This is a genomic window from Ruegeria sp. AN6, from assembly GCF_056540425.1.
Genome location: NZ_JBQFWR010000008.1, coordinates 56,682 through 109,201 on the forward strand (window position 1 = coordinate 56,682; position 52,520 = coordinate 109,201).

Sequence of the window (52,520 nt, forward strand, 5' to 3'; positions counted from 1 at the left end):
GATGCATCAGGTCGATCCGGCGGTTGCCCAGATAAACGGTCATGGTGTCGCTGAATGTGGTGGTGGGCCATGTGAGGCCCGGGATGCTCTCATGCCCTTCGAACAGGCGGGGGAAGCGTTGGAATTCGCTGTCCCAATCCTCCTGACCCCGTTCAACAACCATGGCGCGAGCCATGTCCGACATCAGGATTTGCTGCGCGCCAAAAGCGCTGGCGCCGAGCACACGAACAGCGTGGTAATGCGTTAGCGCCACATGGGTGATCGGCTTGTCCGTGACCGAGCGCACGCATTCGATCACCTTGTTGGCCAGACGCGGGGTCGCCTGCGCCTCGACAATCATCACGCTGTCATCGCCGATGATCACGCCCGAGTTTGGGTCGCCTTCGGCGGTGAAGGCGTAAAGCCCTTCGCCCACCTCGGTGAAGCTGATTTTCTTTTCCGACATGTCCCCCTGGGACGCGAATGCCTTGGCCATTTCTCAATCCTTTTGCAAAAACTCGAGCCGGTTTCCGAAAGGGTCTTCGGTGAAAAACCGGCGGCGGTCATTTAGTGTTGTGTCCCAGCGCAATTTCTGACCGTAACTTTCGATCTGAGCGGCGATCGCCTCCAGATCATCGACGGCGAAACCCGGATGGGCTTTGCGGGCTGGTGAGAAGTCTTTCTCGACACCCAAGTGAAGTTCGCACTGACCCAGCGCCAGCCAGAGGCCACCACGCGCGCGCAGGGCTTCGGGCTTTTGCAGTTCGCTCAACCCCAGAGCATCGCACCAGAATTTCCGGGCGGTGGATTCGCCACCTTCGGGAAGCGCGATCTGGATATGGTCGAGCCCAAACATCAATCAGCGCGCATAAGGGTCGCTTAACGCTGGCAGCACAGTGCCCACGCAATCGCCGAAGCCGATGGTGTAGCCGTCGCCCTTGGCCGCGCCGGTCAGAGTCATGGTGTCACCATCTTCGATAAAACTGCGGGTTTCGCCGGTGTCTAGCGTCAGCGGTTCTTTCCCGCCCCAGCTGAGTTCCAGCAATGAGCCGCGTTCCGGTTTGGTTGGGCCCGAAATGGTGCCGGATCCCAGCAGGTCGCCTGTGTTCATGGGGCAGCCAGACGTTGAGTGATGCGCCAACTGCTGTGCCGCTGAGTAGTACATCTCGCGGTAATTGGTTCGCGCGATGGTCGTGGCGTCTTTGCCTTCGGGTGCCATGGTCACGGCCAGATCAATGTCATACAGCATCGGTCCACAATCTTTCAGGTGATCCAACAGGGCAAACTCACGATCCGGCGTGTCGCAGCGAAATGGCTCCAGCGCCGCTTTGGTCACGATCCACGGGCTGATCGCGGTCGCTGTCGCCTTGGCCTGAAACGGCCCCAGCGGTTGGTATTCCCACGCCTGAATATCGCGCGCGGACCAGTCATTCAGCAGGACGTATCCAAAGATGTTGTCATCGGCTTCCTGCACAGAAATCGGGCCGTCAGACGGTGTGCCGACGATCGCACCCATCTCAAGTTCGATGTCAAAGCGGCGGCACGGCAGATAGGCGGGCAGGTCCTGATCGGGGGATTTCAGTTGACCCCAAGGGCGGCGGATATCGGTGCCCGAAACAACCACCGACGAGGCGCGCCCGTTATAGCCGATGGGGATGTGCAGCCAGTTCGGTGGCAGCGCATTTTCAGCGCCACGGAACATGGTGCCAACGTTCTGGGCGTGATGGCGTCCCGCGTAGAAGTCGGTGTATTCGCTGACGGCAAAGGGCATATGCATCTCGGCCTCGTCCTGCGGGATCAGCAGGCCTTCGATCTTGTGCTGCGCGTCTGAGCCTTCGGCCAGCAGAGCGATCAGGCGGTCGCGCAAGGCAGCCCATACGGCAGGGCCTTCTTCCATCAACGGATTCCAAAACGGCAGATCAAAGAGCGGCTCGTCCGAGAGTGCGATTAGCCCATCGACCTCGGCGGCGGTGACGTCAAAGATCATGTCACCGATAGCCACCCCACAGCGGGGCTCAGTGCTTTCTGTAGAGAATACGCCATAAGGTAGGTTGTTCAGTGGAAATGGGTGATCGGCGGAATTGGCCGATGAGACCCAGGAATTAATTAAAGGCATCTTGTCTCCAAACCTTTGTTCGAGGCCAAGATTTTTCGACGAAAAATCTTAGGACTTGAGCGGTACTTACTTCTTGCCGGGGGTTCCGTCGAATTTCTTTTCGATGTCGCTCCAGCAATCGATGTAATCGTCCTGCAGCGGGGCCTCGGTTGCGGCAAAACCGGTCAGGTGCTGCGGGAAGCGGGTTTCGAACATGAAAGACATGGTGTTTTCCAACTTATCCGGGCCGAGGTTCGAATTCGACGCCTTTTCAAAAGCCTCCTTGTCGGGTCCGTGTGGGATCATCATGTTATGCAGGCTCATGCCGCCCGGGATGAACCCTTGCGGTTTGGCGTCGTACTGACCGTAGATGTTGCCCATCAGTTCGGACATGATGTTTTTGTGATACCAGGGTGGGCGGAACGTGTCTTCCATCACCATCCAGCGCTCGCGGAACAGCACAAAGTCGATATTGGCCGTGCCCGGCTGGCCTGAGGGTGCGGTGAGGACGGTAAAGATCGACGGATCGGGATGGTCGAACAGGATCGCTCCGACCGGGCAATAGGTGCTCAGATCGTATTTGTAAGGCGTGTAATTGCCATGCCATGCAACCACATCCAGCGGGCTGTGACCGATCTTGGTGGTGTGAAACTGCCCGCACCATTTGATCGTCACGGTCGAGGGCACCTCGCGATCCTCAAACGCTGCCACCGGAGCTTTGAAGTCGCGTGGGTTCGCCATGCAGTTGGCCCCAATCGGTCCGCGCCCGGGTAGTTCGAACTTCTGTCCGTAATTCTCGCAAACAAAACCGCGCGCGGGGCCTTCCAGCACTTCGACGCGATAGAGCAGCCCACGTGGGATAATCGCGATCTCCTTCGGTTCCAGATCGATGATACCCATTTCAGTGGCAAATCGAAGCCGACCCTCCTGCGGGACGACTAGCAATTCTGAATCTGCCGAGAAAAAGTACTCGTCCACCATCGTTTCTGTGACCAGATAGATGTGGCTGGCCATGCCAACTTGGGTATTCACGTCCCCGGCCGTGGTCATGGTGCGCATGCCGGTCAACCAGGTCAGGCCTTCATCCGAATGTGGCACTGGATCCCAGCGGTATTGGCCCAGAGAGATCACGTCCGGATCAATGCAGGGAGCTGATTTCCAGTAAGGCAGGTCGATTTTCACATACCGATGCGAATGCTTCACCGATGGCCGGATGCGATAGCACCACGTGCGTTCGGGCGGGTTGGCAGTGAAGGCGGTGCCGCTCAGTTGTTCACCATATAACCCATAGTTACATTTCTGCGGGCTGTTCATGCCCTGCGGCAGCGCGCCGGGCAGGGCTTCGGTCTCAAAGTCATTGCCAAAGCCGGGCATATAGCCGGGATGGGTTCCGACAGGGGTGCTAGCCTGGGTCATCTTATGCGGATCGGTGGGGCGATTCATCGGGCGCTCCTTCAAGTTGCTGCTTGTCGGATAATAGTTGATTTTGTAACTAACAAGGATGACACAACAGAATAATGACGAAAAAGATGAGTTTGATTTGCGAAATTTCCTGCCATTCCTGTTGAATCAGGCGGCCGAGGAAAGCTCGCTCGAATTTCAGCGCGTCTACAAGAATCGATATGGGATGTTGCGTACCGAATGGCGGGTGCTGTTTCACCTTGGGAATTATGGTGAGATGACGGCCAAGGAAATCGGCTTGCGCGCGAAGATCCATAAGACCAAAGTCAGCCGCGCTGTGCGCAAGCTTGAACAGCGCCGATATCTGAAACGGACGCGGGACGAAAACGACCGCAGAGTTGAAAGACTGACGCTGACAACCTCTGGCCAGAGTGTGTATCGTGAGCTACGCGGAATTGCGCGCGATTATGACGCCAAGCTTGCAGCCCATTTTACGACCGGCGAAGCCGCATTGCTGCGCATGATGCTGCGACGTCTAGCTGGAATGGAATAGCACTCTGGTAATCTGGGGCAATGATCCCCAGATCAACGCCATAACAAACACAGGACTGTGAAATGACCAAGCCGGAGTCCCCAACGGCAAAATCCCATAATCTGATCGATTGGCTTGTTGCCCGAGGTTTGGAAGGGGCCGACAAAGAAGAGCTGCTGGACGGTTACTGCAACCGACTGGTCGATCTTGGCGTGCCTTTGATGCGGTTCCACGCAGCGCAACCGGCTTTGCACCCGGTCTACGGTGGCACTGGATACAGCTGGTATCAGGATCGGGGCGGTGATTTCCAAACTTTCGAATACTCCGAGGAGCCCAGCGAAGTTTGGACCAAAAGCCCGCTCTATGTCATTCTGAACGAGGACGTCGACGCGATCCGCGAACGTCTGATCGATCAGAATGAGCCCAGTAGATTTCCATTGCTGAATGAATTGCGGGAAAACGGTGCCACGGACTATTACGCGACTGGTATTAGCTTTGACGTGCCCAGCCAAACCAACCCGCACGATGCAAAAATGTCTATTGATGGCGTGCTGATGTCCTGGGCCAGCAACGCGCCCGAAGGGTTCGGGGACGATGATCTGGAAGTGATCGAAACTGCGCTGCCGCATCTGGGCTTGGCACTGAAATCAGCCTCGAATGCGCGGGTGTCAAAAGACTTGATGCGCGTTTATCTGGGGCGCGACGCCGGGCGGCGGGTCTTGTCCGGCGAAATCCGCCGGGGGTCTTTGCAGCAGATCGACGCGGTAATTTGGAATTTTGACCTCGAAGGGTTCACGAGCTTGTCGGAAGAACTTCCGGGGATTGAAGTCATTGACATGTTGAATGACTACCTCGCTGCTGTGGTGGATGTGGTTCATCAATGTGATGGAAATATTCTGAAATTTATGGGCGACGGGGTTATGGCGATGTTTGATGTGGGCGAAATTGATGCCGACGCCCGTGCCGCTCTGGCTGCCGCGACAATGCTTCAGGAGCGTATGGCCGAGCTGAATAGCCTGCGCAAAGAGCGCGGGCAGCCGGTTTCGAACTATACGTTAGCCCTGCATGCGGGCGAGATTCTTTATGGCAATATCGGTGCCGACAGCCGTCTTGATTTTACCGTCATCGGCCCGACCGTGAACCAGACATCCCGTATCGCCGGGATGCATCGTTCGTTGGGGCAACGAATATTGATCTCGGATGATGTGGCCCGTGCGGCTCAGCCTTGCGATCAGGAACTGATCTCAGTTGGGCGCTATATGCTGCGAGGTGTGGCAGAGCCGAAAGAGCTGTTTACGGTCTACCATGCAGCGAACTAGATCGTGATAGGCGATAAAATATCCCGGGTGTAGGCTTCCGATGCGGAGTTGGTTGACGTAGAGGCGACCGAAAATCTATCATTGTACCGGAACGGAGCTTTTCTTCAGTTCTTGATACAACATTGAACTATCGCAATTTAGAAAAATGCAACTCTTTAGTTTTGGTATTGATCAGTTGGGAACCTGTACGAGTGATGGCACTAAAAATTCCAAAATTCTCAGTGGATTATGCCCCGAGCGATAAGGTTTATGGTGGCAGAGCCGCGACCGCTACTCTTACATCGACCTGCCTAAATCGAGGGCAGAGTGCAAGCAAAAGCGATTGTGTGATCGTTGATGAATTCAATACAAACTGGAATGTGCGCGACTTCATCAAGATTTCAGATGTTACCGCCGCTGTTTCCAGCCTTGATGTCAAAAAGATCGAACGAATGCGATCGGTCGATTCCATACTCAAAGAGCTCAAGCTCACGGGTATACTTGAACTTGCGGATTACGCGGAACTGAACTCGCAGCGGTGGGTTCGTGGCCACTTATTAGCGCAAAAACTGGGTGGGTCCGGAAAATCCGAAAACTTGGTGCCGCTGGATCGCAACAAAAATGCTGTTATGGAGAAGTTTGAAACCTCTTTATACAATTTTTTCAAAGCCGCAAAAAACGCTGAGAAAATGTCGGCTAGTAAACACTATGTTCGTGTTGAGCTGAAAATCAAAGCCGAAGGCAATATGTCACCCTGGTTCAGCAATTGTTCTGATAGAGTAAAAAGAAAGTTAAGAAAACTCCCAGAGAAAATCACCTACAAGATTAAGACAGAGTACGTTGAAGCGAGCACGGGCAAAGCTCAATCAGCCCCGCCCAACAAGAACTACCCTAGACCTTTAAAGGCTCCACCACCGTTGAGCCTCTAAAAATCGATCTCAACCCCCGGCAGGTTCAATTCTTTCATCATGTCGCGCAATTCCTGCCGCGCCGCAATGTTCGAGATATTGAGCTGTTTGACGCCAATATCCTTGAGGTCCAGCAGGGTCAGCCCGCGCGGGAAAAGTTCGCGGAAGATAACCCGTTCAGAGAAACCAGATGCCACCCGGAAACCGATGCGCTGCGACAGCATCTCGATGGCGCGTTGCATCTTTTCCTTATTGACCATGCGCTGCGTCCCGACCCGGTTACGCACCACCACCCAGTCGATCGGTTTCAAGCCGGCCTGAGCACGCAATTGGCGGGCGTTCCAAACCATTTCGGAATAGACCGACGGACCAAGGATTTTCTCACCCTTGGAATCGATCCGCGCCAGCAAGTCGAAATCGATGAAACTGTCGTTCAGCGGCGTAACCAGCGTATCGGCCAGTGAATGGGCCACCTGGCTGAGGCGCGTATGCGATCCGGGGCAATCGATCAGGATAAAATCGCTGTCACTTTCCAGCTCTGCAACGGCAGCCGACAGGCGGTGGTCATATATATTCTCGCCGGGTTTCAGCGCGCTGGCGTCAATCTCGGGCAGGTCGTGATGGCGCGGACTGGGCAGAGACAGGTCCGAGCCGTTGAGGAAGTTCAGGCGATTCTCGAAATACCGGCCCAGACTGCGCTGCCGCAAGTCGAGATCAAGCGTGCTGACCTTATGCCCCAGTCGAGCCAGGGCAGTGGCAACATGCATTGACACGGTCGATTTACCTGCGCCGCCTTTTTCGTTCCCGACCACGATGATATGTGCCATGCCTGTATTCCCAAGTCCCGCCGTGTTTATCTACACGTTGTGGCAGCCACTATATGTTGTGTGAGCGTGGAAGGGAAGAACCTCGGGCCGTCCCGAGTAGCTTTATCAGGCTCTATTTTGGAAAAACGCGTGATGGGTAGGGTTTAGTGTAAATCCTTGCCAATCAGACGCCCGTATTTCACTGTCGGGATCGAGGAATTGTGATTAAGGACAGCAATTGGACCATCTGTTTTTGAACGTCCTGAACGTGGTTCTGCCCGTCCTGATTTGTGCTGGAATCGGTTATTGTCTGGCACTAATCCGTGCTCCGTTCGACAATAAGGTCATTGGTGGAATCGTATCGAGGGTCGGGTATCCAACCCTGATCATCTCGCACTTGTCGACCACCAAAATCGCGGTCGGCACGTTTCTTGACGTGATGACAGCAGCCGCTTTGGCGATCGCAGGATTTGGAGTGTTGGGGTTTGTCGCGCTCAAACTGATGCGGTTGCCAGCGCGGGCGTTTTTAACGCCGCTTATGCACGGCAATGTCGGCAATATCGGTCTTCCCATAACCTTACTGGCGTTGGGGGATGCCGGCATGGCTTATACGATGGGATTTGTGGTTGTTGTGCTGATCAGTATTTTCACGATCGGTATGTGGATTCCGGCTGGGGAGTTCTCACCCAGAAAACTTGCTACATCTCCGATCATCTACGCCGTAGCACTGTCTCTGGTGCTGATGGCCACGGGCTATAGCCTTCCACAACCGGTTGCCAAATCCTTTGACATACTGGGTGGTCTCTCGATTCCGTTGATGCTGCTGACGTTGGGGCACACGCTTGCAACGCTGCGGATCATAAGCCTTGGGCGCGCTGTATTGCTGACCGCGTTGCACCTGGTGATGGCCATGGTGATTGCAAGCGCGCTGGTCTGGTCTTTCGGCTTCACAGGGGCTGAGCGGGGGGCGGTGATCCTGTGCTGCCTGATGCCGTCTTCCGTCGCAACATATCTATTCATTGATCAACATGTACCGGAATACGGGCCCGACGTGGCCGGGTTCATTCTGGTTTCAACCCTGACCACGATTTTGGTGTTGCCGGTGGCACTGTCTTACTGGGTCTGAAGTGGGTAAAGCTCGCCTTGCGGAAAAACTATACGCACTAACGAAAAACCGTTTAATAATAGGAACAACACAGCGCTAAGCTATGCGCCTGGAAGACCAGCAGGCTATTCCTGAACGAGGAGTACACAGATGCCAGCAAGCGTCACTGATGACAATTCAGGCACGGGTGGGGGGCGCCTGGTTCTCATAATGACGGCGCTGTGCATGATGGTGGTTGGGTTCAATTCGACCGCCGTTGCGACGATCCTGCCCAACCTGAAAACTGAATTTGATCTGTCACCATCCAGCCTGCAATGGGTGATGGCAATCTATACGGTGGTGAGCGCCACACTTGTTACCATCGTTAGCCGGCTGGGTGATATTACCGGCAAGGTCGGCGTATTCTTTGCCGGGATGATTGTGTTTGCCCTTGGCTCTGCCCTGGTGCTGTTTTCGCAGGATGCTGCCATGTTGTTGATAGGCCGAGGGGCTCAGGGCGCAGGGGCTGCGGCGTTGTTTGGCACCTCTCTGTCATTGTTGACGGCGGCGACGCCAGAAGATCAGCGGGCCAGCGTAACCGGCGCCTGGGGTGCGATCGTTGGGTTGGCGATCGGTGTGGGTCCGATCTTGGGCGGCGCGTTCGCGCATTACCTCAGTTGGCGGGGCGTGTTTGCCACCGATCTCGCGCTGCTGCTGGTTGCATTTTTGGTTGGGTTACGGGTGAGCAAGGAACATTATGTCCCTGACACGCGGCTTGCTGGGGCGAAGTTTGATCTGGCTGGTGCCGTTGCTTTGGTCCTGCTGCTCGGTCCGCTGTCCTTCGCTCTTAGCAATGGCGAAAGCCAGGGCTGGACCTCTAGTTCGACACTTATCCCGCTCTGCGTTTCAGCGATTGCGGTGATTGCGTTGATTATCACCTCGCGCCGAAGCGCAGACCCTCTGATCGAGCTGCGTTATTTCCGTCATCCCCGCTATTTCATGGCAGCGGCGGGGATGTTCATCACCGGCTTCGCGCTGTTTAGCTTCTTTGTCTATTTCAACGTGTTTGTGCAGTCGCCCGATGCATTTGGCTTATCGGCCGTCGGTGCAGGTGTGGCGATCCTGCCGTTGAGCCTCAGCATGTTCGTTGTGTCCGTGATCGCGCCGCGCTTTCTGGCACCCTATAGCTTCCAATGGCCCGTGATACTTGGCATGGGTTTCATGGCGTGTGGTTTTTTGCTGTTGACCATGACGACGAACACGACCGGCATGGGCGGGATCTGGTGGAAGCTGCTGATCATAGGGACCGGGCTTGGCATCGGGTTTTCATTGCTGCCTCGTCTCGGGCTGCGTTTGTTGCCAGAAGAGCATATGGGGCAGGGCTCGGGTGTGGTGAACGCGTTCCTCTATTTTGGTGCGACCCTTGGTGCCGTGGTCGGTGGGCTGGCCGAGGCGATCACCACCCGTCGGGGTCTGTCCGAAGTGATCGCCGCATTACCCGCTGAATCAGAGCAACGGGCCGATCTGGCTCATGCGTTGACCCATGGTACAGCCAGTCAGGTACAGCAGCTTATCGCTGGGCTTGATCCGGATACTGGCGCGACACTGGCACGTGCTCTGCGTGATCTTCAGGATGATGCTTTTGACAGTGTGATGCTGATCGCTGCCGGTGTCGCACTGGCTGGGATGCTGCTGGCATTGCTGCTGCTCAGAGGGCCCGTTCCGCCTGTGCATAGCGCGGTGAACCTGACCCGATAGCGCACGGTTTCAAGTGCGATTCTGGGTTTGGGGCTTACTTCATGCTCTGAGTTGAGCATAGCGAAAACACAACTGGTACGTCCGGGAGCACAACTTTTGTGAATAGCGGCTACCGGAACTGAGGTTATGATGTGGATGTATTGGTATTGGAAAAGTTAATGAGTCTATTTGGTATCACGAAACGGTTTCTGTATGTCCTTTTATCACTGTGTACCTTGCCCGTATGCACTTTGGCACAAGAATCCTCGGCTTCGGACAAATGGCCAATAGATAGGGTGCTGTCCTATGCACCGACTCCTGACCTGAGTTGGCTCAATCATAAACCTGCCGGGTTTCACGGAAAAATTCTAGCGCAAGACAGTGCATTGGTGTTTGAGGATGGGACGCCAGTCCGTTTTTGGGGCGTTAATCTACAGGCATATGCGTTATTTCACACCAACCTGAATTCAGTCGAACTGCATGCCCAAAGGATGGCGCGGTTGGGGATTAACCTTGTCAGAATTCACCACCACGATTCTCATTGGGTGGGTCCTAACGTCTTCGGATCAGATCCCTCTGATACGCTTAACCTCGACCCAGCGTCGATGCAAAGGCTTGACGCTTGGATTGCAGCGCTCAAGAGGCAAGGAATTTACGTATGGCTTGATCTCCATGTAGGTCGAAGGTTTACGCAGCAGGACGGAATTTCCGGGTTCGATGAGATTGCTGGGGATGACGATATTGCCGATGTCAGAGGCTTTAACTACATCTCGCCCAGTATTGAGGCGCGAATGATCGAATTCCAGAACGCCTATTTGCGCCACGAAAATTCTTTGACGGGTCTTACGTATGCCGAGGACCCGGCAGTTGTCGCCGTGATGTTGACGAACGAAAACGACCTTACGCATCACTTCGGCAATGCTCTCCTCCCGAATAAGAATGTACCTATGCATAGTGAACTATTCATGGCTATGGCAGATGAATTTGCGCGCGGCAACGGGCTTGATCCCGATGAAACCTGGCGGACATGGGAGCACGGCGACTCAAAGATTTTTCTGAACGATCTTGAACGCCGTTTCAACGAACAACTGATCCCCGCTGTTCGCGACACTGGATTTGAAGGTCTGATCTCGACAACGAGCCTTTGGGGCGGGATGACAATCGCGGGTCTGCCATCGCTGACCGTTGGGTCCATAATCGACGCGCATAGTTATGGAGCAGTTGGTGAAATCGGTTTTGACCCGCGCCAACAGAGTGGTTTTTTGGAATGGATCGCGATCGCGCAGGTCGAAGGTATGCCGCTTAGCGTTTCAGAGTGGAACATTGGGGAGTTTCCCGCAGAAGATAGGTTCATCACACCGCTCCGTGTGGCGACAAGTGCGGCGCATCAAGGCTGGGATGCCATGATGATCTATGGCTACTCACAGCAATCTCTGAACCGATCAACGTCGCCAAACAATTGGAGTATGGCCGAAGATCCCGGGATGATATGGATGATGCCCGCCGCAGCCCTTCTGTTCCGGGAAGGCCATGTCAAGCAAGCCGAGAATACGTACGCGATTTGCTTGGATGAGGACACGTTCTTTGGCCGTCCTGTGTCTCCGGAAACATCAGTTGCCATACGGACAGTGTTTGAACAAAGCAGGTTGGTAACATGTATGCCCGAGACTCGTGCATTGCCGTGGCTCGCAGCGACCAAATTGAACCGCGACGAATACGGCCCGCTTGATCTCGACAGATCATATCTGGCAGAGGATGCCACTGTTGTTGCCGCAGATACGGGCGAGTTTCAGCGCGACTTTGGCAATGCCCGGTTCACGGTGGACACGGGAAAGAGTCAGATTGCGGCAGGCTTTTTCCATGACGAGGTAATTACGACCAGAAATGTTGTATTCGACATCACGACACCCATGGCGGCGGTGGCAGTTCAAAGTCTGGATGGCAATGACATTGCACAATCGCGTCAGATTTTGATTTCGATTTCAGGGCGAAGTGTTCCTGTCGAACCTCAATCAGCTGCCTTCCGGGTCGAACCGGTTACGGGCATTTTGCAGATTACCGCCTCCGCTGACCTCAAACTGAGGTCCGTTGATCCGGGTCGGGCTCTTCCTCCAAAGGCGCATCAATATGAAAATGGCAGGCACATAGTTAACCTGACAGAACTTAATGGTGCGCGCTGGCTTTATCTTGATCTTTTGCAATAAAAAAGACCGCCCCAAGGGACGGTCTTTTGAATTCGAGCGGTTTGGGATTAGAAGCCCAGACCTTCGTATTTCTTCTTGAACTTCGACACGCGGCCGCCAGCGTCCAACAGGCGCGACGAGCCACCAGTCCATGCGGGGTGCACGGAGGGGTCGATTTCCAAGGCCAGCTGGTCGCCTTCGGCACCCCAGGTGGATTTCATCTGAACCACGGTGCCATCGGTCATTTTGACGTCGATGAGGTGATAATCGGGATGGATGTCTTTTTTCATCTTTCCGCTCCTTACGCCTCGGCGCCAGCCTTGGGCTTGTAGTTGGTGACCTCTGCGATACGCGCGGATTTACCACGGCGCGAGCGCAGGTAGTACAGTTTGGCGCGACGAACGCGGCCACGGCGGACAACGGTGATGCTGTCGATGTTGGTCGAATGCAGCGGGAACACACGTTCCACACCTTCGCCAAACGAGATTTTGCGAACGGTGAACGAACCGGCGATGCCGTTGCCACCTTTGCGTGCGATGCAGACGCCTTCGTAGTTCTGCACACGGGTACGTGACCCTTCGGTCACTTTAAAGCCGACACGGATGGTGTCACCGGCTTTGAAATCGGGGATGTCTTTCCCCAGGGCGGCAATCTGTTCCGCCTCAAGCTGTGCGATTAGGTCCATCGCAGTTACTCCTATCTGCTCGTGGTTGGTCCACGAAGTTTGGGCACGGGCTGAGAGCTCTTGGTCTTCACCGGGTCCTGCGTACAGCCCGCCAGAGGTCAGATCGAATGTTCCTTTTAGTCCGGTCCGCCCTGTCGCGCCGGGGCCGAAGAAAGCCGGGCGTCACGTCAGGATGCAAACCAAAACACCGGAGTCGCGTAGTGCGGCACCGGATTGCGCTGCTTTAAGGGCTTTGTGTGCAGGGATCAAGCCTAAACTGGCACGATTCACTGAGGATGCCGGTGTGTTTTCGCCATCGGTCAAATACATCGTTGCCTTGGCGGCCAGATCAGGCATTCTGGGTTCAATTATCAGAGCAGAAATTTGATACAGGACCAAAAGATGCGCAAAGCACTCCTGCTGGCCGTTATAGCGCTTGCACTCGTCTCATGTGGCCGCCGAGGCCCGCAACCTCAGGCAGTTGAACCACAGGCCTTTGCGGACACGACCCCGCCTTCGATCATCTATCCCGCTTTTGGTGATGCCGACCCGCATGAATGGGAGGGTCGCCACCCCGGCCATTACCCGGTGCACGGGCTTGATGTATCGCGCTGGCAGGGACCGATTGACTGGCGTACCGCCCAGAAATCCGGTGTCAGTTTCGCATTCATCAAAGCCACCGAGGGCGGAGATTTCACCGACCCGATGTTTGACGAACACCGGCGCGGTGCGCAGGGTGCCGGGGTGCCCTGGGGCGCTTACCACTATTACTATTTCTGCCGTCCGGCCCACGAACAGGCCCGCTGGTTCATCCAGAACGTGCCCAAAGGGGCCGATCTGCCGCATGTGCTGGACATGGAATGGACGCCGCATTCCAAAACCTGCACCCTGCGCCCAGATGGGCGAACCGTCCGGGCCGAGGCAAAAAAATTCCTGGATATTCTGGAACGCCATTATGGGCGCCGCCCGATTGTCTATACAACGGTCGACTTTTACCGCGACACCGACATTGGCCGGCTGCCCAAGACCGAGTTCTGGCTGCGTTCGGTCGCCGGACATCCTCGCAATGTTTATCCAAGCGCGATCTGGCGTTTCTGGCAATATACCGGCACAGGACTGGTGCCGGGGGTTCAGGGCAAGGTCGACATCAACACCTTTAATGGTACGCCTGAGACTTGGGCGCTCTGGAAAGCGACCCGCTAGCCTTAGTCGTTGTCCTTGGATTTCTGATATGCATCCCAAAGATCGGGCCGCCGTTCGCGGGTGATCTCTTCCGACATCTCACGACGCCAGTCCGCGATGCGACCGTGGTGGCCCGACATCAGAATGTCCGGGATCGGACGGCCTTTCCAGTCTGCGGGGCGGGTGTATTGCGGATGCTCCAGCAGGCCGGAGGAGAAGCTTTCCTCCTCAGCCGAAGCCTGATTACCCAGAACGCCAGGGATCAGCCTCACCGTAGCGTCGATCAGGGCTTGCGCCGCGATCTCGCCTCCGGTCATGACGAAATCGCCCAAGGAAACTTCTTGCACGCCGTAATGCTCAAGCACCCGCTCATCGACGCCCTCGAACCGACCACAAAGCAAGGTCATGCCATCGCAGCGCGCCAGACTCTGCATCATCTGCTGGTCCATCCGTCGCCCGCGTGGGCTTAGGTAGATCAGTGGCCAGTTGCCCCGGATGCCTGCCATTGTGTGCTCGATGGCATTGCCCAGCACATCGGCACGCAGGACCATGCCCGCACCGCCACCTGCAGGGGTGTCATCCACATTGCGATGCTTGCCAACCCCGAACTGGCGCAGATCGACGGTTTCCAATTGCCACAGCCCTTCCTGCAGGGCCTTGCCGGTCAGGCTTTCGCCCAGCACTCCGGGAAAGGCCGAAGGGAAAAGGGTGATGATCTTGGCCTTCCACACCCCATGCAGATCGGGCGTCGGCGTCATCAACTCGCGCGGCTTCAGCGTCGGGCGGATGGCTTTGCGGCCATGGGACTTGCTGGGTTTTTCTGTCATTTCGAGCCGATCAGATCATTTTGGACGCTTTGCACCAGAGCCGCTTTTTGTTCGATCAACGCAGCGTCGTCCAGATCGGATCTGTTTATCTCCAACATTTGCTGCAAGATATCTTCAGGTAGACGTGGGTTCGAACGCGTCGGGCCAACCAGTTCGCCAGCCTTGTCCGGGGGCAGGTCAAGGAATTCGGAAAATGTATTTCCGGGTCCATAGCGCAGGCCCTGCAGGTCTTCCAGCCATTCGGTTCGGACTGACACCGAGGGCAGGCGATCCCGCACCGCCTCTGCCGCGATCTGGGGTGAGGGCACGGGTTCAAGCCGCGCGCGGAAGGTTTCAAAATCCTGGATCAGGCGCGAGCGCTGCAGATCATGTGCCCACAGGCTGCGCAGCCAGCTTCCACGCTGCCGCAGCGAGTAGTAGAGTGTGATATGCACATCTTCGCCCGCGAACCGGTCGCGGATCAGGCCAACAAGACAAGAGGCAAGCTCGGGCGCGGCTTCATATCCCACCGCGACATTGCGGCTGGGGCGCAGGCCCGAAAAGTTTTCTTCGCTCAAGACCAGCCCGCGTTTCTGGCCGAATTCCAGCGAATTCAGAAAGTGCCGCATCTGATCCTTGAAATCACTCATCGCGCCGGGTGTGCCATAGACAGAATAGCGTGTGGCTGCTTCGGACAGGCCGGTTTTGCGGGTCCGATAGGGCAGAACCAGCGCATGGTGCGGCCAGATCAATGAGCGGTTTTCGAACAGAAAGGACTGCGCCGCCGTCGTCCCGGTCTTGTGAAGACCCAGATGCAGCAGCACACGGCGCATTACAGCAGGCCCTCGGGCGGATCAGCAATGATGCGGCCTTTGTCCAGATCAACTGTAGGTACCGACTCCAGCGTGAAGGGCAGCAGCACGGTGGCTTTCAGACCAGGACCGTGCAGTTCCAACAGGTCCGCAGCGCCGTGGTTCTGAACTGACTTCACCCGGCCCAACAAGGTGCCGCCGGTGTCATAGACCTCAAGCCCGATGAGATCGGTGTGGTAAAACTCATCACCCGGCAGCGACGGCAATTGATCGCGTCGCGCATAGAGGCGCAGACCGTTCAGCGCATCCGCCTCTTCTTTGGACTCAATCCCACCCAACCGTGCGGCGAAACCATTCTTGATTGCGCGGGTCAGGACCACCGGATAGCGCTCCTTTCCAGCCTCATCGGTCAGCGGCGAATAGCCCTCGATATCCTCAGGGACGGCGCAGAAGCTTTTCAGCCGCACCTCGCCGCGCACCCCATACGAGCCCGCGATACTGCCCACGCAGATCAGATCACTCATTTCGACCATCCGTCACACATAGCCCGTCCCGCCATTGCCCGATCACCTCGCATGCTTCGCGCTGGTTCGAGCGTTCGAAGAATACGCCCACAATAAAGGCGATCGCCAGCAGGATGGGAAGCCGAAACAATCCGAACATGCCTAGCGCACCTCGATGGGCAAAGTGTCATTGCGGTTTTCCCAGCCGACCTGTTCCAATTCAGGCGTATCCGAAACGCATTCGGGTCGGCCAACACAGAAATAACCGATCAGCCGCCAGTCCGCGGGCACATCCAGATCGCGTGCCATCTGGTCCGGGTCGAGGATCGAGACCCAGCCTAGACCCAACCCTTCTGCCCGCAAGGCAAGCCAGAACAAGGTGATGGCAGAGACCACAGAATAGCGCCGCATCTCGGGCATAGTACCTGCGCCCAGACCTTGGCCTTTGTCGGTGGCATCGTCGCAAAACACGGCCAGTTGCACCGGGGCTTCTTTCATCCCGGTCAGTTTCAACTGGCTATACAGCTGCGCCTTTTCGCCGGAGTATCCGGTCAGCGCCTGTTCGTTTGCGGCTTGGAAATTCTTCAGCGCCGCGTCACGCGCAGCCTGAGTTTCGACGCGGATCACACGCCAGGGTTCGCTCAGCCCCACTGAAGGGGCCAGTCGAAACGCGTCGAGGCAGCGCATAAGCACTGTCTCGTCTACCGCGTCCATGCGGAACCGGCGCACATCGCGCCGGAGCCGCATCAACAGATCGAACTGCGTGCGAAAATCGTCGGTAAAAGCCTGATCCCGCACGCGCCCGCCTGCTTATTCTTCTGCCGCAGCTTCTTCAGCCGGTGCAGCAGCAGCTTCAGCCGCCTCAGCAGCTTTGGCCGCTTTTTCTTCTGCGCGTTCCTGAGCTTTCTTGCCCGGAGTACCCTTGTTGGGGTTGTTGCGCTCGGCCTTGTCGCGTGCGCCAGCAGCTTCCAGCATGCGTGCGATACGGTCGGTGGGCTGTGCGCCCTGATCCAGCCAGTACTGGATGCGCTCCATGTTCATTTTCACGCGCTCTTCGCTGTCTTTCGGCAGCAGCGGGTTGTAGGTGCCCAGTTTCTCGATGAAACGGCCATCGCGCGGCATACGGCTGTCAGCCGCAACAATGCGATAGAAGGGACGCTTTTTCGAGCCGCCGCGGGCGAGACGAATTTTCATTGCCATGGTGGTATCTCCTTTAAATGGCGTATCCGGCGTAGGTGCCGGTTAGTTCTGATGTTTCTTATGGTGTCGGATGACTTCCTGAATGATGAAATTCAGGAAAGCCTTGGCGAAATCGGGGTCCAGATCGGCCTCTTTCGCCAGGTCTTCTAACCGTGCGATCTGCGCAGCCTCGCGCGAAGGATCGGACGGGGGAAGGTCGTGTGCTGCCTTGAGCTTGCCAACAGCCTGCGTGTGCTTGAACCGCTCACCGAGCGTGTAGACAAGGATCGCATCCAGCCGGTCGATGCTTTCGCGATGGTCTTTCAACAGCGCAGCAGCCTGTGTCACGGGGTTGTTCATTGGCCGGTCCTCTCGGTGGTCAAATCAATCTGCGGATGGCGCCAGATCTGGGCGTGCTTGCCCAAAAGCTCGGCTCTCTCAATCTCCAGCGTCGCGCCAAGCCGTTCGGCCAAAGCGCGCGAGCGGTCATTGGCACGGGCGATGTATGAGATCACCCCGTTCAGGCCCTGATGTCGGGCGGCATAGTCGCGTGCAGCCGCTGCGGCCTCAAAACCCAGCCCTTTGCCTTCGGCCTCAGCCATCAGCGTCCAACCCAGCTCGGGTTCGGCCCAGCCGGGGACGTAGATCATACCGGCCCAGCCGACAAATGCGCTGCTGGCCTTTTCGGTCAGATGCCATAGGCCATAACCACGCAGCGCCCAATGACCCAACCGGTTCGACAGAGAGTTCCAGCTTTCCAGCGCGTCCTTGGGACCACCGACCATATGACTGCGCTCGGTCGCGAAGAATTCGGACATCGCAGGCAGATCGTCCAGATGCGGCGCGCGCAGGATCAGTCGTTCGGTCTCGACGGTGGGGATGGTAAATGTGGTCATGCGTATGCCTCCACGCCGCCATTCACCAGATCACCTGGCGAAGGATGCCGCCAGATTTCCGAAGTACCATATTTTGGGTGCTCATAGTGATATTCGAACTGAGCACCCATCCGCTTGGCCACGGCCTTGCTGGCGGTATTGTCCAGGTCGATCAGAGAGATCGAGGTCGCCCACCCCAGAACATCATAGGCATAGGATCGAGCAGTCAAAGCGGCCTCGGTCGCATATCCTTTACCGGTGGCGTGGTTCAGCAGGGTCCAGCCGACCTCGGGCTCGGGCCAGCCTTCGGGGAACCACAGTCCGATACGGCCAACGTAGGTACCGGTGTCTTTTTCATCGACGCTCCAATAGCCATAGCCGCGCAGGGCCCAATGGCCCAGAAGCGAGGCAAACACCCGCCACACTTCATCCCGGCGCAAAGGTCCGCCGACGAACCGCGCGGCGTCGGTGGCAAAGAACGCCGTATCCGCGTCCAGGTCAGCCTCGGACGGTGCGCGCATGATCAGGCGTTCGGTTTCGAGCGTCGGGATCGGCAGAGCGAAATTCATGCCTGCACCTCGCCGTACCGCCAGACATGCTGTGTTGGACCAATGGCGCTTTCGGCAACAGTGTCGCGAGTCGCACCCAGACGCTGCGCCAATGCGTTCGAACGTGTGTTGGACTGCGAAACATAGCTTACGAACCGGCCCGTCCCCAGCAGATCGAAGCCAAAATCGCGAACAGCGCTGCACGCTTCAGTTGCGTAACCTTGCAGGCGGAACTTGCTTCCGAACATATAGCCAAGCTCGGGCTCGTGGTCGTCCCATTCGAGGCCCAGGATGACGAAGCCAATGACCTGATCGTCGTCCTTTAGCGAGACCGTGGATAGGCCATGCCCATGCAAAAGCCAGCCCGATGTGTAGTAGGAAAACTCAGTCCAGGCGTCCTGTTCGGTATCGCCAAAGCTCTCCTTGCAGATCGACGTCCATACCGGCAGGTCGTCCAGAGTAGGCGCGCGCAGAACCAGCCGCCGGGTCCGAATGACCGGCAGGGCTGCGCGATACTGCGCTGCTGCCATCGCCGCCTTTCCGGACGGGGGCTGGGTGCAGCGTGCTGACGTCACTTTTTCTTACCAAAACCACTTAGCCCCGGGGGTAGACCCATGCCGCCACCCAGTCCGGGCAGACCGCCGGGCATTTTGCCGCCCATTGCCTTGGCGGCCTGTTCCAGCGCCTTGGGGTCCATACCTGCAGCCATTTCCTCGGGCGAGGGGCCACCTTTGCCGAACATGCCTTTCATGGCCTGTTTCAGCATCTTACCTTTGCCCATCTTACCCATTTTCTTCATCATGTCCGACATTTGCCGGTGCATCTTGAGCAGTTTGTTGAGGTCGCTGACCTCCATCCCGGACCCGGCCGCGATGCGTTTCTTGCGGCTCGCCTGCAGCAGTTGCGGATTGGCGCGTTCGCGCTTGGTCATCGACTGGATCATTGCGATTTGCTGACGCAGGATCTTGTCGTCCAGACCCGCCTGATCCATCTGCTTCGCCATTTTGCCCATGCCCGGCATCATGCCCATCATACCCTGCATGCCGCCCATCTGGATCATCTGTTCCAGCTGCATTTTCAGGTCGTTCATGTTGAACTGACCTTTGACCATGCGCTTCATCATGCGCTCGGTCTGTTCCATCTCCATCGTTTCCTGGGCTTTTTCGACCAGAGCAACGATGTCGCCCATGCCCAGAATACGACCGGCGATCCGGTCCGGCTCGAAGGTTTCGAGCGCGTCCATCTTCTCGCCCAGACCGACAAAGCGAATGGGCTTGCCGGTGACCGCGCGCATAGACAGCGCCGCACCGCCGCGCCCGTCGCCGTCCATCCGGGTCAAGACCACGCCTGAGATGCCGACCTTAGCGTCGAATTCCTCGGCTACCTCAACGGCGACCTGACCGGTCAGACCGTCAACCACCAGCAGGGTCTCGCGCGGGTCAACCGCGTTGCGGACCTGCTCGACCTCGTCCATCAGGACTTCGTCGATATGCAGACGGCCCGCGGTGTCCAACATGTAGACGTCATAGCCGCCCAGCGTCGCCTGCTGTTTGGCGCGCTTGGCGATGTCGACCGGTTTCTGGCCAGGTACGATCGGCAGCGTATCGACGCCGACCTGCGTGCCCAGAACGGCCAACTGATCCATCGCCGCCGGGCGATAGACATCGAGCGAGGCCATCAGGACCTTCTTGCCTTCTTTCTCTTTCAGGCGTTTGGCGAGTTTACCGGTCGTGGTCGTCTTACCCGAACCTTGCAGACCGACCATCAGAATCGGGGCAGGCGGGTTGTCGATCTTCAGCGCGCCAGGGTCTTCTTCGCCACGCAGGGTATCGACCAGAGCGTCGTGCACGATCTTGACGACCTGTTGGCCGGGGGTGATCGACTTGGTGACTGCCTGGCCGGTCGCTTGCTCCTGTACTTTCTTGACGAATTCGCGGGCCACCGGCAGCGAAACGTCAGCCTCAAGCAGGGCAACGCGGACTTCGCGCAGGGCGGTTTTGACGTCTTCTTCGGACAGGGCACCCTGTTTGGTCAGCCGATCAAAGACGCCGGAAAGGCGTTCGGATAGATTTTCAAACATGCCTTCGGCCTCCTTAGCCGGTTATCTGGTGGCGTGCCCTAGATAGGACGCGTCGGTTAAATGCACAAACGCCCCCACGGGCGAAACTCGCTGGTGGGGGGCGATCCCTGAACGACTCAAGGGACCGGAAGATCAAACGCTTCCGGATGTTGGCGGCGATTTAGGCCGATTGGCTGGCAGAGTCAACCTCGCGTGCCGGAAGCCAGTCATTGACCGCATCCACCAACCGATGCGCACCGCGCCCGCTGGAATAGGCCTCAACAATGGGATGGCGTCCGGCGCTCATGCCTTCATCCAGTATCAGGACAGGGCGATAAAGGGTCGATGTGCCATTGTCGCTACGTGAGGTCGTGCTTTCGGTTTCCGCGTGCGAAAGGTTCGAAAGAACGTGTTCCACTTGTTCGTACCCAAAGACCGACTGCCTGCGAATAGTGATGCTGTTCTTATCGCGGTCCAGAATGACCTGCACGCGCCGGACAAAGGCGCAAAATGCACCAAAGCCCATGCCTCCACCGAATAGTGCGAAGAAAATGCCGAAGAAGATACCCTCGCCGCCTTCACTGGCCATGAAGACGCCCGCGCCGACAAAGGCCAGAATGAAGAGAACCAGCGTGATGCTGATGAACCATGGGGTATTGGACAGGATCAACTGGTTCGGAGTGTTGCGAGTGACTTTCATGGCGGCACGCTAGCACCGAAAACAGCGCCTGTCGTGTCTTGAATTTACCCGTCTGTTGAGCGATGAGCGCGCTATACGAGGAGGTTCCCATGGACGCATCATCCGGATTTCAGGATACATTACCGCTTAGCTCGGATGCGCTTTTGGCGCAGCTAGATGAGTGGGGGCTGTCCTATCGGTTGCATACTCATATCCCACTGCGCACGGTCGAGGACGCCAAAGGGGTCGAGGGCCAGTTCATGGTGCCGGGCGAAAACACGCTGCGGCTTAAGAACCTGTATCTGCGCGACAAGAAAAAGCGGAACTATCTGGTGACGCTGGAACAGAGCCGCGAGATCGACCTTAAAGCGCTGGGCGCGGAGTTGGGGATTGGTAACCTGTCCTTCGGCTCGGCGGATCGGTTGTTTCAGAATCTGGGCATTCGCCCCGGCGCGGTCAGCCCGCTGGCGATGATAAACGGGGTTGAGAACAACGTTAAATTCTTCATGGACGAAACCGCACAACAGGCCGATGTCATCAACATGCACCCTTTGGTCAACGACCGAACCGTTGTTTTGTCGCGCGAAGATCTGATGGCGTTCTTTGATAAGATCGGGTGCGAGGTGACCTGGCTGCCCTGATCACCCCTCAAGCGCTTCTTTCAAAGCGGCAGCGACATGGGCGGCAGACGGGTTGATGAACAAGTGGCCATCCGCCTCGAACACCGGATCGTCCAGATGGTCGGGGAACGCCAGAGGCAACTCAGTGCAGGCCAACAAAATCGCGGTTCCAGGCGCGGCGTGTTTATTGCAGAAGGCCAGCAGGCGCGCATGTGCGGTGTCAGACGCACCGCCGTAGAAATCACTGTCGATCATCGCTTGCATCTCGGCAATCTCGGGCTCGGGCAGGCGGGCGTTTGCGGTGATGTTTTCGGCGGCCAGTCGGTCGGCGTAGTTGGGGGCTTGCATGGTGACTGTCGTGCCAAGGACCAAAGCTTTGGTCGCGCCGGTCGAGGCGGTCGCGTCGGCAGTTGCGTCAAAAATGCTGAGAATGGGCATCGAGACACCCTCGCGGATCGCATGAAGGCGTGCGTGGGGCGTGTTCGATGCTATGATACCGAATTCGCACCCTGCGTTTTGCAATGTCAACAGGGCATCTCGGAACACCGCGTCGAAGGCGGCCCAGCTTTCCTCATCACCGGCCACGCCGCGTAACGCGCGGGTTTTGGCTTGGGTGACGGATTCGATGGTCATGGGCGGTATGGGCAGTGGTGATCCGTGGCCGCGCTCAGCAAAATACCGACCTGCACCTTCGGCGATCGCGCGGTAGTAGTCGACGGTCGAGGCCCAGCCCACGCCGCCCAATATTCCGATTTTCTTCATGTGAAACGCCCAGTCTGCTGATTTGCCTTGGCGCAGACTGGACGGTTCAGGGGGTGCAGGTCAATCAGGCTGCCAGTTCGGTGACCGCTTTCTGCGCATTGAACAGAGTGGTCTCGGGGTCCAGCGCCATGCGATCCGCTGCGATGACTTCAACATCATGGATGCCGATGAAGCCCAGAACATGGCGCGCATAGGTGGTGGCAAAGTCAATCTCGGACCCGACAGCGGTACCACCCGAGGCTACGGCGAGGATGGCGCGTTTGCCATCCAGCAGGCCTTTCGGACCTTCCTCGGAATAGGCGAATGTCAGACCCGCGCGGGCGACCAGATCAATCCAGGCTTTGAAGGCTGCCGGGACCGAGAAGTTGTAGATCGGCAGGCCGATGACGATGGTATCCGCCTTTTGCAGTTCCGACACCAGTTCGTCCGACAAGGACAGAACGTCCTGCTGGACAACGTCGCGCTGATCGGCGGGGGTGAAATTGGCAGCGATCCAGTCTTCGGTGATAAGGGGCAGGGGAGAGGCGAGATCGCGGCGGATAATACGCCCGGCGTTCAGGTGGCGAACCACGCGTTCGGACAGATCGCGGGTGGCTGAACCGGTGCGGCGGGCTGAGGCGTCGATGTGCAGGATGGTTTTGGTCATTTCGGAGGTCCTAAACTGTGGAATTAACTTCTGCCGCCCCAATATGGCTGTTGCGAATGTGAACAAAACTCGGATATATCAACAAGCATTGTTAGAATTTGCACAGTGGAACAGATGCAATGGACAATTGGGATGAAGTAAGAACCGCCTATCAGGTGGCGCGCATGGGAACGGTCAGCGGCGCGGCTGATGTATTGGGCGTACACCACGCCACCGTGATCCGCCATATCGACGCGATCGAGGCACGGCTGGGCGTCAAATTGTTTCAGCGTCATGCGCGCGGCTATACCCCGACCGAAGCAGGTAAGGATCTGTTGCGTGTCGCGCAGGCGACCGAAGATCAGTTCAACCAGTTGGTTGGCCGCATGAAGGGGCGCGGAGATGATGTCTCGGGCGAACTGGTGGTGACCTCGCTGGCCTCGCTTGCGCCTTTGATCGTGCCGACCTTGAGCGAATTTCAGCAAGCCCATCCGGGTCTGATTGTGCGCTATCTGACCGGCGACCGCCTGTTTCGACTGGAATATGGCGAAGCGCATGTGGCTATTCGCGCAGGAGCCGCACCGGATCAGCCGGACAACGTGGTGCAGCCTTTCATCGCGCAAGAAGTCGGGCTGTTCGCGAGCAAAGGCTATATCGCACGACACGGTAAACCTGCGGACGTTGCGGATTTCGCCAATCACCACTTCGTCGGCAATGACGACGAAAACAGCCGCGCGCCGTTTTCCCGCTGGCTGCGTGCCAATGCACCGGAACAGGCGATCACCTTCCGCTGCACCAACAATTTCTGCATGCGAGAGGCGGTTCTGGCCGGGGCCGGTATCGGTTTCATGGCCCGGTGGGAGGCCATGCGCGACCCCGATCTGGTTGAGGTGATGGAGCCTCTGCCCGAATGGTCGGGCAAGCTGTGGTTGGTGACCCATGTGGATTTGCACCGCACAACTAAAGTCCAGGCGTTTTTGTCCTTCCTGAAAGAACAATCCAAAGGTTGGCTGCCGTGACACCACAAGCGCGCGGCCATCTGGCCATGCTGACATTTTCTGCCCTGGTTGCGGGCAGTTTTTCGCTGGGTTCAATGGCAGCGAATGAGATCGCGCCCTCGGCAATCACTGCGGCACGCTTTGCCATTGCGGCAGTGGTGATCGGCATTGCAGCGCTGGCAACAACAGGCATATCGCGCAGCGCTGCCCAAGCGCCTTGGCGCTATCTGGTACTGGGCGGGTTGTTTGGGTCGTATTTCGTCCTGATGTTCTACGGCCTCAAAACCGCGCCACCGGTCAGTGCCGCTGCGGTATTTACGCTGACGCCGGTTATGTCGGCTCTGGCTGGCTGGGTGCTGCTGCGTCAGATCACTACCGCGCGCATGGCGCTGGCCCTGACCGTTGGCGCGGTCGGCGCGCTTTGGGTAATCTTCCGGGCTGATTGGCAGGCCTTTCAAGCCTTCGAAATCGGAGGCGGAGAGATCATCTATTTCTGGGGATGCGCTGCCCACGCCGTCTATACCCCGATGGTTCGTCGCCTGAACCGGGGAGAGCCTGCGGTAGTGTTTACCTTTGGAACACTGGTGGCCGGGTGCCTTATCCTGACGCTGTGGGGCTGGTCCGATATCCGCGCGACCGATTGGGCGAACCTACCCAGGATTGTCTGGGTAACGCTGCTCTACATTTCGCTATTCGCGACGGCGGCCAGCTTTGTACTTGTTCAGTTTGCGGCGCTGTGTCTGCCTGCAGCCAAGGTCATGGCTTATACGTATCTGATTCCCAGCTGGGTCATCTTGTGGGAGATCGGGCTCGGGCGCCCTGCACCAACGGCCTTGGTATTGGTCGGAGCGGCTTTGACAGCCGTTGCGTTGCTGATGCTGCTGAAGGGAGAAGACTCTTCTTCCAAACCTGTTCTGACACTGGATTGAATCTTGCCTTCTGAATCGGGTCTGGCAAGTTGGCCGGTACTAAGAGCTACTTGAGTGCGGAGTTTCGCTATGAAATCAACCCTCCTTATTCCTGTGCTGTTTGCCTTGTCCGCTTGTGCAACCGGAGGAGCGAACGACGCCGCGCAGGCTGACCTGCAGGCAAGCTGCGAGGCTCTGGTAGGTGCTGAAACCGGGACCGGGCCAAGTGGTGTCAAAGCAATCTCGACGCAATCCGGACCGACTGGCTCGGTCACCAGTGTTTTCGTGGCAGGAGCAGAGGCGCCATGGCTTTGCCGGGCCGATGCGACCGGTGTCGTGACCGGGGTCGAATATAGCCGAGAAGGTTAGGCTAACAGCTCCCAGCGCCTTTGAGGCAGGTCAAAGTGGTTATATGCGAATTTCTCTATGCTTTTTGGCGAGGAGGAAGACGCAATGTTCAAACATATTATGGTCCCAGTCGACCTGCACCTGCCACCCGAGGTCAAGAAGGCGACTGAAGTTGCTGCACAATTGGCCAGTTGGCAAGCCGCCAAAGTGACCGTCGTAAGTGTCACGGGCACCCAGCTCGGGGATGTAAATCTGTCGAAAGACGCAATTGAGCAAAAGCTGAAGGACTGTGCTAGTGAGATTGCAGAACAAAGCGGCGCTCCGGTTGCTACACGCAACATACACTCGGTCGATGTCGCTGCCGAAGTCGATGGCGATCTGACCCGCGCGGCAGAAGATGTTGGTGCTGATCTGATTGTGGTAGGAACTCACGCCCCAAGGATCACAGACTATATCTTTTCCAGTCATGCGGGTTATTTGGCCAAACACGCCAGCATGTCAGTTTTTGTGGTGCGTTGAAACTCAGGCCTCGTCCGAGGGCAGTTCGACCTCGAGGAACCGCTCGAACGCATCCAGATTGACCGGTTCGAACTGTCCGAAACCCTGCATCCAGACCGACGCCGCACGCAGGGCGTCAGGCTCTAGCTTGCACCACTTAACCCGCCCTCGTTTTTCCTGAGAAATCAGCCCGGCCTTGGTCAGGATCACCAAGTGTTTCGAGATCGCAGCCAATGACATGTCGAACGGTTCAGCCACGTCGGTGACGGCCATATCGTCCTCCAGCAGCATCGCAAGGATGGTGCGGCGGGTTGGGTCGCCGAGGGCCGCAAAAACAGTGTCGAGGTCGTTGGACATGGCTCATTCCTAAAGCGCAAGAACCGGTTTGACAATTTTCGCTGCAACGACAAGGTGCCAGCAAACAAAAAAGGTTTGGGAATGGCACTGAAATACTGGTTGGTGATTTGCATACTTGGCATCGGCTGGGGCATGTCATTCATGTTCAATGCCATTCTGCTGCGCGAGCTTGGGCCACTGTCGGTATCGATGGGGAGGGTGGGTTTTGGTGCGTTGGGGTGCTGGGTCTATGTGTTGGGCGCCCGTTTGCAAGTCAATCTGACCTTCGGTCGTGCAGCCGGGTTGCTGGGATTTGGCGTGCTCAGCTATGCTGCTCCATTTGCCTTTTATGCCCTGGGTCAACAGCATATTGGCGCGGGTGTCGCAGGGATCGTGAATGCCACGACGCCTGCTTTTGCGGTTGTTGTATCGCATTTCTGGCCCGGAGGAGAGCGGGCGACGCTATTGAAATCCCTGGGCGTGGTCTGTGGTTTTGCGGGTATCGTAGTATTGTCGTTGCCGGTGCTAAACTCAGGCGCAAAATCCGAGTTCTGGGCAATTCTTCTCACCTTGTGCGCCCCTGTCTGCTATGCCTTTTCGGTCAACATCGCGCGCGCCTTCCGGGAAATGCCGCCGGTTGTTCTGGTCGCGCTGGCCCTGACGGGCGCGACACTGGCAATAGCTCCGCTAGCCTTGTGGCGCGAAGGCGTGCCCCATATCACCCGGATCGAAACCTGGGCTTCGCTGGCCATGATCGGCTTTGTACTGACCTCCGCAGCCTTTATCGCATTCTACTGGCTTCTTCCCAAAGTGGGACCAACGAATATATCGACGGTCACCCTGATCGCTCCGGTCTCTGCGCTGGTGCTGGGAACATGGGTGCTGAATGAGACGCTTCGGCCCGAGCACCTGTTGGGCATGGGGGCAATTCTTGTCGGGCTTTTGCTTATCGACGGGCGGATCGTCAGGCGCAGGCAGCGGGATGCAGTTGGAAAAGATCAACCGAAAGGTTGAATATGCAGAATTCGCCCAATTCGCCCGTTTGGCCTGTTTTAACGAATGGGATGATTTGAGTGAAGTTAGATTAATATTATATAAATCAATTGGTTAACGATGTTCTGGGCGGGCGGTTAACAGCGTTGACTCTGCGCCCTCAGACCCTTAGCACCCTACCCAAGACTGTGCGAGGGAAACGCCCGTGACCGATGATGACCAAAAGCAGCGTATGGCGCAGCTGGAGGCCAAGATCGACGCGGCAAAAAAGGCCAAAGCGCCCAAGCCTCGCGCAGATGCTGACGTGTCCGGGGGTGAGCTTGCCTGGAGGATGGTCATCGAAATGGTATCCGGTCTGGGGATCGGATTTGGCATCGGATACGGGCTTGATAGCCTGCTCGGGACGATCCCGATCTTTCTGGTGCTATTTACATTGCTGGGCCTTGTCGCGGGCGTGAAGGTTATGCTCCGCAGCGCGAAAGAGGTTCAAGAGAAACAAACGGCTGCAAATGCGGCCGAGAAGGACGAGAGGGACTGAACGTGGCGACCGAGACCACCGCAGCAGAAGGCAGCAGCCTGGTATTCCACCCGATGGACCAGTTCATCGTCAAGCCGTTGTTCGGCGACGGTGCGGTTGGCATGTTCACGGTCACCAATGTGACTCTGTGGCTGTTCTTTGCCGTATTGGCCGTGGTGGCTCTGTTGGTTCTGCCAACGTCCAAGCGCGCGATCGTCCCAAGCCGCATGCAGTCGATTGCAGAACTGGCCTATGGCTTCATCTACAAGATGCTTGAAGACATTTGCGGCAAGGAAGGCGTCAAGTTCTTCCCCTATGTCATGACCTTGTTCATGTTCATCGTAACCGCGAACTTCTTGGGCCTGATCCCGACCTCGTTCACCACCACATCGCATTTTGCAGTCACCATCCCGCTGGCTTTGGCCGTGTTCCTGACCGTGACCATTCTGGGTTTTGTCAAGAACGGTGCAGGGTTTCTGGGTCTGTTCTGGGTCTCCAGCGCGCCTTTGGCGCTGCGCCCGATCCTGGCGATCATCGAGCTGATTTCGTACTTTGTACGCCCCGTCAGCCACTCTATTCGTCTTGCTGGTAACGTCATGGCTGGCCACGCGGTTATCAAGGTTTTCGCAGGCTTCGCCGCGATTGCCGTGATCTCGCCCGTGTCGGTTCTTGCGATCACCGCAATGTATGGTCTTGAGGTCCTGGTGGCCTTCATTCAGGCCTACGTATTCACCATTCTGACCTGTGTTTATCTGAAAGATGCACTGCATCCGTCGCACTAAGGTCCGAACACCCAACATCGAAACTTCCAATTCGTAAGGAGACACATCATGGAAGGCGATCTCGCACACATCGGCGCAGGCCTGGCAGCAATCGGTTCCGGCGCAGCCGCAATCGGGGTGGGCAACGTTGCAGGCAACTTCCTGGCCGGCGCCCTGCGCAATCCTTCGGCAGCTGCATCGCAGACTGCAACCCTGTTCATCGGTATCGCGTTCGCAGAAGCCCTGGGGATCTTTGCATTCCTGGTCTCGCTGCTGCTGATGTTCGCCGTATAATCTGCGGAACCTGATCCTTACGCGCAGATGGGCCCAAGCCATAGCGGCCCATCTGTTGTAAAGACTACGTTCCGACGGAGGATATCATGGCGACAGAACCTATTGCCGAAGAAGTAGCCGGCTCGTGCGTCGACTCCTATGGCTCTGCCATCGGGATGCCGCAGCTCTGCTTCGATTGGTTCCCCAACCAGATTTTCTGGCTGGTCATTACGCTGGTCGTCATCTTTCTGGTCCTGTCCCGCGTGGCGCTGCCGCGCATCGCGGCAATCCTGGCGGAACGTCAGGGGACCATTACAAATGACCTGGCTGCGGCCGAAGATCTGAAGGCCAAGGCGGTCGAGGCCGAAGAGGCCTATAACAAGGCGCTGGCCGATGCCCGTTCTGAGGCACAGCGTATCGCAGCGGAAGCGCGTGCGGAAATCCAGTCTGGTCTGGATGATGCGATTGCCAAGGCGGACGCGGAAATCGCTGCAAAGGCGGCTGAATCGGAAAAGGCTATTGCCCAAATCCGTGCCGGTGCGCTGGAAAGCATTCAAGTGGTTGCCAAGGATACGGCGGCTGAACTGGTCACCGCACTGGGCGGCGAGGCGGATGCCAAAGCCATCAACAGAGCAGTAGACGCGCAGACGAAAGGATAAGTGACATGCGGAACACTCTTGCCCTTATCCTGACCGTTGGAGCCGCCAGCCCTGCGCTGGCTGCAAGCGGACCGTTCTTTTCGCTTGGTAACACCGATTTTGTGGTCCTGCTGGGCTTCATCGTTTTCATCGCGGTCCTGTTCTACTTCAAGGTCCCCGGCATGATCGGTGGTGCATTGGACAAACGTGCCGAAGGCATCCAGTCCGAACTGGACGAAGCACGTGCCCTGCATGAAGAAGCGCGTAGCCTGCTAGCCTCGTATGAGCGCAAGCAACGCGAGGTGCAGACACAGGCCGACGCCATCGTCGAAGCGGCGAAGCAGGACGCGGCATTGGCCGCTGAGCAAGCCAAGGTCGATCTGGAGAAATCCATTGCACGCCGTCTTGCGGCTGCACAGGATCAGATCGCATCGGCTGAGGCCTCAGCAGTCAAGGAAGTTCGCGATCAGGCCGTCACCGTTGCAGTTTCCGCAGCGAAAGCCGTTCTAGCCAAGCAAATGACCGCTACGCAGGCGAACAAGCTTATCGACGCATCCATCGCGGATGTCGGTGAAAAGCTGCACTGATCACATTGATCACGCGACTTAATGAAACCCGGGGCCCTGAGGTTCCCGGGTTTTTCTATCGTGACTTTGTTTAGGTTTCTTTGCTCGGCGCCGGGTCATGACCCAGACGAATATAGCAACCATCGTGATCAAAATCTCGATCTTGAACGTCCAATGATTGAGAAATGACAATATCCAATGAGAATGGGTCGCCTGTACCGTGACTAACGGATATGTCGCGTCCGAAAAGGGCCATATCCATGTGACCTCACCCGTGATCGAATCCAATAACATGTGAACCAACCCGCCCGCGCCCAGGAAGGTCAGGAAAGTCCCGATTTGTAGGCGCCATTGTCGGATCAGGAGACCTAAAAGCAGAATGCTCGCCCAGATGATTGGTCGGTGTGTCAGGTAGGAATGATGATGGTGCCCGCGATCATCGATAAGATAAAACCAGAATATGTCTATATCTGGCGCCACGGCTCCGATCATCGCAGCTGCAAATGCAAGCTTGCCCAGGTTCGGCGCAGTCGTTCGGAAGATCAAGTAGGCGCCCGGTAAATGTCCTATAAACATTAGACCTCGCCGGTCTCGTGCTTCAGTCGCTGCTGCGCGATTTCTTCATTGTGCAGGGCCTTCTGCTGATCGGCCATGCAGCTTTTGACAAAATTCAGATGGTCCTCGACCGCCCGGCGCGCCCCCTTTGGGTCGCGATCTTGTAGTGCTGTGTTGATGGCGCGGTGCTGGTCCAGAATGGCATCGCGGGTGGTGCGCTGCTGGAACATGATCCGGCGGTTGTAGAATACGCCCTGTCGCAGCAGATCGAACATCGACCGCATCATATGCAGCATCACTACGTTATGACTGGCCTCGATGATGGCCATGTGAAACTGGGCGTCCAGATGCGCCTCTTCTTCGGCAGCGTTACGCGCGTGGGCGGTTTCCATCTTGTCCAGTATGGTCTGCACCACTTTCAGATCGCTGTCAGATCCCATCCGCGCGGCGCGCTCGGCGGCCAGCCCCTCCATATCGCGCCGGAACGAGAGATAGTCGAACACCGCCTCGTCGTGATTGCCGAACAACCGGATTAAAGCGGGCGAGAAGGCCGAGCCTAGAACCTCGGCCACATAGATGCCTGACCCGGCCTTGGCGGTCAGCAATCCCTGATCCTGCAGATCAGCGATCGCCTCGCGTAGCGAGGGGCGCGACACGCCCATCCGCTCGGCCAGTTCCCTTTCCGAGGGTAGGCGCTCGCCGGGGCGCAGGATGCCGCGCAGGATCAACAACTCAATCTGGCGAACCACGGCCAGAGACAGTTTTTCGGTCTGAACTTTTTGAAAAGGCATCCGGCTAACATCTGAAATTGGTCAACTCACTTGACCACGATTGCGGGGCGCGTTCAAGCCGCTCACACAGGTTGAAACATTGGGTCAGTATTATTGACATAAGAGGTGCATTGCCTAGTCTGCGACCTAAGGGCGGAGGAGGCCCGCAACGATGGATCAGCTATACGCCACCCGCGCATCCCGAATGAAAGCATCCGAAATCCGCGAATTACTGAAGCTTCTGGGCGAGCCCGGTATCATTTCGTTCGCAGGTGGTATCCCTGACCCGAACCTGTTCCCGGCTGAGGCCTTTGCCGAGGCGTTCCAGAATGCGCTAGGCCCGGATCAACAGGCGCAGGCCCTGCAATACTCTGTCAGCGAGGGCTATGCGCCCTTGCGCCATTGGCTGATTGGCTACATGCGCGGGATAGGTGTGGAGTGCGACATCGACAACATCCTGATCACCTCCGGTTCTCAGCAGGCGCTGGATTATCTGGGTAAGCTGTTTCTATCGCCGGGCGATACCGCGCTGGTCGGCTGGCCCACCTATCTGGGCGCGCTGAATGCCTTTGACGCTTATGAGCCGCGCTTCGATCAGCTCAGTGTCAACGGCAATCGTGGTGCGGCTGAGTACCGAGAAGCGGCGGATGGCAGTCCGATCAAGTTCGCTTATCTCTCCGCTGATTTCGCCAACCCGACGGGTGAGACCGTCGACCTGCGGGGCAGGGAAGCGCTGTTGGATCTGGCCGAGGAATTGGACTGTGCTGTGATCGAGGATGGGGCCTATCAGGCACTGCGCTATGATGGCGACCCGATCCCCCCAATCATGGCGCTGGAACAGGCCCGCAAAGGCTCGATTGAGGCCTGCCGAACGATCTATTGCGGCAGCTATTCGAAAACCCTGTCGCCCGGATTGCGCGTCGGTTGGGTCGTGGCTGCCAAACCGGTAATATCGCAACTGGTGTTGTTGAAGCAGGCCTCTGATCTGCATTCTTCGACGATCAACCAGATGGCTGTCTATCAGGTGGCGCGGGACTGCTTTGAATCACATGTTCCGATGCTGTGCCGTACTTATGCCGCACGCCGCGACGCCATGCTTGAAGCGCTGGACCAGCATATGCCCGATGGTGTGGAATGGACCCGACCCGAAGGCGGTATGTTCATCTGGGTCACGTTGCCCAAAGAGGTGAACGGGGCCGACTTGCTGGCCCGGGCGCTTGAAACAGTCAAGTTGGCCTTTGTCCCGGGTCAGGCGTTCTACCCTGATGACACCGGGGCCAACACGATCCGGCTGAGCTTTTCCAATTCCGATGAGGATACGATCCGCGAAGGTATCCGCCGGTTGGGAGAGGTGCTGCGCGCCTGATCTGGGAAAGGATTCATTAACCATATTGCCGCAAGAACGGCGGTATGATCCGTCTGCTTGCCGTCCTGCTGCTGGCGGCCTGTTCGGGCGGCACGCCTTATTTTCGCGAGTTGCCCGCGACGCGCATCTCGGTAAATGGCAGCGTGTTTGACGTCCGCGTCCGCGACGAACTGGCCGAAGCCGTCCGCATAAACCCGCAATACGCGCCGCGCCTTGGTCTGATCCGCGACCGCGCCGCGCTGGCGATGGCGCAGGTCTCGGGCTGTCCGCTTCTGGATGTTCTGGGCGATGCGGCCGTCACTGTGGGCGTGCTGGGCTGCGACCAGGAACTGGGGGAAAAGCTGATTTTTGGAGCGCTCCTTCGCCGTCCTTATGAATGCGTCGATTATGGCTATTACGAAGATTACGGATATCAGATCTTCGAATGCTCGCCGTATTGAGATACGCGAGAACCTGCGTAGTCTTGCCAAGATGTTGTGGATAACTCGGCCAATCATCCCATATCCTGCGCAATCACGTTGACACCTCCCCCATCCGTTGCGCAGACTTCCTAACCATAGGAATCACACCAAGAGCAGCCATTGCGCTTTAGCAAACTCAAACTGACCGGCTTCAAAAGCTTCGTGGACCCGACCGATCTGATCATCGCGGACGGGTTGACCGGAGTCGTCGGTCCCAATGGCTGTGGCAAATCCAACCTTCTTGAAGCTCTGCGCTGGGTGATGGGCGAAAACCGCCCCAAATCCATGCGCGGCGGGGCGATGGAGGATGTGATCTTTGCGGGCGCGGCGACCCGGCCCGCAAGGAACTTTGCCGAGGTGGTCCTAACCATGGATAACTCGGAACGTCTGGCGCCATCCGGCTTCAATGACAGTGACCAGTTGGAGATTGTCCGCCGCATCACCCGCGACGTGGGCAGCGCCTATAAGACCAACGGCAAGGATGTCCGCGCCCGCGACGTGCAGATGCTGTTCGCCGACGCTTCGACCGGGGCGCATTCGCCTGCGCTGGTGGGGCAGAACCGCATTGCTGAGCTGATCAACGCCAAGCCTCGCGCGCGCCGCCGCATTCTGGAAGAGGCTGCGGGCATCTCAGGCCTCTATCAACGTCGCCACGAGGCCGAGCTGAAACTCAAAGGCACAGAGGCTAATCTGACTCGCGTCGATGACGTGCTGGAACAGTTGGGCGGCCAGTTGGCGCAACTCGCCCGGCAGGCCCGTCAGGCCGCGCGCTACCGCGAGATTGGCGAACAGCTGCGTCAAGCCGAAGGGATGCTGCTCTATCGTCGCTGGAAAGAGGCCGACATGGCCCGTCAGACGGCAGAAGAAAAGCTGCGAGACCGGATCACCGAAGCCTCGCGCGCCGAAGCATCCGCCCGCGAATCCGCCGCCAAGCGTGTCGAGATCGAGGAAACCCTGCCGCCCCTGCGCGAGGAAGAGGCCATCGCTGCCGCCGTCCTGCAACGCCATCAGGTGCAGCGCGATCAGCTCTCGGATCAGGAAACCCGCGCGCGCCAGACGATCGAGACTCTGACCAACCGAATCCAGCAGTTGGGGAACGACATCGAACGTGAATCCGGCCTGAACCGGGATGCGGGTGAGATGATCGAACGGCTGGAATGGGAGGCCCGCGAGCTTGCCAAAGCCGCCGAGGGTTATGACGAGAAGGTCGCCGAAGCTGCGGAAATAGCCCGCGAGGCCGCCTCGGTTCTGCAGGACCGCGAAGATCACCTGTCGCAGGAAACCGAAGACATGGCCCGTCTGGTCGCTCGCCACCAATCGGCGCAGCGTCTGGTCGAGGACAGTCGCAAGACACTTGCCCGTTCCGAGGGCGAAGAGGAAAAGGCCCGCGCCGCTGTGGACGAGGCGCGCAATGCCCTGTCCCGCGCCAGCGAGGCCTTCGAGACGGCGCAGGAGGGCGAAGAAGAAGCCCGCGAAGCCGCTGAGGCCGCCGAAGAAGCGCTGGCCGCTGCCGATGAGCTGCGCAATGACACGCAGGCGCGAGAGGCCGAGGCGCGCGCCAAGCGCTCCGAGGCCGAAGGGGAACTCGGCGCGATCCGCGCCGAAACCACCGCGCTGGCCAAACTGGTCGAGCGCGACACGGCTGAGGGTGGGCAGGTGCTCGACCTGCTGCGCGTGGCTTCGGGCTATGAAAAAGCGCTGGGGGCAGCACTGGCTGATGACCTGCGCGCCCCGCTGGTCGAGGGCGACGGGCCGTCGGGCTGGGTGCAGGTGGCAGGCTATGACAACGACCAGTCCTTGCCGGACGGGGCCGAGCCCCTGGCCTTGCATGTGTCCGGTCCCGACCGTCTCAGCCGCCGGATCGCGCAGATCGGTCTGGTCGATGCTGATCAAGGCGCGCGGCTCCAGGCCTCGCTGAAGCCCGGGCAACGGCTGGTCTCGCGCTCGGGCGACCTGTGGCGCTGGGACGGGTTCCGCGCATGGGCCGAGGACGCGCCAAGCGCCGCTGCCCTGCGGCTGGAACAGCTGAACAAGCTGGAAACGTTGAAGCAGGAACTGACCCGGACTGAGGCGCAAGCCGATGGTGCCCGTGCCGCGCATGAGGCGCTGTCCCAGCAACTGGCCGACGTAACTGAAGCCGACCGTCGCGCCCGCGAGGCCCGCCGCGCCGCTGATCAGCGCATGGCCGAATCCGCACGTCAGCTCAGCCGAGCTGAGGCCGATCGCAATCTGGCACAAGGCAAGCTGGAGACACTAACACTGGCTGTTGACCGCCATAAGGAAGATGCAATGTCTGCCCGCGCGCAACTGCGCGAGGCTGAGGGCGCGCTGACCGGACTGGGCGACCTCGACAGCGCCCGCGCGCAGGTCGAGGACATCAAACAGACGGTCGAGGCGGCACGGATCACCATGCTGACCCACCGCTCGACCCATGACGAGTTGCGTCGTGAAGGTGAGGCTCGGACCCGGCGTTCGCAGGAGGTCACCAAGGACCTCAGCGGTTGGCGGCACCGTTTGGAAACGGCCGAGAAGCGGATTTCCGAACTGGCCGAGCGCAAGGAAAGCTCGGAAGAGGAGCTGTCCGAAGCAATGGCCGCTCCCGGCGAAATCGCCGAGGCGCGGGAAGAATTGAACGAGTTGATCGAAACTGCCGAAGCTCGCCGGGCCGAGGCCGCTGACAAGCTGGCGGAAGCCGAGACAGCGCAGCGCGAGGTGGTTCTTGCCGAGCGCGAGGCCGAACGTCTGGCCTCCGAGGCGCGCGAGACCCGTGCGGCGGCAGAGGCGCGTTGTGATGCGGCCAAGGAGAGTGTGGTCGCAGCGGCGGAGCGGATTGCTGAGGATCAGCAACTGACACCAAACCAGTTGCTGAACCAGCTCGACACCAACCCCGATCAGATGCCCGCCGCCGACGCGCTGGAGGCCGAAGTGAACCGCCACAAGCGTCAGCGTGATGCGATGGGCGCGGTGAATCTGCGTGCCGAAGAGGATAGCAAGGAAGTTCAGGAAGAGTTCGACACGCTGAACGGTGAAAAGGCTGATCTGGAAGAGGCAATCAAAGCCCTGCGCAGCGGTATTGCCAGTCTCAACCGCGAAGGCCGCGAACGTTTGCTGACCGCGTTTGAACAGGTGAACTCGAACTTTGCCATGCTGTTCAAGCACCTATTTGGCGGCGGTGAGGCCAATCTGGTCATGGTCGAAAGCGACGATCCGCTGGATGCGGGTCTTGAGATCATGTGCCAGCCACCGGGCAAGAAACTCTCGACCCTCAGCCTGCTGTCGGGCGGGGAACAGACCCTGACGGCAACGGCGCTGATCTTTGGCGTCTTCCTCGCCAACCCGGCCCCGATCTGCGTTCTGGACGAGGTCGACGCGCCGCTGGATGACGCCAACGTCACCCGCTTCTGCGACTTGCTGGACGAAATGTGCCGCCAGACCGATACGCGCTTCCTGATCATCACCCACCACGCGGTGACCATGGCGCGGATGGACCGGCTGTTCGGCGTGACGATGCAGGAACAGGGAGTCAGTCAGCTGGTCTCGGTCGATCTGAAAAAGGCCGAGCAGATGGTCGCCTGAACGATCACCGCAACGTTATGAGCCATCGCCCGCATATCAGGTTAGGCTGGCATCATGATCCGATACTTCATTCTCGCATTGCTGGCGGCCAATCCCCTCTGGGCTGCCGACTGGCCCACCAAGCCCGGCGACATCCCATTGTCGCCTCAGGAACTTGAGACGCTGGCAGGTCGTACACTAACTTTCTACGACGACGGCCAGTCCAAATTTTCGGCCGGAGGGGCCTATTCCTACACCTACGCCAGCGGGGATACTGCCTTTGGTACGTATTCCATCGCCCAGGATGGCAGCGTCTGCATCGCCTATCGCAACGGATTCAGCCGGTGCGATCTGTATGTTCGCAGTGGGGAACGGTTGATCCTGATCGACGAGAAAGGTGACCGCTATCCGATCAAGAGCGAGTAATTGATCTGTTTTTGCCAGCCAAAGCGACATATCGATAGAAATTATGATCGCATAGGGTGAAGAACGGGATAATTTTTAGCTGTTGAAGTTGTAGAATGCTCCAGATCAATAGATTTCATGGGGTTCACAAAATGTGCCGTTTTTTAGCTTGGGTTGGGGAACAGCGATATCTGGATGAGTTGATTCAAGAGCAGGAGCAATCGCTGGTCATTCAAAGCCGCAACGCATTGATAGGGAAGACACCGATCAATGCTGATGGGTTTGGACTGGCCTGGTATTCTGATCGCGAAACGCCTTGTTTCTACAAGGACACTCATCCCGCGTGGTCCGATGCAAATCTCAAGCAACTGGCACATCACACTCGATCACGACTGTTTCTGGCCCATGTGCGAGCGTCGACTGGCACTGCGACTTCGCGTAACAATTGCCACCCGTTCGGTGTTGGCAAATGGAGCTTCATGCATAATGGCCAGGCTGGTGGGCATGACCAAATCCGGCAAGAGCTCGACTCAATGATCCCGGCACATTTGTACGGGCACCGAATGGGTGCCACGGAAAGCGAGGCGATCTTTCTGATTGCTCATGGTGAAGGTCTGGATTCAAACCCGATCGGCGCAATGGCACGGGCCGTAGGGCGGGTGGAAGCGCTGTCCCGACAATGCGGGTCGTTACCCTATATGCGGTTTGCGGCGTGCTGGTCAGATGGCAAGCGTGTATTTGCGGCGCGCTATGCGTCTGATCGTTATGCACCCAGTCTGCATTACCGGACCTCCGACGACGGAATAGTGATATCGTCCGAACCGCTTGATGCAGACAGTGACGGCTGGGTCGAAATTGAACCCAATACCGCCATCGTTACAGAAGGCTCGGTGGTATCAATCCATGCGTTCGATCCATCTGTGAAACGCGAACCGGCAAAGGTCGCCTAGGCGCTGATCCTTATAGCTGGTTCAACAGCTGTGTCGTTGGCCAGGCATCGGCCGGTAGACCTAGTCGTACCTGTTCGGCCTGCACCGCTGCGCGTGTTCCGGCCCCAAGTATGCCGTCGATCTTGCCCACGTCGTGCCCCCGCGCCTGCAATTTTGTCTGCAACTGCTTCATCTGAGCGCCGGTCAGCCCCGGCGTTGGGTTGCCTGCGTCGTAGATCTGCGCGCCTTCCAGCCGTGTGCCGAAATAGGCGGCCGTCAGGACGTAAACGAAGCTCTGGTTCCATTCGAAATAAACATCGAAATTCGGATAAGCGAGGAACGCAGGGCCCTTGTGTCCCTGTGGCAGGATCAGCGAGGCAGACAGATTTACCAACGACCCGCTGCGCGCCTGCACGCCCATCGCCTGCCACTCGGACACCGAGCGGGGCTTGCCGGGGCCAGAGAGAGACCAGTCCATCTGCGCGGGCACGGTGACCTGCTGCAGCCATGGCTGACCCGGTTGCCAACCCAGGTGTGACAGCATCTTGGCCCCGGACATCAGTGCATCCGGCGCCGAGGTTTTTAGCGAAACCTTGCCATCTCCGTCCCCATCCACGCCGTTTTCCAAAATGTCGCGCGGCAGCATCTGCACCATGCCAATCTCGCCCGCCCATGCGCCGGTGGTGCGGGTCGGGTCGAAATTGCGTTGTTGATACAGCTCGATGGCAGCGAAGATTTGCGGCCGGAACAGCTCGGGGCGGCGGCAGTCATGGGCAAGCGTCACCAGCGCGTTTCGGGTGTTGAAATCACCCTGAAACGCGCCGTAGTCGGTCTCAAAAGCCCAGAACGCTAGCAGCACACCTCGCGAAATGCCGTATTCACGCTCAATCCGGTCAAATACGGCATCGTACTTCTCTGACATGGCCTTGCCCCGGTCGATCCGGTTTTGCGAGATCAGGCGGCGCGAGAAGTCGATGAAGGGTTTTTGGAATACGCCCTGCGCGCGGTCGGCTTTCAGAACGGCTCCGTCCTGCCGCACGCCGTTGAAGAAGCTGTCAACGGTGGACTTGTCGAAACCCTGCTGAATGGCTTCGGCTTTCAGCCCTTTGACGAAGGTATTGAACCCACCGCCGCACTGGGCAAGGGCGGGTGAGGCGAAGAAGGCGGCGGCAATAAGGCCGGAAAGGAAACGCATAAGGCTGATCCGTCAGAATATGAAGTTGAACCCAACCCACACCGACACGAGCCCAAGCGCAAGCCCCCAAACCTGCCAGAGCATGTTGGATGCGCGAAAAACCTCTGCCGCGTCGATATCTTGCCGGGCATTCCCGTTTACCCAGGCGAGATCCCGCATCTGCCCGTCATAGCTGCGCGGCCCGGCCAGCGCGATATCCAGCGCGCGTGCCATCGCGGCCTCGGGCCAGCCTGCGTTGGGTGAGATATGACGGCTTGCATCCTCTACCATTTCTCCCCAGCGCGACCATTGGCCGGTCAGCGCCACGATCAATACAAACGTCAGGCGTGCCGGGACAAGGTTCAGCAGATCGTCCAGCCGCGCCGCTGCCCAACCGAAGGCGCGGTACTTGTCGTTGCGATAGCCGATCATACTGTCGGCGGTGTTGACGACCTTGTAGACCAGCAGCCCCGGCAGACCCCCGACTAGAAACCAGAAGGCTGGGGCAATCACCCCGTCGCTCAGGTTTTCGGCTGCGCTTTCGATGGCCGAGCGCGCCACCTGCGCCTCGGTCATGTCCCGCGTATCGCGCGAGACGATCATGGCGACCTGAGCGCGCCCTTCGGCAAGCGAGGTCAACAGGCCTTCGCCAACTGCGCGAACATGGGTGATCAGGGATTTCTGTGCCAGAAGGATGGCGCAGACCACGATCTCGACGATCGGACCAAGCAGTGCCAGCAACCGGCCAAGGATGAGTGCCGCCACAACCAGGATGAGTACCGTCGCAACCCCTTTGAGGCGGCGATACGCATCAAGGTTCAGCCGGTTGTCTAGCCAGCCAATCGCGTTGCCCATCAACACGGCAGGGTGGCGAATCCGCGACCACAGCCAATCCGGCTCACCCAGTGCTGCGTCAAGACACATGGCGCAGACCAATAGAAACGCGGTGCTCACAGCGCTGCTTCCAAACGGACCCAGCCGTCTGCTGGCGGTAATCCAAGGCGCAAGTAGGTTCTGGAATAGGGGAATATACGGCTCCAGATATGCGCCCGTGCCAGCCGGTCCTGCCATGCGGTGGCATCGTCTACGTCATAGAGGCGGAACAGGCTGGTCCCACCGATCAACCGCGCACCTTGAGCCGTTACAAGCTGATCCAGCCGGGTTGCGTCATTTGCCAGACGCTTGCGGGTTTCATCGGCCCATTTTACATCGCGCAGCGCTTGCGTTCCGATCCGCAGCGCCGGGCCGGAAACCGCCCAGGGTCCCGTCAGGTCATTCAATCGTGCAATCAGATCGGGATGGCCGATCGCAAAACCCAGCCGCAACCCGGCCAGCCCCCAAAACTTGCCGAAACTCTTCAACACCACGATGCCGGGCCGTTCAGCCAGATGGATCAGCGAAGCGTCGGGGGTGACGTCACAGAAGCTTTCGTCAATCACAGTCAGCAGGGCGTCGACATCCGTCTCTTGCCAGATGCGCCCATCGGGATTGTTGGGGTGCACGATGACGCGCGCCTCGGCGGGGCCGGTTTCGCGCACCGTCCAGCCCTGCGCGGTGAACGCGGCGGCATGCTCGTTATAGGTTGGCATCGTGATCTGCACGCGGCCCGCTTTGGCCAGCGCGGGCAAGCGGGCAATCACCGCTGAAGCGCCGGGAGAGGGCAGAATCTCGGCCCCATCCGGCACGTTCCAAACCTCCCGCGCCGCGTCCGACAGGCGTTCGAACGCGCCATGATCGGGCAGTTCCATCCAGTCCGACTGCTGCAGGCCCGAGACCAGATAAGCGTGCGGGTTGATCCCCGTTGACAGGTCGATCCAGTCCGTGCGAACGCCCCCGAACCGGGCCATCGCGCCATCCAGACCCCCGCCATGATCGCGCGCGGCTCGAGGGTTCAATCTGTCATTCTGTCCAACCATCAGCCCCAGCCGGAATCGCCTATTTCGTATGCTTCAAGCGGATTTTTGCCGCTCATACAAGAGAATCCGCCAGTTCATGGCCCTGTGCGGGCGCTGTTAACACTTTGTTAAGGAAATCGCGTGATCACGGACAACAGGGGTCGGCACCACTCACCCTTATCACGTGCCGAGGTTGTTGCAAATGAAAGTACTGATTGTTGAGAGTAACCCCGATCTAGGTCGGGTCTGGCAACGGCATCTGCAAAGGCAGGAGGCCGAGGTCACTTTGGTTGAGACGCAAGAGGCTGCAATATTGGCGCTCTATGGCACAGCCTTCGATATCATCGTGTTGGATCTGGTTTTGGAAACCGGCAGCGCCTTGGCGGTTGCCGATTTTGCAAGCTATCGCAGGCCCGAGGCGCGGGTGATCTTTGTCACCAACACCACATTCTTCTCGGACGGGTCCATCTTTGCCCATAGTGCGAATGCCTGCGCCTATGTGCAAAGCTCGACCCCGCCCGAGGATCTGGCAGCAATGGTCGAGCACTACGCCGCCGGGCGCTGATCTCGTCCATGGGGTTCTAAATAATCCAGCTCTGGGTTCACCGGAATGATCCGATGCGGATTGATGCTATCGTGGCTGTAGTGATAGTGGCGCACAATGTGGTTCATGTTCACCGTCTCGGCCACGCCGGGCCACTGATAAAGCTCGCGGGTAAAGGCCCAGAGTTTCGGGTAATCCACCAGCCGCCGTTTGTTGCATTTGAAATGCAGGTGATAAACCGGGTCGAACCGGATCAGCGTGGTGAACAAGCGCCAGTCGGCCTCGGTCACGCGGTCACCCATCAGATAGCGGTTGCGTGACAGACGATCCTCAAGCCAATCCAGCGTGTCGAACAGAGGGTCAATGGCCGCGTCATACGCCTCTTGCGAGGTGGCGAAGCCGCATTTGTACACCCCATTATTTACATCGGAATAGATGCGCGCGTTGACCTCTTCGATCTCGTCCCGCATCGCCTCGGGCCAGTAGTCGTCGGTGTTGCCGGTGATCCCGTTGAAAGCCGAATTGAACATGCGGATTATTTCCGAGCTTTCGTTCGAGACGATGGTCTTTTCCACTTTGTCCCACAGGATCGGCACCGTCACCCGGCCTGAATAGTTGGGGTCGGCACGGGTATAGATCTGATGGGCAAAGTCATGTCCGAACAGTTTGTCTCCTGTCGCTCCATGGTCGTCTGTCTCAAAGGTCCAACCTTTATCCAGCATATCCGGATGTACCACCGAGACTGAGATGTGTTCTCGCAACCCCTTCAACTCGCGAAAGATCAGCGTGCGATGCGCCCAGGGGCAGGCGTGAGAGACATACAGATGATATCGCCCGCTCTCCGCCTCGAATCCGCCACGCCCCGAGGGGCCAGGTGCCCCATCGGCCGTGATCCAGTTGCGAAACTGTGCGGCCGAACGTTTGAACGCCCCGCCAGTGGATTTGGTATCATACCAGGTGTCATGCCAAACGCCGTCGACAAGCAGGCCCATCGTCATTCCTCCGCATTGCGATTGAGACAAAGATAGGCTGTTGCGGCTCAGGTTCCTATTTCACCGCGCGCGCAACTGACCTGCATCCGCGCACAGTGTCATCGGGACACCTGCGCAACAGATCGTAAATCTCGGGTCCAAGTGAGACAGTTCACTGGATTTTTACACAAGCTGGTCCACAATAAAGAAAGTTCTGGGGGAAGTTTATTATGAGTACCTATGTTTCTAAGGAAATTCGCGCTGAATTGGATGCCGCCCGAATCGCTACATTGAAGAAATCCAGCCGTTTGCGGGTGGAGTTTGGCGACAATAGTTTCAAGATTCTCACATTGTGGAAGGATGGTTTCACCGTCGAGGCCGAAACCACGCCGCGCCTGCGTGGGCTCGTCGATATCTATGACGGTGCCAATCACATGTATCAGTGCCTGATCATCGCAGATGAAGAAGCGGTGGGTGAGATGCGCTATGAGTTCAAGCGTAGCACTGTGGCAGCCGACAAGGCCCCGCTGGATTTCTACCGCGCGCCGGATGCACCTATCGCACTGCTTGAAAACCGCGACTGACACGCTCACCGATTGACCTGTGGCACCGAAGCGCAGTCGACGCTCGGGCGGCAATGGTGCCACAAGATTTTCAGGTATCGGGCCGGACGATTAGTCGTGGGCCGTCAGGGTTAGGTGCACAGGGTCCAAACCATCGATGCCGCCTTCGATTCGGTCTCCGGCGACCACGGGCCCGACCCCAGCGGGTGTGCCGGTCAGGATCAGATCGCCGGGGCGCAAATGATAGAAACCGGATAGATGGCAGATCAGTTCATCAATCTTCCAAACCAGCTCGGACAAGGTGGCGTCCTGTTTCACCTGCCCATTGACGCTGAGATAGATGCGCTTGTCATCCGATGGGCTCCAATGATCGGCGCGGGTCAGCGGGGCGAAGACCGCGCCGTTTTCCACATCCTTTCCCAGATCCCAAGGGCGCTGTTTGTTGCGCTCTCGGATCTGCAGGTCGCGGCGCGTCATGTCCAGGGCACACCCATAGGCAAAGATCGCCGCCCGGGCCTGCGCTGCCGTGGCCTGGAAGACCGGTTTCCCGATCGCAACGGCCAGTTCCATTTCGTGATGATAATCCTCGGTACCAGCCGGATATGGCACTTGTGCCCCGGTCAGAACTGTGTTGGGCGCGGATTTGGTGAAATAGAACGGCGCCTGACGATCCACCTCATGCCCCATCTCGGCAGCGTGGGCGGCATAGTTGCGGCCCACACAGAAAATCCGCCCTATCGGATAGGTCAACTGTTCCCCCTGTACCGGGATGCTCGGGACGTCCGGAAGCGCAAAGAGTTGGTTGGGCATGATGTGGCTCCGTTCGTTCTCGGACGGGGATTATTGCAAATCGCCAAAGGCGCGTTTGAGGCGGGCGCAAGCCTCTTCCACCCGCGCGCGTTGCGTGGCCAGATTGAACCGCTCGAAGGTTTCTCCACCGGTGCCGAAGCCGGGACCTGAAGATGTCGCGATCTGAGCGTCCTCGCGCAGACGGCGGACAAATTCATCATGGCTCATCCCGGTGCCCGAGAAATCGACCCAGGCCAGGTATGTCGCCTGCAGCGGCATCGACCACAGGCCCGGAATCTCGGCGGTGGTGGCATCGAACAGTTTTCTGTTGGCATCCAGATGGGCGACCTGTTCATCGACCCATTTCGCCCCTTCTGGAGAATAAGCGGCGGTGATCATCACCACCCCCAGCGCACTTGGATCATAGTCCAGAGTGGTGATCCGGTGTCGCATCTCTGCCCGCAGCTTGGCGTCGGGTATGATCATGTTACCGGTGCGCTGGCCCGCGATATTGAATGTCTTCGACGCCGCGGTCAGAGTCACGGTCCAGGGACGCGCATCCGGGGCGGCCACATCCATCGGCACGAAGGTATTGCCCGGATAAACCAGATCGTGGTGAATCTCATCCGAAACCAGGATCAGTCCGTTACGTTCTGCAAAAGCTGCTACCGCACGCAGCTCATCCGGCGACCAAACCCGACCCGAAGGGTTCTGCGGCGAGCACCACAACAGCAGCTTTTCCGAACCGTCCAGCCGCGACTGCGCATCGTCCAGATCAAGCGCATAGCTGTCGCCGTCACGTACTAGAGGGCATTCAACCACGCGGCGGCCGGATTTGTTCACCTTGTGCGCAAACTCATGGTAGACGGGCGAAAAGATGACCACCCCATTTCCGGGCTCGCTCCAGACATCCAGACACAGGGCGATCGCATTGCCCAGACCCTGCGAGGTCAGCACCCAATCGGTGTCGACCTCCCAATTGTGGCGGGTCTTCATCCACCACTGGACCGCGTTCAGATAATCTGGGTGCATCCAAGAATACCCAAATGCACCATGATCGGCGGCCTTGTGCACGGCCTCAATCACGCAAGGGGCAGTGGCATAGTCAGAATCGGCGGTCCACATGGCCAGCCCATCCTCGGGCGAGACACCATAGAGCTGCTCCATCTTGTCCCATTTTGAAGAGTTGGTGCCCCGGCGGTCGATCAGGTCGTTGAAAGTCATGTCATCTCCATCTGTCGAGGCGAAGCTAACCTCAAATCCGCCATGTGCAAGGGGGCCGTTGCGGTGGCGGGCGCGATGGCCTAAATCAGCCTCATGAAACGCAATATCCTGATCCATCCCGATCCCCGCCTGAAAAAGGTCTGCGCGCCGGTGGCCGACATCACCGACGAACTGCGCAAACTGGCTGATGACATGCTGGAGACGATGTATGACGCGCCCGGTATTGGCCTTGCGGCACCGCAGATCGGCGTGTTGGACCGGTTGATCGTGGTGGATTGCGTCAAGGAAGAAGGCGAAGCCCCGCGCCCGCTGGTGATGTTCAATCCCGAGGTTATCGCGTCGTCAGACGAGACCAATGTCTACGAAGAAGGCTGCCTGTCGATCCCCGAGCAATATGCCGAAGTGACCCGTCCTAAGACTGTGGATGTCACCTGGCTGGATCGCGATGGCAATCTGCAGCAGGAAACCTTTGATAATCTCTGGGCGACCTGTGTTCAGCACGAGATCGACCATCTGAACGGCAAGCTGTTCATCGATTATCTCAAGCCGCTCAAACGCCAGATGATCACGCGCAAAATGCAGAAGCTCAAGCGCGAAAAGGCCCGCACATGACGGTGCGGACCTGCCTACCGTGGCCCGACAAGCGCCTGCGCACCAAGGCTGAAGAAGTCTCTGAAATCACCGATGACATCCGCGCCATCTGGGTCGACATGATCGACACGATGGAGGCGATGCCGGGTGTCGGTCTCGCCGCGCCTCAGATCGGGGTGATGCTGCGTCTGGCCGTCGTGGATGGTTCGACCCAGCGGGGCAAAGCCGTGCGGCTGGCCAATCCCGAGATCCTGCACAGCTCGGTCGAACTGCGCGAGCATGACGAGGCCAGCCCGAACTTGCCCGGCGTGTCCGCCAAGGTGAAGCGACCGCGCGCAGTGACTGTGAAATTCCTCAACGAACAAGGCCAGATCGACCGCCGCGATTTCGTCGGCATCGAGGCCACCAGCGTGCAGCACCAGATCGACCACCTGAACGGGCGGATGTATTTCGACCGCCTCAGCAAGGTCAAACGCGACATGCTGCTGCGCAAGGCGCGCAAATCCACGTAGGCCGGGCTTCAGCCCGGCACCCAACCAACCCCCGGAGCCGACGATGCGCATAATCTTCATGGGAACCCCCGATTTCTCGGTCCCGGTACTGGATGCGCTGGTGAACACGGGGTATGATATTGCCGCCGTCTACTGCCAACCCCCGCGTCCTGCGGGCCGGGGCAAAAAGGACCGCCCTTCGCCGGTCCACGCCCGCGCCGAGGCGCTGGGTCTCGAGGTGCGCCACCCCACCTCGCTGAAATCGCCCGAAGAACAGGCCAGCTTTGCCGCGCTGAACGCCGATATCGCGGTCGTCGTCGCCTATGGACTGATCCTGCCGCAAGTCATTCTGGACGCACCGACCCATGGCTGCCTGAACATCCACGCCAGCCTGCTGCCCCGCTGGCGCGGGGCCGCCCCGATCCATCGCGCGATCATGGCGGGTGACGCGCAGACCGGTATCTGCATCATGCAGATGGAGGCCGGGCTGGATACCGGCCCCGTTCTGCTGCGCGAGGCCACCGATATCGGCATCGAGGAAACCACCGCGCAACTCCATGACCGCCTGTCGGATATGGGCGCGGCGCTGATCGTTGAGGCTCTGGCCGAACTGCCCAGCCTTACACCTGACCCGCAGCCCGAGGACGGCGTGACCTACGCCGCCAAGATCGACAAAGCCGAGGCGCGGATCGACTGGTCGGCCCCCGCATCTGAAGTCGACAGAAAAATCCGCGGTCTCTCTCCATTCCCCGGCGCATGGACCGAAGTCGGGGGCAACCGGATCAAACTCCTCGCCTCGCGGCTGGTCGAAGGGCAGGGCACTCCGGGTGAGGTGTTGGACGACCACCTGCGCGTGGCCTGTGGTGAAGGCGCGGTTGAGCTGCTGCGCTTGCAAAGGGCGGGCAAAGGCGCGCAGGATAGGGAAACCTTTCTGCGGGGCTGGCCCATCCCGGTCGGCACCCACCTATCATCGGAGTAAAGCCAGATGTTCATGATCCTGATGGGCACCGTCGTGATCGCCGGGATCGTGGGCTATCTGTCTGAACAGACCGGCTTTACCCATAACGGCTATCTGCAATCGATCATCATCTGCGTGGGTGGTGCCTTCCTGTTCTATTTCGTCCGCATCATGTTCGGCATCAGCTTTGGCCCGCCGGGGTTGGACGCGGTACTGTCCTCGATCGGTGCGCTGATCATCGTGCCCACGCATTGGAGGAAATGACATGCCGATCATCGCCCTGATCATCGTCGGAGCCGCCGCAGGGTTCCTTGCCACGCGTCTGATGCGGATCGAGGCCGACATTCCAACCACCATGCTGATCGGCATCGTCGGCGCTTTGGTGGGCGGCTTGATCCTGCGCTCGCTCATCACCGTGATGGGCTGGCTCTCAGGTTTTATCGGGGCCGTTCTGGGGGCGCTTTTGGTGATCTGGATCTGGCAGACATATATCCGCCGCTGACCGCTTGACCCACACCCATATCTTCGACCAGTGTCCGGCTACACTTTGTCGAAAGGTTCCTCATGTCCCATGATCTGACCACCGGTGACGTCGCCCTGATGGGGGTGCCGCTGGACCTGCATTCCTCGTTCCTGCAAGGCCCCGCCTTTGCCCCGGGCCGTATTCGCGAGGCGTTGCATTCCGGTGCGGCGAATCTAACGGCTGAGGATGGCACCGATCTGGGCGCAACCGACCGCTTCAAGGACACCGGCGATCTGGATGTGTTCGAGATGATGGGGCAGGAGCCCATCAACCGGATCGAGGCCGGCGCGGCTGCCCGGATCGAAACCGGTGCACGGCTGCTCTCGCTGGGCGGTGATCACTCGGTGGCCTATCCGCTGATCAAGGCGCATGCGGACCGGTATAAGGGGCTGAATATCCTGCATATCGACTCACATCCCGACCTTTATGACAGCCAGCAGATCGGCCCGCTGGGCCATGGCTGTCCCTTCGCCCGCGTGATGGAGACCGGCAAGATCAATCGCCTCGTTCAGGTCGGCATCCGCACCATGAACAAGCACCAACAGGAACAGGCCGATAAGTTCGGGGTTGAGGTGATCGACATGCGCAACTGGCGCGCAGATCTGGAGATCAGTTTTGACGGCCCGGTTTACTTGTCACTGGACCTCGACGCGCTGGACCCGGCCTTTGCTCCGGGTGTTTCGCATCACGAACCCGGCGGCCTCAGCACGCGTGAGGTGATCGACCTGATCCATCGGTTCAAGGGTCAACTGGTCGGCGCGGATATTGTCGAGTTAAACCCGCACCGCGACCCTTATGGAATGACCGCCATGGTGGCGGCGAAATTCGTCAAAGAGATCGGCGCACGGCTGCTGACGCGCTAGCGCTCATCACAGATTGCGGCGGTCCCAAGTCTTGGGGCCGCGCTCGTTGTCATGTCGTACCGGTTCGCCTCAGATGCGGTCATCCAGTGCATTTCATCCTCGGATGCGGCATCCAGCGTGAACCAGTAGAAGTCCGGGTCGACGCCGATATCTGCGAAATAATCAAGATACCGGTCATGTTCAGGATGACCTTCGGGCAGTTCCGAGGCCACGTAACCTCCACCACCCCAACTGTGAACCCCCACACAGGCGCCGGGTTCCAGCACCCGCCGGTTACCGGCCAGAAACAGGTCAGTTCCGCCAGAGGCGACCAAACCGTTTGATGGAACGACCGTATTGAACCCTTCCTCGCGCACCACGCGGCTGAAGACCACATTTGAGTCATCATCGACCGAGCCTTCGATATTTTGCAGCACCAGTGTCTTGATCCCGGGGTTTTCGTCCATCACCTCTTCAAATGCGCTGAGCGTTGTGTGGTCGATCGTGCCGGACGCCACGATCTGATCCCCTTCGGTCCTGAAGCTGACCGGGGTGTAGTGATCTGCACAAGCCGCCAGCAGCAGCGTTGCCGCAAGAAATGAAAGTCGGGGGGTCATAGCGTTCTCGTGTCTGTTTGTACCCTATTGCCGAGGCGGTCGGGCCTTGTAAACCGGCAACTGCCAACCGAACAGCAGCGATCCGGCCCGCAGCGACCAGCAGACCAAGGCGCATAGCCCCAATGCAGGCAGGCCGGTTAACCCAAACTGAGCCGCCAATACCGCTGTCAACGCACCGGCAAAGGCGCAGGAAACATAAAGCTGACCCTGTTTCAACACCAGCGGCACCTCATTGCAGACCACATCGCGCATCAGCCCGCCGAGGCAACCGGTGGTCACACCCATCAGCACCACAATGACGCCGGCCTGTCCCAGCGACAGGGCCGCACCCGTGCCTGCAGCCACCGCGATGGACAGGGCAAAACTGTCCAGCCAAATCAGCCAATTATACCGGCTTTCAACCAGATGTGCAGTGAAGAACACCAGCACTGCGGCGCCGCAGGCAATCAGGATATAGTCGGGTTGCCCGATCCAAAACACGGGATGTCGATCCAGCAGCAGGTCGCGCACCGTGCCGCCGCCCACCGCTGTCAGGCAGGCGATGAAGGCAAACCCCACCAGATCCAGCTGCGCCCGGCTGGCGACCAAGGCCCCGGTCAGCGCAAAGACCAGAACCGAGGCATAATCCAGCAGGGCAAGCCCGCTCACGCCTGCGCCTTTTTGGGCTTAAACGGTGCCATGCCCGCACGCGCCAGTTCATCCGCGCGCTCATTCTCGGGGTGGCCTGCGTGGCCCTTGACCCATTCCCAAGTCACCTGATGCCGCTCTTGCGCCTCATCCAGCCGCTGCCACAGATCAACATTCTTGACCGGCTTCTTGTTCGAGGTCTTCCAGCCGTTTCGCTTCCAACCGAAAATCCAGCCGGTGACGCCATTTTTTACATAGGCGCTGTCGGTGACGATGGTGATCACAGATGCTCGCTCTAGCGTTTCCAGCGCGCTGATCGCAGCCAACAGTTCCATCCGGTTGTTGGTGGTCTCGGCCTCTCCGCCATTCAATTCGCGCTCTTTCAGAACGGTATCACCATCCATCGCGCGTAGCAGCACGCCCCAGCCACCGGGGCCGGGATTGCCGGAACAGGCGCCATCGGTATAGGCAAACAAATCAGGCATGGGCAAACACCAGAATGAACCCGTCATAAGACCCGGCGAGACCTTTGCCGATCCCCTGCACGGTGCGGTCGATGGTGAACCCGGCCGTGGTCAGAGCCTCTTCTATCTCGGGCTGAGTATAATAGGTATAATAGCGGTTAATATCGTCGCGATGCTCACCCGTTCCAAGCTTCATGCCCAGAAACAACTGACCGCCGGATTTCAGTGCCTTGTGGATCGCGCTTAGATGACGCGGGAAATCGGATCGGGGCGCGTGCAGTAGCGAAAAGCTGGCATAAACGCCGTCATATTCCTTGGCTTCGGTGACGTCATCGAAAGTGCCCAGATAGGCATCGACGCCATTGTCGCGTGCGTGTTCGACAAAGGCCGGCGTGGCATCCAGCGCCCGCACCTTTAGCCCTTTGCGCATCAAAAACGCGCTGTCCGATCCGGGCCCCGAGCCCAGATCCAATACATATCCGCCCGCCTCGACCGCATCCGCAAAGGCCTGCCGGGCCTCAAGCTGTTCGGGGGGCAGGGGGATTTTCAGATAATCGGCGACCCGCGCAGTGTAGGCGTCAATCGTGCGTTTGTCCTGAGTCATGCAGGCACCCGCAGAACACGCGGCACTTTGAACTCTACGTTTTCTGTCGCGGTTTCGACTAGCTCGACCGTCACGTCATAATGGTCGCGGAAGGCTTCGATAACCTCGTTCACTAATACTTCGGGGGCCGAGGCCCCTGCAGTAACCGCAACGCTCGCGATACCCTCCAGCGCCCGCCAATCGATCTCAGTCGCGCGTTGGACAAGCTGTGCATAGTTGCAGCCCGCACGTGAGGCGACCTCGACCAGACGGCGCGAGTTTGACGAATTCGGCGCTCCGACCACCAGCAGCGCATCGGATTTCGGCGCAACCGCTTTTACCGCTTCCTGCCGGTTGGTGGTTGCATAGCAGATATCTTCTTTATGCGGCCCAACGATGGCGGGGAACCGGGCTTCTAACGCTGCAATGATATCCTTTGTGTCATCCACCGACAGAGTGGTTTGGGTGACAAAAGCCAGTTTATCGGGATCCCGCACAGCAACCTGCGACACGTCCTCAACCGTTTCAACCAGCAGCACCTCGCCTTCAGGCAGTTGTCCCATGGTGCCGATAGTTTCGGGATGGCCTTTGTGACCGATCATGATCATCTGCAGCCCGGCATCGGCGTGGCGCTGCGCCTCGACATGCACCTTAGACACTAGCGGACAGGTGGCGTCGACATAGATCATCTCGCGCTGGGCGGCAGTGGCAGGTACGGATTTTGGTACACCGTGGGCGGAAAATATCACCGGGCGGTCGTTTGGACATTCGTCCAGTTCTTCGACGAACACCGCACCCTTGGCGCGCAGCCCATCTACAACGAATTTGTTATGCACGATCTCGTGACGCACATAGACCGGCGCGCCCCATTTCTGCAGAGCCATTTCAACGATCTTGATGGCCCGATCCACTCCGGCGCAAAACCCGCGTGGGGCGGCAAGATACAATATCAGTGGTGGCTTGGTCATGGGCGGTCTCCTTGACTGAGACACCTAGGTCTTTTCATTGCCATGGTCCAGACAGCAGCACGTCATTTACCTGACATGAATCGCTGTTAGCAAAGGGATGTTTTTAGCACCTATCCCTTTAAAAGTAGCGCGGCCAGGGCTTTCAGCCCTGGCCGTACATTTCATCGCCCCACATCGTGAGTGGGTAATCGGGCTTGGTGTTACTGACCGCCCGCAGCGGCGACGCTGCGCGGTTCAAGCGGCATCTCGCGCGGAGGTCTTCCGATCACGTCGCGCAGGTCCTCCAGCTCGATAAAGTTGTCGGCCTGACGGCGCAGCTCGTCCGAAATCATCGGGGGCTGGCTGCGAATGGTCGAGACAACCGAAACGCGCACGCCCTGACGCTGCAGGCTGGCAATCAGCGGGCGGAAATCCCCATCGCCCGAGAACAGCACGATATGATCTACACGTGGTGCCAGTTCCATAGCATCGACGGTCAACTC

68 protein-coding genes (2 of these 68 cut by a window edge) are annotated in these 52,520 nt (G+C 58.4%); 31 read left to right on the forward strand and 37 right to left on the reverse strand.

What is annotated here, in order from left to right; all coding sequences use genetic code 11:
- The 4 genes from ACR0MQ_RS13625 to hmgA all read right to left on the reverse strand — a co-directional run.
- A protein-coding gene (locus ACR0MQ_RS13625) for an MBL fold metallo-hydrolase (RefSeq protein WP_039541551.1) crosses the window boundary here: on the reverse strand, positions 1-475 show its 5' end (the start). The gene continues 476 nt to the left of window position 1, outside the view; only the first 475 of its 951 coding nucleotides appear in the window; the start codon lies at positions 473-475; its stop codon lies beyond the left edge, outside the window.
- A gap of 3 nt (positions 476-478) precedes the next feature.
- Complete coding sequence (locus ACR0MQ_RS13630; RefSeq protein ID WP_170771124.1) at positions 479-835, reverse strand: VOC family protein; 357 nt, start codon at positions 833-835, stop codon at positions 479-481.
- Between the two features lie 3 nt (positions 836-838).
- Positions 839-2,095, reverse strand: coding sequence for a fumarylacetoacetase (fahA, locus tag ACR0MQ_RS13635; protein ID WP_480608780.1), 1,257 nt, complete (start codon positions 2,093-2,095; stop codon positions 839-841).
- 66 nt (positions 2,096-2,161) lie between these two features.
- Positions 2,162-3,517 carry a homogentisate 1,2-dioxygenase gene (gene hmgA, locus ACR0MQ_RS13640; RefSeq protein ID WP_480608782.1) on the reverse strand — a complete coding sequence of 452 codons (1,356 nt, stop codon included), beginning with the start codon at positions 3,515-3,517 and terminating at the stop codon, positions 2,162-2,164.
- Positions 3,518-3,575: 58 nt separating this feature from the next.
- Here hmgA and ACR0MQ_RS13645 point away from each other — a divergent pair, with 58 nt between their 5' ends.
- From ACR0MQ_RS13645 to ACR0MQ_RS13655, 3 genes are all read left to right on the forward strand, one after another.
- On the forward strand, positions 3,576-4,028 hold the full coding sequence (locus tag ACR0MQ_RS13645; protein WP_170475727.1) for a MarR family winged helix-turn-helix transcriptional regulator: 453 nt from the start codon (positions 3,576-3,578) through the stop codon (positions 4,026-4,028).
- A gap of 62 nt (positions 4,029-4,090) precedes the next feature.
- On the forward strand, positions 4,091-5,326 hold the full coding sequence (locus ACR0MQ_RS13650) for an adenylate/guanylate cyclase domain-containing protein (RefSeq protein ID WP_480608785.1): 1,236 nt from the start codon (positions 4,091-4,093) through the stop codon (positions 5,324-5,326).
- 194 nt (positions 5,327-5,520) lie between these two features.
- On the forward strand, positions 5,521-6,234 hold the full coding sequence (locus ACR0MQ_RS13655; protein ID WP_170475731.1) for a DNA/RNA non-specific endonuclease: 714 nt from the start codon (positions 5,521-5,523) through the stop codon (positions 6,232-6,234).
- Here ACR0MQ_RS13655 and ACR0MQ_RS13660 read toward each other — a convergent pair.
- Positions 6,231-7,040: a division plane positioning ATPase MipZ gene (locus ACR0MQ_RS13660; protein ID WP_010437571.1), complete on the reverse strand. Its 810-nt coding sequence runs from the start codon at positions 7,038-7,040 to the stop codon at positions 6,231-6,233. The two genes, ACR0MQ_RS13655 and ACR0MQ_RS13660, sit on opposite strands and share 4 nt — an antisense overlap.
- A gap of 217 nt (positions 7,041-7,257) precedes the next feature.
- On the opposite strand from ACR0MQ_RS13660, the gene ACR0MQ_RS13665 reads away from it, so the two are divergent.
- From ACR0MQ_RS13665 to ACR0MQ_RS13675, 3 genes are all read left to right on the forward strand, one after another.
- A complete protein-coding gene (locus ACR0MQ_RS13665) occupies positions 7,258-8,145 on the forward strand; it encodes an AEC family transporter (protein WP_010437572.1) in 888 nt (295 codons plus the stop codon).
- A gap of 129 nt (positions 8,146-8,274) precedes the next feature.
- Positions 8,275-9,861 carry an MFS transporter gene (locus ACR0MQ_RS13670; RefSeq protein WP_480608788.1) on the forward strand — a complete coding sequence of 529 codons (1,587 nt, stop codon included), beginning with the start codon at positions 8,275-8,277 and terminating at the stop codon, positions 9,859-9,861.
- A gap of 158 nt (positions 9,862-10,019) precedes the next feature.
- Positions 10,020-12,044: a cellulase family glycosylhydrolase gene (locus ACR0MQ_RS13675; RefSeq protein ID WP_480608790.1), complete on the forward strand. Its 2,025-nt coding sequence runs from the start codon at positions 10,020-10,022 to the stop codon at positions 12,042-12,044.
- A 47-nt stretch (positions 12,045-12,091) separates the two neighbouring features.
- Here ACR0MQ_RS13675 and rpmE read toward each other — a convergent pair whose 3' ends face one another.
- The 3 genes from rpmE to ACR0MQ_RS13690 form a co-directional block, all read right to left on the reverse strand.
- Positions 12,092-12,313 carry a 50S ribosomal protein L31 gene (rpmE, locus tag ACR0MQ_RS13680; protein ID WP_039541571.1) on the reverse strand — a complete coding sequence of 74 codons (222 nt, stop codon included), beginning with the start codon at positions 12,311-12,313 and terminating at the stop codon, positions 12,092-12,094.
- Between the two features lie 11 nt (positions 12,314-12,324).
- Positions 12,325-12,708: a 50S ribosomal protein L19 gene (gene rplS, locus ACR0MQ_RS13685; RefSeq protein WP_010437578.1), complete on the reverse strand. Its 384-nt coding sequence runs from the start codon at positions 12,706-12,708 to the stop codon at positions 12,325-12,327.
- Between the two features lie 162 nt (positions 12,709-12,870).
- Complete coding sequence (locus ACR0MQ_RS13690) at positions 12,871-13,044, reverse strand: hypothetical protein (protein ID WP_480608793.1); 174 nt, start codon at positions 13,042-13,044, stop codon at positions 12,871-12,873.
- 45 nt (positions 13,045-13,089) lie between these two features.
- Between ACR0MQ_RS13690 and ACR0MQ_RS13695 the strand changes: the two genes are divergently transcribed.
- Positions 13,090-13,890, forward strand: a complete 801-nt coding sequence (locus tag ACR0MQ_RS13695) for a glycoside hydrolase family 25 protein (RefSeq protein ID WP_010437581.1) — start codon at positions 13,090-13,092, stop codon at positions 13,888-13,890.
- Between the two features lie 2 nt (positions 13,891-13,892).
- On the opposite strand, the gene trmD is transcribed toward ACR0MQ_RS13695, so the two are convergent.
- The 12 genes from trmD to ACR0MQ_RS13755 form a co-directional block, all read right to left on the reverse strand.
- Positions 13,893-14,696: a tRNA (guanosine(37)-N1)-methyltransferase TrmD gene (gene trmD / locus ACR0MQ_RS13700; protein ID WP_480608795.1), complete on the reverse strand. Its 804-nt coding sequence runs from the start codon at positions 14,694-14,696 to the stop codon at positions 13,893-13,895.
- Positions 14,693-15,508: a hypothetical protein gene (locus tag ACR0MQ_RS13705; RefSeq protein WP_170771095.1), complete on the reverse strand. Its 816-nt coding sequence runs from the start codon at positions 15,506-15,508 to the stop codon at positions 14,693-14,695. The genes trmD and ACR0MQ_RS13705 overlap by 4 nt, the downstream gene beginning before the upstream one ends.
- Positions 15,508-16,011, reverse strand: a complete 504-nt coding sequence (gene rimM, locus ACR0MQ_RS13710) for a ribosome maturation factor RimM (RefSeq protein ID WP_170771094.1) — start codon at positions 16,009-16,011, stop codon at positions 15,508-15,510. Before rimM ends, ACR0MQ_RS13705 begins: the two co-directional genes overlap by 1 nt.
- Complete coding sequence (locus ACR0MQ_RS13715; protein ID WP_170771091.1) at positions 16,004-16,150, reverse strand: hypothetical protein; 147 nt, start codon at positions 16,148-16,150, stop codon at positions 16,004-16,006. Before ACR0MQ_RS13715 ends, rimM begins: the two co-directional genes overlap by 8 nt.
- A 2-nt stretch (positions 16,151-16,152) precedes the next feature.
- Positions 16,153-16,788 carry a 5,6-dimethylbenzimidazole synthase gene (gene bluB / locus ACR0MQ_RS13720; RefSeq protein WP_170771088.1) on the reverse strand — a complete coding sequence of 212 codons (636 nt, stop codon included), beginning with the start codon at positions 16,786-16,788 and terminating at the stop codon, positions 16,153-16,155.
- A 12-nt stretch (positions 16,789-16,800) separates the two neighbouring features.
- Positions 16,801-17,190, reverse strand: a complete 390-nt coding sequence (gene rpsP, locus ACR0MQ_RS13725) for a 30S ribosomal protein S16 (RefSeq protein ID WP_010437590.1) — start codon at positions 17,188-17,190, stop codon at positions 16,801-16,803.
- Positions 17,191-17,232: 42 nt separating this feature from the next.
- Positions 17,233-17,529: a chorismate mutase gene (locus tag ACR0MQ_RS13730; protein ID WP_170392662.1), complete on the reverse strand. Its 297-nt coding sequence runs from the start codon at positions 17,527-17,529 to the stop codon at positions 17,233-17,235.
- Complete coding sequence (locus ACR0MQ_RS13735) at positions 17,526-18,065, reverse strand: GNAT family N-acetyltransferase (RefSeq protein WP_170771086.1); 540 nt, start codon at positions 18,063-18,065, stop codon at positions 17,526-17,528. The genes ACR0MQ_RS13730 and ACR0MQ_RS13735 overlap by 4 nt, the downstream gene beginning before the upstream one ends.
- Positions 18,062-18,613: a GNAT family N-acetyltransferase gene (locus tag ACR0MQ_RS13740; protein WP_170771084.1), complete on the reverse strand. Its 552-nt coding sequence runs from the start codon at positions 18,611-18,613 to the stop codon at positions 18,062-18,064. Before ACR0MQ_RS13740 ends, ACR0MQ_RS13735 begins: the two co-directional genes overlap by 4 nt.
- Complete coding sequence (locus tag ACR0MQ_RS13745) at positions 18,610-19,122, reverse strand: GNAT family N-acetyltransferase (RefSeq protein ID WP_480608800.1); 513 nt, start codon at positions 19,120-19,122, stop codon at positions 18,610-18,612. The genes ACR0MQ_RS13740 and ACR0MQ_RS13745 overlap by 4 nt, the downstream gene beginning before the upstream one ends.
- Positions 19,123-19,163: 41 nt before the next feature.
- Entirely contained in the window at positions 19,164-20,672 is a 1,509-nt protein-coding gene (gene ffh / locus ACR0MQ_RS13750; protein WP_170475757.1) for a signal recognition particle protein, read from the reverse strand.
- A 160-nt stretch (positions 20,673-20,832) separates the two neighbouring features.
- Positions 20,833-21,351: a hypothetical protein gene (locus ACR0MQ_RS13755; protein ID WP_480608802.1), complete on the reverse strand. Its 519-nt coding sequence runs from the start codon at positions 21,349-21,351 to the stop codon at positions 20,833-20,835.
- A gap of 89 nt (positions 21,352-21,440) precedes the next feature.
- On the opposite strand from ACR0MQ_RS13755, the gene ACR0MQ_RS13760 reads away from it, so the two are divergent.
- The gene (locus tag ACR0MQ_RS13760) at positions 21,441-21,971 is read left to right on the forward strand and encodes a prolyl-tRNA synthetase associated domain-containing protein (protein ID WP_170771077.1); all 531 of its coding nucleotides are present in this window, start codon (positions 21,441-21,443) and stop codon (positions 21,969-21,971) included.
- On the opposite strand, the gene ACR0MQ_RS13765 is transcribed toward ACR0MQ_RS13760, so the two are convergent.
- A complete protein-coding gene (locus ACR0MQ_RS13765; protein ID WP_170771074.1) occupies positions 21,972-22,712 on the reverse strand; it encodes an aspartate/glutamate racemase family protein in 741 nt (246 codons plus the stop codon).
- A gap of 64 nt (positions 22,713-22,776) precedes the next feature.
- Complete coding sequence (locus ACR0MQ_RS13770) at positions 22,777-23,358, reverse strand: NAD(P)H-dependent oxidoreductase (RefSeq protein ID WP_170771070.1); 582 nt, start codon at positions 23,356-23,358, stop codon at positions 22,777-22,779.
- Between the two features lie 119 nt (positions 23,359-23,477).
- On the opposite strand from ACR0MQ_RS13770, the gene ACR0MQ_RS13775 reads away from it, so the two are divergent.
- The 4 genes from ACR0MQ_RS13775 (at position 23,478) to ACR0MQ_RS13790 (ending at position 26,110) form a co-directional block, all read left to right on the forward strand.
- Positions 23,478-24,356: a LysR family transcriptional regulator gene (locus ACR0MQ_RS13775; RefSeq protein WP_170771068.1), complete on the forward strand. Its 879-nt coding sequence runs from the start codon at positions 23,478-23,480 to the stop codon at positions 24,354-24,356.
- On the forward strand, positions 24,353-25,264 hold the full coding sequence (locus ACR0MQ_RS13780; protein WP_170771066.1) for a DMT family transporter: 912 nt from the start codon (positions 24,353-24,355) through the stop codon (positions 25,262-25,264). Before ACR0MQ_RS13775 ends, ACR0MQ_RS13780 begins: the two co-directional genes overlap by 4 nt.
- Positions 25,265-25,333: 69 nt before the next feature.
- Entirely contained in the window at positions 25,334-25,612 is a 279-nt protein-coding gene (locus tag ACR0MQ_RS13785) for a hypothetical protein (RefSeq protein ID WP_170543004.1), read from the forward strand.
- Between the two features lie 84 nt (positions 25,613-25,696).
- Complete coding sequence (locus ACR0MQ_RS13790) at positions 25,697-26,110, forward strand: universal stress protein (protein ID WP_480608807.1); 414 nt, start codon at positions 25,697-25,699, stop codon at positions 26,108-26,110.
- Between the two features lie 3 nt (positions 26,111-26,113).
- On the opposite strand, the gene ACR0MQ_RS13795 is transcribed toward ACR0MQ_RS13790, so the two are convergent.
- Complete coding sequence (locus ACR0MQ_RS13795) at positions 26,114-26,446, reverse strand: ArsR/SmtB family transcription factor (RefSeq protein WP_010437612.1); 333 nt, start codon at positions 26,444-26,446, stop codon at positions 26,114-26,116.
- A gap of 81 nt (positions 26,447-26,527) precedes the next feature.
- Here ACR0MQ_RS13795 and ACR0MQ_RS13800 point away from each other — a divergent pair, with 81 nt between their 5' ends.
- The 6 genes from ACR0MQ_RS13800 (at position 26,528) to ACR0MQ_RS13825 (ending at position 30,194) form a co-directional block, all read left to right on the forward strand.
- Positions 26,528-27,439 carry a DMT family transporter gene (locus tag ACR0MQ_RS13800; protein WP_170771061.1) on the forward strand — a complete coding sequence of 304 codons (912 nt, stop codon included), beginning with the start codon at positions 26,528-26,530 and terminating at the stop codon, positions 27,437-27,439.
- 184 nt (positions 27,440-27,623) lie between these two features.
- Positions 27,624-27,956, forward strand: a complete 333-nt coding sequence (locus ACR0MQ_RS13805; RefSeq protein ID WP_170543010.1) for an AtpZ/AtpI family protein — start codon at positions 27,624-27,626, stop codon at positions 27,954-27,956.
- A gap of 2 nt (positions 27,957-27,958) precedes the next feature.
- The gene (locus ACR0MQ_RS13810; protein WP_010437618.1) at positions 27,959-28,717 is read left to right on the forward strand and encodes a F0F1 ATP synthase subunit A; all 759 of its coding nucleotides are present in this window, start codon (positions 27,959-27,961) and stop codon (positions 28,715-28,717) included.
- Between the two features lie 48 nt (positions 28,718-28,765).
- Positions 28,766-28,990, forward strand: coding sequence for a F0F1 ATP synthase subunit C (locus tag ACR0MQ_RS13815; RefSeq protein ID WP_005981269.1), 225 nt, complete (start codon positions 28,766-28,768; stop codon positions 28,988-28,990).
- A gap of 86 nt (positions 28,991-29,076) precedes the next feature.
- The gene (locus ACR0MQ_RS13820; protein WP_480608810.1) at positions 29,077-29,628 is read left to right on the forward strand and encodes a F0F1 ATP synthase subunit B'; all 552 of its coding nucleotides are present in this window, start codon (positions 29,077-29,079) and stop codon (positions 29,626-29,628) included.
- Between the two features lie 5 nt (positions 29,629-29,633).
- Complete coding sequence (locus tag ACR0MQ_RS13825; RefSeq protein WP_170475783.1) at positions 29,634-30,194, forward strand: F0F1 ATP synthase subunit B; 561 nt, start codon at positions 29,634-29,636, stop codon at positions 30,192-30,194.
- A gap of 18 nt (positions 30,195-30,212) precedes the next feature.
- Here ACR0MQ_RS13825 and ACR0MQ_RS13830 read toward each other — a convergent pair whose 3' ends face one another.
- Both ACR0MQ_RS13830 and ACR0MQ_RS13835 read right to left on the reverse strand, forming a co-directional pair.
- Positions 30,213-30,749: a metal-dependent hydrolase gene (locus tag ACR0MQ_RS13830; protein ID WP_480608812.1), complete on the reverse strand. Its 537-nt coding sequence runs from the start codon at positions 30,747-30,749 to the stop codon at positions 30,213-30,215.
- A complete protein-coding gene (locus tag ACR0MQ_RS13835; RefSeq protein WP_170475787.1) occupies positions 30,749-31,519 on the reverse strand; it encodes an FCD domain-containing protein in 771 nt (256 codons plus the stop codon). Before ACR0MQ_RS13835 ends, ACR0MQ_RS13830 begins: the two co-directional genes overlap by 1 nt.
- Positions 31,520-31,670: 151 nt before the next feature.
- On the opposite strand from ACR0MQ_RS13835, the gene ACR0MQ_RS13840 reads away from it, so the two are divergent.
- The 5 genes from ACR0MQ_RS13840 (at position 31,671) to ACR0MQ_RS13860 (ending at position 38,235) form a co-directional block, all read left to right on the forward strand.
- Positions 31,671-32,864 carry an aminotransferase-like domain-containing protein gene (locus tag ACR0MQ_RS13840; protein WP_170771056.1) on the forward strand — a complete coding sequence of 398 codons (1,194 nt, stop codon included), beginning with the start codon at positions 31,671-31,673 and terminating at the stop codon, positions 32,862-32,864.
- Between the two features lie 44 nt (positions 32,865-32,908).
- Complete coding sequence (locus tag ACR0MQ_RS13845; RefSeq protein ID WP_170475791.1) at positions 32,909-33,304, forward strand: hypothetical protein; 396 nt, start codon at positions 32,909-32,911, stop codon at positions 33,302-33,304.
- A 141-nt stretch (positions 33,305-33,445) separates the two neighbouring features.
- Positions 33,446-36,901 carry a chromosome segregation SMC family protein gene (locus ACR0MQ_RS13850; RefSeq protein WP_480608814.1) on the forward strand — a complete coding sequence of 1,152 codons (3,456 nt, stop codon included), beginning with the start codon at positions 33,446-33,448 and terminating at the stop codon, positions 36,899-36,901.
- 54 nt (positions 36,902-36,955) lie between these two features.
- The gene (locus ACR0MQ_RS13855; RefSeq protein ID WP_480608816.1) at positions 36,956-37,306 is read left to right on the forward strand and encodes a hypothetical protein; all 351 of its coding nucleotides are present in this window, start codon (positions 36,956-36,958) and stop codon (positions 37,304-37,306) included.
- A 131-nt stretch (positions 37,307-37,437) separates the two neighbouring features.
- Positions 37,438-38,235, forward strand: coding sequence for a class II glutamine amidotransferase (locus ACR0MQ_RS13860; RefSeq protein ID WP_480608818.1), 798 nt, complete (start codon positions 37,438-37,440; stop codon positions 38,233-38,235).
- 10 nt (positions 38,236-38,245) lie between these two features.
- Here ACR0MQ_RS13860 and ACR0MQ_RS13865 read toward each other — a convergent pair whose 3' ends face one another.
- From ACR0MQ_RS13865 to cobD, 3 genes are read right to left on the reverse strand one after another with little or no spacing between them, the layout of a single operon-like run.
- Entirely contained in the window at positions 38,246-39,409 is a 1,164-nt protein-coding gene (locus ACR0MQ_RS13865; RefSeq protein WP_480608820.1) for a lytic murein transglycosylase, read from the reverse strand.
- Between the two features lie 12 nt (positions 39,410-39,421).
- Positions 39,422-40,342 carry an adenosylcobinamide-phosphate synthase CbiB gene (gene cbiB / locus ACR0MQ_RS13870; protein WP_480608822.1) on the reverse strand — a complete coding sequence of 307 codons (921 nt, stop codon included), beginning with the start codon at positions 40,340-40,342 and terminating at the stop codon, positions 39,422-39,424.
- Complete coding sequence (gene cobD / locus ACR0MQ_RS13875; RefSeq protein ID WP_480608824.1) at positions 40,339-41,304, reverse strand: threonine-phosphate decarboxylase CobD; 966 nt, start codon at positions 41,302-41,304, stop codon at positions 40,339-40,341. The genes cbiB and cobD overlap by 4 nt, the downstream gene beginning before the upstream one ends.
- 181 nt (positions 41,305-41,485) lie before the next feature.
- Between cobD and ACR0MQ_RS13880 the strand changes: the two genes are divergently transcribed.
- A complete protein-coding gene (locus ACR0MQ_RS13880) occupies positions 41,486-41,848 on the forward strand; it encodes a response regulator transcription factor (protein ID WP_008756687.1) in 363 nt (120 codons plus the stop codon).
- Here ACR0MQ_RS13880 and ACR0MQ_RS13885 read toward each other — a convergent pair.
- Positions 41,830-42,819 carry a glutathione S-transferase family protein gene (locus ACR0MQ_RS13885; RefSeq protein ID WP_170771044.1) on the reverse strand — a complete coding sequence of 330 codons (990 nt, stop codon included), beginning with the start codon at positions 42,817-42,819 and terminating at the stop codon, positions 41,830-41,832. The genes ACR0MQ_RS13880 and ACR0MQ_RS13885 overlap by 19 nt on opposite strands.
- Positions 42,820-43,028: 209 nt before the next feature.
- On the opposite strand from ACR0MQ_RS13885, the gene ACR0MQ_RS13890 reads away from it, so the two are divergent.
- The gene (locus ACR0MQ_RS13890) at positions 43,029-43,382 is read left to right on the forward strand and encodes a hypothetical protein (protein WP_010437652.1); all 354 of its coding nucleotides are present in this window, start codon (positions 43,029-43,031) and stop codon (positions 43,380-43,382) included.
- Positions 43,383-43,472: 90 nt separating this feature from the next.
- Here the strand turns inward: ACR0MQ_RS13890 and ACR0MQ_RS13895 are convergent, their stop codons facing one another.
- Together ACR0MQ_RS13895 and ACR0MQ_RS13900 are read right to left on the reverse strand one after the other, a co-directional pair.
- Positions 43,473-44,171 carry a fumarylacetoacetate hydrolase family protein gene (locus ACR0MQ_RS13895; protein ID WP_480608826.1) on the reverse strand — a complete coding sequence of 233 codons (699 nt, stop codon included), beginning with the start codon at positions 44,169-44,171 and terminating at the stop codon, positions 43,473-43,475.
- Between the two features lie 30 nt (positions 44,172-44,201).
- Positions 44,202-45,374: a MalY/PatB family protein gene (locus tag ACR0MQ_RS13900; RefSeq protein WP_480608929.1), complete on the reverse strand. Its 1,173-nt coding sequence runs from the start codon at positions 45,372-45,374 to the stop codon at positions 44,202-44,204.
- Positions 45,375-45,467: 93 nt separating this feature from the next.
- Here ACR0MQ_RS13900 and def (ACR0MQ_RS13905) point away from each other — a divergent pair, with 93 nt between their 5' ends.
- From def (ACR0MQ_RS13905) to speB, 6 genes are all read left to right on the forward strand, one after another.
- On the forward strand, positions 45,468-45,986 hold the full coding sequence (def, locus tag ACR0MQ_RS13905) for a peptide deformylase (protein WP_170475808.1): 519 nt from the start codon (positions 45,468-45,470) through the stop codon (positions 45,984-45,986).
- The gene (gene def, locus ACR0MQ_RS13910; RefSeq protein ID WP_170475810.1) at positions 45,983-46,477 is read left to right on the forward strand and encodes a peptide deformylase; all 495 of its coding nucleotides are present in this window, start codon (positions 45,983-45,985) and stop codon (positions 46,475-46,477) included. Before def (ACR0MQ_RS13905) ends, def (ACR0MQ_RS13910) begins: the two co-directional genes overlap by 4 nt.
- 43 nt (positions 46,478-46,520) lie before the next feature.
- Positions 46,521-47,435 carry a methionyl-tRNA formyltransferase gene (fmt, locus tag ACR0MQ_RS13915; protein WP_170771038.1) on the forward strand — a complete coding sequence of 305 codons (915 nt, stop codon included), beginning with the start codon at positions 46,521-46,523 and terminating at the stop codon, positions 47,433-47,435.
- Between the two features lie 6 nt (positions 47,436-47,441).
- Positions 47,442-47,678, forward strand: a complete 237-nt coding sequence (locus ACR0MQ_RS13920) for a hypothetical protein (RefSeq protein ID WP_170475814.1) — start codon at positions 47,442-47,444, stop codon at positions 47,676-47,678.
- Between the two features lies 1 nt (position 47,679).
- Complete coding sequence (locus tag ACR0MQ_RS13925; protein ID WP_170771036.1) at positions 47,680-47,916, forward strand: GlsB/YeaQ/YmgE family stress response membrane protein; 237 nt, start codon at positions 47,680-47,682, stop codon at positions 47,914-47,916.
- Positions 47,917-47,978: 62 nt separating this feature from the next.
- Positions 47,979-48,800 carry an agmatinase gene (gene speB / locus ACR0MQ_RS13930; protein WP_170771034.1) on the forward strand — a complete coding sequence of 274 codons (822 nt, stop codon included), beginning with the start codon at positions 47,979-47,981 and terminating at the stop codon, positions 48,798-48,800.
- Here speB and ACR0MQ_RS13935 read toward each other — a convergent pair.
- The 6 genes from ACR0MQ_RS13935 to ACR0MQ_RS13960 all read right to left on the reverse strand — a co-directional run.
- Complete coding sequence (locus ACR0MQ_RS13935) at positions 48,797-49,396, reverse strand: Clp protease/crotonase-like domain-containing protein (protein ID WP_170771032.1); 600 nt, start codon at positions 49,394-49,396, stop codon at positions 48,797-48,799. The two genes, speB and ACR0MQ_RS13935, sit on opposite strands and share 4 nt — an antisense overlap.
- Before the next feature lie 24 nt (positions 49,397-49,420).
- Positions 49,421-50,044 carry a trimeric intracellular cation channel family protein gene (locus ACR0MQ_RS13940; RefSeq protein WP_170771030.1) on the reverse strand — a complete coding sequence of 208 codons (624 nt, stop codon included), beginning with the start codon at positions 50,042-50,044 and terminating at the stop codon, positions 49,421-49,423.
- Positions 50,041-50,508 (reverse strand): ribonuclease HI, encoded by a 468-nt coding sequence (gene rnhA / locus ACR0MQ_RS13945; RefSeq protein ID WP_170475822.1) that lies wholly within the window; start codon positions 50,506-50,508, stop codon positions 50,041-50,043. The genes ACR0MQ_RS13940 and rnhA overlap by 4 nt, the downstream gene beginning before the upstream one ends.
- Positions 50,501-51,091 (reverse strand): class I SAM-dependent methyltransferase, encoded by a 591-nt coding sequence (locus ACR0MQ_RS13950; protein ID WP_170771026.1) that lies wholly within the window; start codon positions 51,089-51,091, stop codon positions 50,501-50,503. Before ACR0MQ_RS13950 ends, rnhA begins: the two co-directional genes overlap by 8 nt.
- Entirely contained in the window at positions 51,088-52,038 is a 951-nt protein-coding gene (gene ispH / locus ACR0MQ_RS13955; protein WP_170475826.1) for a 4-hydroxy-3-methylbut-2-enyl diphosphate reductase, read from the reverse strand. Before ispH ends, ACR0MQ_RS13950 begins: the two co-directional genes overlap by 4 nt.
- A gap of 200 nt (positions 52,039-52,238) precedes the next feature.
- Positions 52,239-52,520, reverse strand: partial view of a LabA-like NYN domain-containing protein gene (locus ACR0MQ_RS13960; RefSeq protein WP_010437678.1) — the 3' end only. Its footprint extends 294 nt past the window's final position; only the last 282 of its 576 coding nucleotides appear in the window; its start codon lies off the right edge, out of view; the stop codon is at positions 52,239-52,241.

Bases quoted from the DNA above. Each gene is read 5' to 3' on its own strand.
- ACR0MQ_RS13630 (WP_170771124.1), bottom strand. From the start codon at position 835: ATGTTTGGGCTCGACCATATCCAGATCGCGCTTCCCGAAGGTGGCGAA.
- fahA (WP_480608780.1), bottom strand. From the start codon at position 2,095: ATGCCTTTAATTAATTCCTGGGTCTCATCGGCCAATTCCGCCGATCAC.
- hmgA (WP_480608782.1), bottom strand. From the start codon at position 3,517: ATGAATCGCCCCACCGATCCGCATAAGATGACCCAGGCTAGCACCCCT.
- ACR0MQ_RS13645 (WP_170475727.1), top strand. From the start codon at position 3,576: ATGACACAACAGAATAATGACGAAAAAGATGAGTTTGATTTGCGAAAT.
- ACR0MQ_RS13650 (WP_480608785.1), top strand. From the start codon at position 4,091: ATGACCAAGCCGGAGTCCCCAACGGCAAAATCCCATAATCTGATCGAT.
- ACR0MQ_RS13655 (WP_170475731.1), top strand. From the start codon at position 5,521: ATGGCACTAAAAATTCCAAAATTCTCAGTGGATTATGCCCCGAGCGAT.
- ACR0MQ_RS13660 (WP_010437571.1), bottom strand. From the start codon at position 7,040: ATGGCACATATCATCGTGGTCGGGAACGAAAAAGGCGGCGCAGGTAAA.
- ACR0MQ_RS13670 (WP_480608788.1), top strand. From the start codon at position 8,275: ATGCCAGCAAGCGTCACTGATGACAATTCAGGCACGGGTGGGGGGCGC.
- ACR0MQ_RS13675 (WP_480608790.1), top strand. From the start codon at position 10,020: ATGAGTCTATTTGGTATCACGAAACGGTTTCTGTATGTCCTTTTATCA.
- rpmE (WP_039541571.1), bottom strand. From the start codon at position 12,313: ATGAAAAAAGACATCCATCCCGATTATCACCTCATCGACGTCAAAATG.
- rplS (WP_010437578.1), bottom strand. From the start codon at position 12,708: ATGGACCTAATCGCACAGCTTGAGGCGGAACAGATTGCCGCCCTGGGG.
- ACR0MQ_RS13690 (WP_480608793.1), bottom strand. From the start codon at position 13,044: ATGCCTGATCTGGCCGCCAAGGCAACGATGTATTTGACCGATGGCGAA.
- ACR0MQ_RS13695 (WP_010437581.1), top strand. From the start codon at position 13,090: ATGCGCAAAGCACTCCTGCTGGCCGTTATAGCGCTTGCACTCGTCTCA.
- trmD (WP_480608795.1), bottom strand. From the start codon at position 14,696: ATGACAGAAAAACCCAGCAAGTCCCATGGCCGCAAAGCCATCCGCCCG.
- ACR0MQ_RS13705 (WP_170771095.1), bottom strand. From the start codon at position 15,508: ATGCGCCGTGTGCTGCTGCATCTGGGTCTTCACAAGACCGGGACGACG.
- rimM (WP_170771094.1), bottom strand. From the start codon at position 16,011: ATGAGTGATCTGATCTGCGTGGGCAGTATCGCGGGCTCGTATGGGGTG.
- ACR0MQ_RS13715 (WP_170771091.1), bottom strand. From the start codon at position 16,150: ATGTTCGGATTGTTTCGGCTTCCCATCCTGCTGGCGATCGCCTTTATT.
- rpsP (WP_010437590.1), bottom strand. From the start codon at position 17,190: ATGGCAATGAAAATTCGTCTCGCCCGCGGCGGCTCGAAAAAGCGTCCC.
- ACR0MQ_RS13730 (WP_170392662.1), bottom strand. From the start codon at position 17,529: ATGAACAACCCCGTGACACAGGCTGCTGCGCTGTTGAAAGACCATCGC.
- ACR0MQ_RS13735 (WP_170771086.1), bottom strand. From the start codon at position 18,065: ATGACCACATTTACCATCCCCACCGTCGAGACCGAACGACTGATCCTG.
- ACR0MQ_RS13740 (WP_170771084.1), bottom strand. From the start codon at position 18,613: ATGAATTTCGCTCTGCCGATCCCGACGCTCGAAACCGAACGCCTGATC.
- ACR0MQ_RS13745 (WP_480608800.1), bottom strand. From the start codon at position 19,122: ATGGCAGCAGCGCAGTATCGCGCAGCCCTGCCGGTCATTCGGACCCGG.
- ffh (WP_170475757.1), bottom strand. From the start codon at position 20,672: ATGTTTGAAAATCTATCCGAACGCCTTTCCGGCGTCTTTGATCGGCTG.
- ACR0MQ_RS13755 (WP_480608802.1), bottom strand. From the start codon at position 21,351: ATGAAAGTCACTCGCAACACTCCGAACCAGTTGATCCTGTCCAATACC.
- ACR0MQ_RS13760 (WP_170771077.1), top strand. From the start codon at position 21,441: ATGGACGCATCATCCGGATTTCAGGATACATTACCGCTTAGCTCGGAT.
- ACR0MQ_RS13765 (WP_170771074.1), bottom strand. From the start codon at position 22,712: ATGAAGAAAATCGGAATATTGGGCGGCGTGGGCTGGGCCTCGACCGTC.
- ACR0MQ_RS13770 (WP_170771070.1), bottom strand. From the start codon at position 23,358: ATGACCAAAACCATCCTGCACATCGACGCCTCAGCCCGCCGCACCGGT.
- ACR0MQ_RS13775 (WP_170771068.1), top strand. From the start codon at position 23,478: ATGGACAATTGGGATGAAGTAAGAACCGCCTATCAGGTGGCGCGCATG.
- ACR0MQ_RS13785 (WP_170543004.1), top strand. From the start codon at position 25,334: ATGAAATCAACCCTCCTTATTCCTGTGCTGTTTGCCTTGTCCGCTTGT.
- ACR0MQ_RS13790 (WP_480608807.1), top strand. From the start codon at position 25,697: ATGTTCAAACATATTATGGTCCCAGTCGACCTGCACCTGCCACCCGAG.
- ACR0MQ_RS13795 (WP_010437612.1), bottom strand. From the start codon at position 26,446: ATGTCCAACGACCTCGACACTGTTTTTGCGGCCCTCGGCGACCCAACC.
- ACR0MQ_RS13800 (WP_170771061.1), top strand. From the start codon at position 26,528: ATGGCACTGAAATACTGGTTGGTGATTTGCATACTTGGCATCGGCTGG.
- ACR0MQ_RS13815 (WP_005981269.1), top strand. From the start codon at position 28,766: ATGGAAGGCGATCTCGCACACATCGGCGCAGGCCTGGCAGCAATCGGT.
- ACR0MQ_RS13820 (WP_480608810.1), top strand. From the start codon at position 29,077: ATGGCGACAGAACCTATTGCCGAAGAAGTAGCCGGCTCGTGCGTCGAC.
- ACR0MQ_RS13825 (WP_170475783.1), top strand. From the start codon at position 29,634: ATGCGGAACACTCTTGCCCTTATCCTGACCGTTGGAGCCGCCAGCCCT.
- ACR0MQ_RS13830 (WP_480608812.1), bottom strand. From the start codon at position 30,749: ATGTTTATAGGACATTTACCGGGCGCCTACTTGATCTTCCGAACGACT.
- ACR0MQ_RS13835 (WP_170475787.1), bottom strand. From the start codon at position 31,519: ATGCCTTTTCAAAAAGTTCAGACCGAAAAACTGTCTCTGGCCGTGGTT.
- ACR0MQ_RS13840 (WP_170771056.1), top strand. From the start codon at position 31,671: ATGGATCAGCTATACGCCACCCGCGCATCCCGAATGAAAGCATCCGAA.
- ACR0MQ_RS13845 (WP_170475791.1), top strand. From the start codon at position 32,909: ATGATCCGTCTGCTTGCCGTCCTGCTGCTGGCGGCCTGTTCGGGCGGC.
- ACR0MQ_RS13855 (WP_480608816.1), top strand. From the start codon at position 36,956: ATGATCCGATACTTCATTCTCGCATTGCTGGCGGCCAATCCCCTCTGG.
- ACR0MQ_RS13860 (WP_480608818.1), top strand. From the start codon at position 37,438: ATGTGCCGTTTTTTAGCTTGGGTTGGGGAACAGCGATATCTGGATGAG.
- ACR0MQ_RS13865 (WP_480608820.1), bottom strand. From the start codon at position 39,409: ATGCGTTTCCTTTCCGGCCTTATTGCCGCCGCCTTCTTCGCCTCACCC.
- cobD (WP_480608824.1), bottom strand. From the start codon at position 41,304: ATGGTTGGACAGAATGACAGATTGAACCCTCGAGCCGCGCGCGATCAT.
- ACR0MQ_RS13880 (WP_008756687.1), top strand. From the start codon at position 41,486: ATGAAAGTACTGATTGTTGAGAGTAACCCCGATCTAGGTCGGGTCTGG.
- ACR0MQ_RS13885 (WP_170771044.1), bottom strand. From the start codon at position 42,819: ATGGGCCTGCTTGTCGACGGCGTTTGGCATGACACCTGGTATGATACC.
- ACR0MQ_RS13890 (WP_010437652.1), top strand. From the start codon at position 43,029: ATGAGTACCTATGTTTCTAAGGAAATTCGCGCTGAATTGGATGCCGCC.
- ACR0MQ_RS13895 (WP_480608826.1), bottom strand. From the start codon at position 44,171: ATGCCCAACCAACTCTTTGCGCTTCCGGACGTCCCGAGCATCCCGGTA.
- ACR0MQ_RS13900 (WP_480608929.1), bottom strand. From the start codon at position 45,374: ATGACTTTCAACGACCTGATCGACCGCCGGGGCACCAACTCTTCAAAA.
- def (WP_170475808.1), top strand. From the start codon at position 45,468: ATGAAACGCAATATCCTGATCCATCCCGATCCCCGCCTGAAAAAGGTC.
- def (WP_170475810.1), top strand. From the start codon at position 45,983: ATGACGGTGCGGACCTGCCTACCGTGGCCCGACAAGCGCCTGCGCACC.
- fmt (WP_170771038.1), top strand. From the start codon at position 46,521: ATGCGCATAATCTTCATGGGAACCCCCGATTTCTCGGTCCCGGTACTG.
- ACR0MQ_RS13920 (WP_170475814.1), top strand. From the start codon at position 47,442: ATGTTCATGATCCTGATGGGCACCGTCGTGATCGCCGGGATCGTGGGC.
- ACR0MQ_RS13925 (WP_170771036.1), top strand. From the start codon at position 47,680: ATGCCGATCATCGCCCTGATCATCGTCGGAGCCGCCGCAGGGTTCCTT.
- speB (WP_170771034.1), top strand. From the start codon at position 47,979: ATGTCCCATGATCTGACCACCGGTGACGTCGCCCTGATGGGGGTGCCG.
- ACR0MQ_RS13935 (WP_170771032.1), bottom strand. From the start codon at position 49,396: ATGACCCCCCGACTTTCATTTCTTGCGGCAACGCTGCTGCTGGCGGCT.
- rnhA (WP_170475822.1), bottom strand. From the start codon at position 50,508: ATGCCTGATTTGTTTGCCTATACCGATGGCGCCTGTTCCGGCAATCCC.
- ACR0MQ_RS13950 (WP_170771026.1), bottom strand. From the start codon at position 51,091: ATGACTCAGGACAAACGCACGATTGACGCCTACACTGCGCGGGTCGCC.
- ispH (WP_170475826.1), bottom strand. From the start codon at position 52,038: ATGACCAAGCCACCACTGATATTGTATCTTGCCGCCCCACGCGGGTTT.